Annotated in this window: 47 protein-coding genes, 1 pseudogene and 2 riboswitches (1 of these 50 running past the window's edge); of the genes and pseudogenes, 26 read left to right on the forward strand and 22 right to left on the reverse strand. The window is 71.6% G+C overall.

The features are described 5' to 3' along the window. On the forward strand, positions 1–540 hold a 540-nt coding region (locus AKI01S_RS19815), incomplete at its 5' end, for a polysaccharide deacetylase family protein (RefSeq protein WP_157419954.1). A gap of 80 nt (positions 541–620) precedes the next feature. Here the strand turns inward: AKI01S_RS19815 and AKI01S_RS19820 are convergent. Beyond that, entirely contained in the window at positions 621–2225 is a 1605-nt protein-coding gene (locus AKI01S_RS19820) for a RecQ family ATP-dependent DNA helicase (RefSeq protein WP_067819707.1), read from the reverse strand. Positions 2226–2517: 292 nt separating this feature from the next. Between AKI01S_RS19820 and sigJ (AKI01S_RS19825) the strand changes: the two genes are divergently transcribed. The 4 genes from sigJ (AKI01S_RS19825) to AKI01S_RS19840 all read left to right on the forward strand — a co-directional run bounded on the left by sigJ (AKI01S_RS19825) (position 2518) and on the right by AKI01S_RS19840 (position 6917). After that, positions 2518–3489 carry an RNA polymerase sigma factor SigJ gene (sigJ, locus tag AKI01S_RS19825; protein ID WP_067819710.1) on the forward strand — a complete coding sequence of 324 codons (972 nt, stop codon included), beginning with the start codon at positions 2518–2520 and terminating at the stop codon, positions 3487–3489. After that, on the forward strand, positions 3480–4352 hold the full coding sequence (sigJ, locus tag AKI01S_RS19830) for an RNA polymerase sigma factor SigJ (RefSeq protein WP_067819713.1): 873 nt from the start codon (positions 3480–3482) through the stop codon (positions 4350–4352). Before sigJ (AKI01S_RS19825) ends, sigJ (AKI01S_RS19830) begins: the two co-directional genes overlap by 10 nt. Before the next feature lie 69 nt (positions 4353–4421). Further along, on the forward strand, positions 4422–5576 hold the full coding sequence (locus AKI01S_RS19835; RefSeq protein ID WP_067819714.1) for an NAD(P)/FAD-dependent oxidoreductase: 1155 nt from the start codon (positions 4422–4424) through the stop codon (positions 5574–5576). Positions 5577–5939: 363 nt separating this feature from the next. Then, the gene (locus AKI01S_RS19840) at positions 5940–6917 is read left to right on the forward strand and encodes a helix-turn-helix transcriptional regulator (RefSeq protein WP_218009736.1); all 978 of its coding nucleotides are present in this window, start codon (positions 5940–5942) and stop codon (positions 6915–6917) included. Between the two features lie 11 nt (positions 6918–6928). Here AKI01S_RS19840 and AKI01S_RS54300 read toward each other — a convergent pair whose 3' ends face one another. From AKI01S_RS54300 to AKI01S_RS19870, 6 genes are all read right to left on the reverse strand, one after another. Continuing rightward, entirely contained in the window at positions 6929–7537 is a 609-nt protein-coding gene (locus AKI01S_RS54300; protein WP_083999870.1) for a phosphatase PAP2 family protein, read from the reverse strand. 71 nt (positions 7538–7608) lie between these two features. Next, positions 7609–7794, reverse strand: a complete 186-nt coding sequence (locus AKI01S_RS19850) for a YegP family protein (RefSeq protein WP_067819719.1) — start codon at positions 7792–7794, stop codon at positions 7609–7611. Between the two features lie 175 nt (positions 7795–7969). Next, positions 7970–8344: a group I truncated hemoglobin gene (locus AKI01S_RS19855; RefSeq protein WP_067819721.1), complete on the reverse strand. Its 375-nt coding sequence runs from the start codon at positions 8342–8344 to the stop codon at positions 7970–7972. A 105-nt stretch (positions 8345–8449) separates the two neighbouring features. After that, positions 8450–9697: an MFS transporter gene (locus tag AKI01S_RS19860; RefSeq protein ID WP_067819723.1), complete on the reverse strand. Its 1248-nt coding sequence runs from the start codon at positions 9695–9697 to the stop codon at positions 8450–8452. Continuing rightward, on the reverse strand, positions 9694–11781 hold the full coding sequence (locus AKI01S_RS19865) for an ATP-binding protein (RefSeq protein ID WP_067819725.1): 2088 nt from the start codon (positions 11779–11781) through the stop codon (positions 9694–9696). The genes AKI01S_RS19860 and AKI01S_RS19865 overlap by 4 nt, the downstream gene beginning before the upstream one ends. 255 nt (positions 11782–12036) lie before the next feature. Then, a complete protein-coding gene (locus AKI01S_RS19870) occupies positions 12037–13212 on the reverse strand; it encodes an MFS transporter (RefSeq protein WP_169813980.1) in 1176 nt (391 codons plus the stop codon). Positions 13213–13259: 47 nt separating this feature from the next. On the opposite strand from AKI01S_RS19870, the gene pdxR reads away from it, so the two are divergent. Then, a complete protein-coding gene (gene pdxR, locus AKI01S_RS19875) occupies positions 13260–14654 on the forward strand; it encodes a MocR-like pyridoxine biosynthesis transcription factor PdxR (protein WP_067819730.1) in 1395 nt (464 codons plus the stop codon). A 334-nt stretch (positions 14655–14988) separates the two neighbouring features. Here the strand turns inward: pdxR and AKI01S_RS19880 are convergent, their stop codons facing one another. Next, on the reverse strand, positions 14989–16269 hold the full coding sequence (locus tag AKI01S_RS19880; RefSeq protein WP_083999875.1) for an amidohydrolase family protein: 1281 nt from the start codon (positions 16267–16269) through the stop codon (positions 14989–14991). A gap of 307 nt (positions 16270–16576) precedes the next feature. Between AKI01S_RS19880 and AKI01S_RS19885 the strand changes: the two genes are divergently transcribed. The 3 genes from AKI01S_RS19885 (at position 16577) to AKI01S_RS19895 (ending at position 18900) form a co-directional block, all read left to right on the forward strand. Beyond that, on the forward strand, positions 16577–16951 hold the full coding sequence (locus AKI01S_RS19885; RefSeq protein WP_067819737.1) for a BlaI/MecI/CopY family transcriptional regulator: 375 nt from the start codon (positions 16577–16579) through the stop codon (positions 16949–16951). A 407-nt stretch (positions 16952–17358) separates the two neighbouring features. Next, a complete protein-coding gene (locus AKI01S_RS19890) occupies positions 17359–17808 on the forward strand; it encodes an STAS domain-containing protein (protein WP_083999877.1) in 450 nt (149 codons plus the stop codon). A 378-nt stretch (positions 17809–18186) separates the two neighbouring features. Then, positions 18187–18900: a GAF and ANTAR domain-containing protein gene (locus tag AKI01S_RS19895; protein WP_067819745.1), complete on the forward strand. Its 714-nt coding sequence runs from the start codon at positions 18187–18189 to the stop codon at positions 18898–18900. Between the two features lie 137 nt (positions 18901–19037). Here the strand turns inward: AKI01S_RS19895 and AKI01S_RS19900 are convergent, their stop codons facing one another. After that, a complete protein-coding gene (locus AKI01S_RS19900) occupies positions 19038–20018 on the reverse strand; it encodes a CHAP domain-containing protein (RefSeq protein WP_067819747.1) in 981 nt (326 codons plus the stop codon). Beyond that, positions 20019–20164, reverse strand: a riboswitch (cyclic di-AMP (ydaO/yuaA leader). It lies immediately after the preceding gene. Positions 20165–20550: 386 nt separating this feature from the next. After that, positions 20551–21246: a M15 family metallopeptidase gene (locus AKI01S_RS19905; protein WP_067819749.1), complete on the reverse strand. Its 696-nt coding sequence runs from the start codon at positions 21244–21246 to the stop codon at positions 20551–20553. A 9-nt stretch (positions 21247–21255) separates the two neighbouring features. Continuing rightward, positions 21256–21435: riboswitch (cyclic di-AMP (ydaO/yuaA leader) on the reverse strand. Positions 21436–21742: 307 nt separating this feature from the next. On the opposite strand from AKI01S_RS19905, the pseudogene AKI01S_RS53580 reads away from it, so the two are divergent. After that, positions 21743–22195 (forward strand): annotated as a pseudogene (locus AKI01S_RS53580) (IS5 family transposase); the annotation flags it as partial. 151 nt (positions 22196–22346) lie between these two features. Here the strand turns inward: AKI01S_RS53580 and AKI01S_RS19915 are convergent. Next, complete coding sequence (locus tag AKI01S_RS19915; protein WP_169813982.1) at positions 22347–23750, reverse strand: alpha/beta fold hydrolase; 1404 nt, start codon at positions 23748–23750, stop codon at positions 22347–22349. 587 nt (positions 23751–24337) lie between these two features. Between AKI01S_RS19915 and AKI01S_RS19920 the strand changes: the two genes are divergently transcribed. The 4 genes from AKI01S_RS19920 (at position 24338) to AKI01S_RS50710 (ending at position 26843) form a co-directional block, all read left to right on the forward strand. Continuing rightward, a complete protein-coding gene (locus tag AKI01S_RS19920) occupies positions 24338–24589 on the forward strand; it encodes a hypothetical protein (protein WP_067819752.1) in 252 nt (83 codons plus the stop codon). 14 nt (positions 24590–24603) lie between these two features. Next, positions 24604–25512: a F510_1955 family glycosylhydrolase gene (locus AKI01S_RS19925; RefSeq protein ID WP_067819756.1), complete on the forward strand. Its 909-nt coding sequence runs from the start codon at positions 24604–24606 to the stop codon at positions 25510–25512. A 297-nt stretch (positions 25513–25809) separates the two neighbouring features. Further along, a complete protein-coding gene (locus tag AKI01S_RS19930) occupies positions 25810–26217 on the forward strand; it encodes a hypothetical protein (protein WP_067819760.1) in 408 nt (135 codons plus the stop codon). 116 nt (positions 26218–26333) lie between these two features. Then, positions 26334–26843, forward strand: a complete 510-nt coding sequence (locus AKI01S_RS50710) for a hypothetical protein (protein ID WP_157419956.1) — start codon at positions 26334–26336, stop codon at positions 26841–26843. 62 nt (positions 26844–26905) lie between these two features. On the opposite strand, the gene AKI01S_RS19935 is transcribed toward AKI01S_RS50710, so the two are convergent. Beyond that, a complete protein-coding gene (locus tag AKI01S_RS19935) occupies positions 26906–28594 on the reverse strand; it encodes a VanW family protein (RefSeq protein ID WP_067819762.1) in 1689 nt (562 codons plus the stop codon). 135 nt (positions 28595–28729) lie between these two features. Beyond that, complete coding sequence (locus tag AKI01S_RS19940) at positions 28730–29902, reverse strand: NAD(P)/FAD-dependent oxidoreductase (protein WP_067819764.1); 1173 nt, start codon at positions 29900–29902, stop codon at positions 28730–28732. A 172-nt stretch (positions 29903–30074) separates the two neighbouring features. Here AKI01S_RS19940 and AKI01S_RS19945 point away from each other — a divergent pair, with 172 nt between their 5' ends. Continuing rightward, positions 30075–30371 carry a metal-sensitive transcriptional regulator gene (locus tag AKI01S_RS19945; RefSeq protein ID WP_067819829.1) on the forward strand — a complete coding sequence of 99 codons (297 nt, stop codon included), beginning with the start codon at positions 30075–30077 and terminating at the stop codon, positions 30369–30371. A 75-nt stretch (positions 30372–30446) separates the two neighbouring features. Here AKI01S_RS19945 and AKI01S_RS19950 read toward each other — a convergent pair whose 3' ends face one another. Together AKI01S_RS19950 and AKI01S_RS19955 are read right to left on the reverse strand one after the other, a co-directional pair. Beyond that, on the reverse strand, positions 30447–30935 hold the full coding sequence (locus AKI01S_RS19950; protein ID WP_067819767.1) for a DUF4396 domain-containing protein: 489 nt from the start codon (positions 30933–30935) through the stop codon (positions 30447–30449). Positions 30936–31141: 206 nt separating this feature from the next. Further along, positions 31142–31948: a nucleotidyltransferase domain-containing protein gene (locus AKI01S_RS19955; protein WP_067819772.1), complete on the reverse strand. Its 807-nt coding sequence runs from the start codon at positions 31946–31948 to the stop codon at positions 31142–31144. A 158-nt stretch (positions 31949–32106) separates the two neighbouring features. Here AKI01S_RS19955 and AKI01S_RS19960 point away from each other — a divergent pair, with 158 nt between their 5' ends. The 4 genes from AKI01S_RS19960 (at position 32107) to AKI01S_RS19975 (ending at position 34632) form a co-directional block, all read left to right on the forward strand. Further along, complete coding sequence (locus AKI01S_RS19960; RefSeq protein ID WP_157419957.1) at positions 32107–32382, forward strand: hypothetical protein; 276 nt, start codon at positions 32107–32109, stop codon at positions 32380–32382. 26 nt (positions 32383–32408) lie between these two features. Further along, complete coding sequence (gene menC / locus AKI01S_RS19965) at positions 32409–33527, forward strand: o-succinylbenzoate synthase (protein WP_067819780.1); 1119 nt, start codon at positions 32409–32411, stop codon at positions 33525–33527. Between the two features lie 203 nt (positions 33528–33730). After that, positions 33731–34414: a GNAT family N-acetyltransferase gene (locus AKI01S_RS19970; protein WP_067819783.1), complete on the forward strand. Its 684-nt coding sequence runs from the start codon at positions 33731–33733 to the stop codon at positions 34412–34414. Between the two features lie 8 nt (positions 34415–34422). Further along, positions 34423–34632 carry a hypothetical protein gene (locus AKI01S_RS19975; RefSeq protein WP_169813983.1) on the forward strand — a complete coding sequence of 70 codons (210 nt, stop codon included), beginning with the start codon at positions 34423–34425 and terminating at the stop codon, positions 34630–34632. 263 nt (positions 34633–34895) lie between these two features. On the opposite strand, the gene AKI01S_RS19980 is transcribed toward AKI01S_RS19975, so the two are convergent. The 4 genes from AKI01S_RS19980 to AKI01S_RS19990 form a co-directional block, all read right to left on the reverse strand. Continuing rightward, entirely contained in the window at positions 34896–36281 is a 1386-nt protein-coding gene (locus tag AKI01S_RS19980; protein ID WP_067819788.1) for a GH1 family beta-glucosidase, read from the reverse strand. 673 nt (positions 36282–36954) lie between these two features. Continuing rightward, entirely contained in the window at positions 36955–37479 is a 525-nt protein-coding gene (locus AKI01S_RS52865) for a glycoside hydrolase family 3 C-terminal domain-containing protein (protein WP_245681703.1), read from the reverse strand. Positions 37480–37844: 365 nt separating this feature from the next. Further along, entirely contained in the window at positions 37845–38009 is a 165-nt protein-coding gene (locus tag AKI01S_RS52870) for a hypothetical protein (protein ID WP_218009738.1), read from the reverse strand. A 21-nt stretch (positions 38010–38030) separates the two neighbouring features. Then, positions 38031–39350: an MFS transporter gene (locus tag AKI01S_RS19990; protein WP_218009739.1), complete on the reverse strand. Its 1320-nt coding sequence runs from the start codon at positions 39348–39350 to the stop codon at positions 38031–38033. A gap of 387 nt (positions 39351–39737) precedes the next feature. Between AKI01S_RS19990 and AKI01S_RS19995 the strand changes: the two genes are divergently transcribed. The 4 genes from AKI01S_RS19995 (at position 39738) to AKI01S_RS20010 (ending at position 46592) form a co-directional block, all read left to right on the forward strand. After that, on the forward strand, positions 39738–41987 hold the full coding sequence (locus AKI01S_RS19995) for a glycoside hydrolase family 3 C-terminal domain-containing protein (protein ID WP_067819794.1): 2250 nt from the start codon (positions 39738–39740) through the stop codon (positions 41985–41987). 52 nt (positions 41988–42039) lie between these two features. After that, entirely contained in the window at positions 42040–44991 is a 2952-nt protein-coding gene (locus AKI01S_RS20000; RefSeq protein ID WP_067819797.1) for a glycoside hydrolase family 2 TIM barrel-domain containing protein, read from the forward strand. 115 nt (positions 44992–45106) lie between these two features. Further along, positions 45107–46102: a LacI family DNA-binding transcriptional regulator gene (locus AKI01S_RS20005; RefSeq protein WP_067819804.1), complete on the forward strand. Its 996-nt coding sequence runs from the start codon at positions 45107–45109 to the stop codon at positions 46100–46102. Positions 46103–46154: 52 nt separating this feature from the next. After that, positions 46155–46592 carry a nitroreductase family deazaflavin-dependent oxidoreductase gene (locus tag AKI01S_RS20010; RefSeq protein WP_067819806.1) on the forward strand — a complete coding sequence of 146 codons (438 nt, stop codon included), beginning with the start codon at positions 46155–46157 and terminating at the stop codon, positions 46590–46592. Positions 46593–46627: 35 nt separating this feature from the next. On the opposite strand, the gene AKI01S_RS20015 is transcribed toward AKI01S_RS20010, so the two are convergent. The 3 genes from AKI01S_RS20015 to AKI01S_RS20025 form a co-directional block, all read right to left on the reverse strand. Beyond that, positions 46628–48175: a glycoside hydrolase family 43 protein gene (locus AKI01S_RS20015; RefSeq protein ID WP_067819808.1), complete on the reverse strand. Its 1548-nt coding sequence runs from the start codon at positions 48173–48175 to the stop codon at positions 46628–46630. A gap of 279 nt (positions 48176–48454) precedes the next feature. Continuing rightward, positions 48455–49627, reverse strand: a complete 1173-nt coding sequence (locus tag AKI01S_RS20020) for a glycoside hydrolase family 1 protein (protein ID WP_067819809.1) — start codon at positions 49625–49627, stop codon at positions 48455–48457. A 467-nt stretch (positions 49628–50094) separates the two neighbouring features. Then, positions 50095–50778 (reverse strand): TetR/AcrR family transcriptional regulator, encoded by a 684-nt coding sequence (locus tag AKI01S_RS20025; RefSeq protein WP_218009740.1) that lies wholly within the window; start codon positions 50776–50778, stop codon positions 50095–50097. 278 nt (positions 50779–51056) lie between these two features. Here AKI01S_RS20025 and AKI01S_RS20030 point away from each other — a divergent pair, with 278 nt between their 5' ends. From AKI01S_RS20030 to AKI01S_RS20040, 3 genes are all read left to right on the forward strand, one after another. Then, positions 51057–53525 (forward strand): glycoside hydrolase family 3 N-terminal domain-containing protein, encoded by a 2469-nt coding sequence (locus tag AKI01S_RS20030; protein WP_067819813.1) that lies wholly within the window; start codon positions 51057–51059, stop codon positions 53523–53525. 209 nt (positions 53526–53734) lie between these two features. Continuing rightward, positions 53735–56224 (forward strand): alpha-L-rhamnosidase, encoded by a 2490-nt coding sequence (locus AKI01S_RS20035; RefSeq protein ID WP_067819816.1) that lies wholly within the window; start codon positions 53735–53737, stop codon positions 56222–56224. 396 nt (positions 56225–56620) lie between these two features. After that, positions 56621–57671, forward strand: partial view of an endo-1,4-beta-xylanase gene (locus tag AKI01S_RS20040; protein WP_218009741.1) — the 5' portion only. 95 nt of this gene lie beyond the right edge of the window; 1051 of the gene's 1146 nt are visible here — the first part of the coding sequence; it begins with the start codon at positions 56621–56623; its stop codon lies off the right edge, out of view.

A 57671-nucleotide genomic window follows, 5' to 3' on the forward strand; every position in this document is an offset into this window, starting at 1 on the left:
AAGCGACTGCTGGACGACCTGCGCAAGGCGAAGGTGCCCGCCACCTTCTTCATGCTGGGGCAGAACGTCGCCGGCAACCGCGCGCTCGTCAAGCGCATGGCGACCGAGGGTCACGAACTGGCCAACCACACCTGGTCGCACCCGCAGCTCACCCAGCTGTCGGACGCGGCCGTGCGTTCCCAGATCAGCCGGACCAACAAGGCGATCAAGGCGGCCAGCGGCGTCACGCCCCGCCTCATGCGGCCGCCGTACGGCGCGACCAACGCCCGCGTCGGCAGGGCCGTGGGGATGCCGCAGATCATGTGGAGCGTCGACACGCTCGACTGGAAGTACCGGGACGTCGCCCGGAACGTGCGCGTGGGCGTCAACACCCCGCGCAAGGGTGACATCGTGCTGTTCCACGACATCCACTCGACCACGGTCGCCGCGATCCCGAGGGTGGTCGCGGGTCTCAAGAAGCGCGGCTTCACCCTGGTCACCGTCTCGCAGCTGTACGCCGGGAAGAAGCTCAAGCCCGGCGGCCTGTACTACAAGCGCTGACCCGGCTCCGCGCCGCCGCGTCGAAGGACGCGGCGGCGCGGGCGCCCTCCGGCACGGGATCCGCGCCGGAGGGCGAGGGCTCAACGGGGAGAACGCTCGCGGGTGAGCAGGCCCCGCTCCGCCACCGCGGCGACCAGGAGCTCTTTGTAGCCCGCCTCGTCGAAGAGGATGGTGACGCGCTCGCGTTCTCCCGCCACGACGACCCCGCCTCCCCACTTGCGGTGCTCGACGCGGACGCCGACGGGGAAGACGCGGTTGTCGAGGCGCTGCTCGGCCCGGCCGGTCTCGCACGTGTCGCAGTGGCCGCAGGGCCGGTCGCGCGCCTCGCCGAAATAGCGCAGCAGGAAGCGGCCACGGCAGTCGGTGAGTTCGCAGTAGCGCCGCATCATCTCGATCCGGGTGCGCGCCACGTCCCGGTGCCGCTGGGCGAGCCGGACGGCGGCGGCGACCGTCTCCCCGATGTCGGCCGCGTGCGGCGCGGGACGGATCCGCCGCCCCAGCCGCACCGCCCCCGCTTCCTGGAGCAGGTTGAGCAACGCGGTCAGGCGGCGAGGGGACACCCCGGCGCGTTCGGCGAGCCCGCCGCGGCCGGTCACCCCGTCCGCGACCGCCCGGCAGACGGCGGTCAGCGTCTCCTCGTCCGGCAGCCCGCCGGTGAAGAAGCGGGGCAGGCCCAGGTCGTCGGCGTGGTAGAAGCAGAGGGCGTCGGCGTCCCGCCCGTCGCGTCCGGCCCGCCCCACCTGCTGGTAATAGGAGTCGAGCGAGTCCGGCACCTGGGCGTGCAGCACGAACCGCACGTCGGGTTTGTCGATGCCCATGCCGAACGCCGTGGTGGCCACGATGATCCGCGTCCGGCCGGTCATGAACGCCTGCTGCGCGTCGTCGCGTTCCCTCTTGCGCATCCCGCCGTGGTAGGGACGCGCCGACGGGAGCCGCCGGCTGAACCACGCGGTGTCCTTGCGGGTGGCGACGTACACGATGCCGGACCCGTCCAGGTCGTGCGCGGCGTCCAGGACGGCCTGGCGCTGCTCGTCGGCGTCGCGGAACGAGCGGACGGCGAGCCGGATCTCGGGGCGGTCGAACCCGTGGACCAGTTTCGCCGGGTCGCGCAGCCGCAGCCGTTCGACGATCTCGTCCCGGACGGGCGGCGCGGCCGTCGCGGTCAGCGCCGCCATCACCGGCCGCGGCGACAGCGCGTCGGCCACGGCGCCGACGCGCAGGTAGTCGGGCCGGAAGTCATGGCCCCACGCCGACACGCAGTGCGCCTCGTCGACCACCACCAGCCGCGGCGGTGTCCGGGCGAGCGTCTCCCGCACGTCGGAGCGCACCAGCTGCTCGGGGGCCATGAAAACGAACGCGGTCCGGTCGCCGCCCAGCGCCGCGAACGCCCGGTCCCGGTCCGCCGCCGACGTCGCCGCGTTCAGGCTGTGGGCCTCGACGCCGTCGGCGCCGAGCCCCTGCACCTGGTCGCGTTGCAGGGAGACCAGCGGCGACACCACCACGGTGGGGCCGCCCAGCATCATCCCGGCGATCTGGTAGACCGCCGACTTCCCGCTGCCGGTCGGCATCACCACCAGCGCGTCCCGCCCGCCGGCCAGGGCCTGGACCGCCTCCCGCTGCCCGGGCCGCAGCTCGGCGAGCCCGAAGACCTCGCGGGCCACGGACGTGATCTCTCCGCCTCGCACGTCCGCCTCCTCGCCATCGACCTGATCCGGACGCCCGACCGTGCTTCCGCGTCGTCAGGCGACCGAAACGCCAGGGCGTCCTGCCCGCCCAGCCCCGTCACTAACCTGCCTTCGCGCACCGGACGGCGCTGAACGAACACCGGCATGGGACCGCGGAGGCCGGGCGTCGGCGGCGTGCGCCAGACTGGGCGTGCCCAGCCCGCCGGATCACGAGGTCGCCCGCCGCCTCACATTTCGGTGCGCTGTCCCGTCGTAGGGGGAGAGCAGACACGACCGAAGGAGCCGCGAGACCATGACCAGCCCGTCCGAGGCGGAAGGCGATCGGCTCGACCCGGGCCTGAGCGCGATCGTCAGCGAGCGGCGCCAGCTGATCGGCCTGGCCTACCGGATGCTGGGCTCGCTGGCCGAGGCCGAGGACGTCGTCCAGGAGACCTACGCCCGCTGGTACGCCATGTCCGCGCCGCAGCGGGAGGCCATCGAGTCGCCGGGTGGCTGGCTGACCAGGGTCGCCAGCCGCATCTGCCTGGACGTGCTCGGCTCGGCGCGGGCCCGGCGCGAGCGTTACGTGGGGGAGTGGATCCCCGAGCCGCTGCCCGGCCACGCCGACTGGGGCGGCGGGCCGCCGCACGGCGCCACCGCCGATCCGGCCGACCGCGTCACGCTCGACGAGTCGGTCAACATGGCTTTCCTGGTGGTGCTCGAGGCGATGACCCCGGCCGAGCGCGTGGCGTTCATCCTGCACGACGTCTTCCGCTACCCCTTCGCCGACGTGGCCGAGATCGTCGGCCGTACCCCGGCGGCCTGCCGCCAGCTGGCCTCCTCGGCCCGCCGCCGCATCCGCGCCGCGCAGCCCTCGGCGACCCCGCCGGCCCAGCAGGCCCGCGTCGTCCGGGAGTTCAAACAGGCCTGGGAGGCCAAGGACATCGGCGCCCTCCTCGGCCTGCTCGACCCCGACGCCACCGCCACCGGTGACGGCGGCGGCCTCGCCACCGCCCTGCCCCGCCCCGTCGAGGGCGCCGAGCAGATCGCGCGCTTCTTCACCGAGCGGGCCCGCGCCGACCGGGCGACGATCCGGGAGTGCACGGTCAACGGTCAGCCCGGTCTGAGGGCCGAGCTGGACGGCACCACCGTGAGCGTGATGGCGTTCGAGGTCGTGGACGGCCGGATCAGGCACATCTGGACGGTGCTCAACCCCGACAAGCTCCGGCCGTGGACGGGGGAGCCGGGAGCGGAGCCGCGGAGCGAGGGGCGAGGGTGGAACTGACCGGCACGGCGGCGGAGGTCGACTGGGAGTCGCACCGGCCCGCGGTCTTCGGGGCGGCCTACCGGATCCTGGGCACCGTGACCGAGGCCGAGGACGTGACGCAGGAGGTCTGGTTGCGCGCGGCCGCGGCCGACCTGTCCGAGGTGCGGGACCTGCGGGCCTGGCTGGTGACCCTGGCCGCCCGCACGTCCTACAACGTGCTGAGGTCGGCGCGCGTCCGGCGTGAGTCCTATGTCGGACCCTGGCTGCCCGAACCGCTGCTGACCGGACCGGACGCCGCCGCCCGGGTGCTCCTGGACGAGTCGGTGAGCACCGCGATGCTGGTGGTCATGGAGACGCTCACCCCCGCCGAACGCGTCGCGCTGGTGCTGCACGACGTGTTCGGCTTCCCGTTCGACCGGATCGCCGAGGTGCTCGGCAACACGCCCGCCGCCAGCCGCAAGCTCGCCTCCCGCGCGCGGGCGCGGGTCGCCGAGGTCCGGGAGCGGCCCCGGGCGTCCAGGGCCGAGACCGAACGGGTGCTCAGGGCGTTCAAGGCGGCCGCCGAGGCGGGGGACATGGCCGCGCTCGTCGGGCTGCTGCACCCCGAGGCCGTCTACGTCGGTGACGGCGGCGGCAGGGCGGTCGCCGCGCGCAGGCCGGTCCGGGGCGCGGAGGCGATCGCCCTGCTGGCGATCAGGCTGGTCGAGATCAGGCGCCCCGACGCGTTCCGGATCGTCGAGGTGAACGGGCAGCCCGCCCTGGCGACCTACCACGGCGGCGAGCTGGTCTGGCTCGACACCGTGGAGATCGCCGACGGGCGCGTCACGACGTTCCGCAGACTGGTCAATCCCGAGAAACTCGCCCCCATCGGTCACATCTGAACCCGCCGTCTTGTCTCCCTGCCGGACCCCCCGACCCCCGGGGGGGCGAGGACGGGAGAGGACGACACGATGGCGCACGTTGTGATCATCGGAGGCGGGTTCGCGGGCGTGTGGAGCGCGGCGGGAGCGGCACTGGCGCGCGGGGACGCGGACCTGCGCGTCACGCTCGTCGCGCCGAACGAGCACCTGGTGCTGCGGCCGCGCCTGTACGAGCCGGAGCCGGACCGGGCCACGGTGGAGCTGCGCAGGGTCCTCGGGCCGATCGGCGTGGAGCACCTGCGGGCCTCGGTGAGCACGATCGACACCGGCCGCCGCGTGGTGGTGGCCGACGGCCGGGAGATCGGCTACGACCGCCTGGTGCTGGCGGCGGGCAGCGCGCTCGTCCGGCCCCGGGACCTGCCCGGCGCCGAACGGCTCTTCGACATCGACACCCTGGACGGGGCGCGGCGGCTCACCGGCCATCTGCGCGACCGCGAGGACTACACCGCCGTGGTCGTCGGCGCCGGGTTCGTCGGGCTGGAGGCCGCGACCGCCCTGGCCGCCCGGGGCCGTGTGCTGCTGGTGGACCGGGCGGACACGGTGGCGGAACCGCTCGGCCCGGGCCCGCGCGCGGAGATCGAGGCGGCGCTGGACGAGCTGGGCGTCGCGCGCCGCCTCGGAACCACGGTGACCGAGGTCGGCGACGGGTACGCCGTCCTGTCCGACGGCGCCAGGGTCGAGGCGGACGCGGTGGTCTGGTCGGTGGGGATGAGGGCCAGCGAACTGACCCGGCAGATCTCCGCCGAACTCGACCACCTCGGCCGGGTGCCGGTCGACCGGCGGCTGCGCGCCCTTCCCGAGGTGTTCGCCGCCGGGGACACGGCCGCGGCGGCGTTCGACGCCGAGCACACGGTCATGCAGGCCTGCCAGCACGCCACCCCGCTCGGCAAGGTCGCCGGATACAACGCGGTGGCCGACCTGCTCGGCAGGCCGCTGCGCGACTTCACCCCCGGCCCGTACGTCACCTGCCTGGACCTGGGCGGCGCCGGTGCGATCTTCACCCGGGGCTGGGACCGCAGGGTGATGGCGTCGGGCGCCGACGGCGCGGCCATCAAGCAGCGGATCAACCAGGCGATCCACCCGCCGGTCGACGACGCCGCGGAGATCCTCGCCGCCGCCGACCACGTCCACCTCGAACTGCCCTTCTTCCCCCGCGACGAGGAGAGGACCGCTCCCGTCGCGTGACCCCCGGAACGCGGCGGCCCACCGAACGGGCCGCCGCGTTCCCCGACGGCCACCACCAGGTTGCCGACCGGCCACCAGCGCACGGCACCGCCTCGAACGGCTCGGTGCGGAACCCTGGCAGTCGCGCCAGATCCGCGTTCACCCGGGTGCGGTTGTTGTTGCGGATGGTGATGCCCTGGCGAACGGCTGCCACAGTGGAGCCCACGACCGTCGTGGCCGTCCGCAGGGTTCATGCTGTCGGCGCGGCGGTATCCCGTTGGGACCGGGAAGGCGGTGGGGTACGCGATGGCTGGGGACCTGGATGCGGCGGACGTGAGCCGGTTGGCGCGGGACCTGTCCGCGCAGGCGCGGCGCGGAGCCGGCATGGCCGAACTGGGCGAGGTGTTCTCGCGGGCGGTGGCGCCCGTCGTGGCCCATGACGCGGCGCGGGTGGTGGGTGCCAATCCCGCGACCCGGTCGGGGTCCTTCAGCTTCTGGCACGGGGTCGAGCCCGGCCTGGGGCAGGCCTGGCTGCAGAACTTCTTCGCCGGCGCCGATCCCTTTCCGGTGCAGGATCTGGCCCGGTGCCCGGTGCCGGTGGGCGTGCGGGGAGAGGGCGGCGGTGACGGCGACCGCGGGTCCCGGCGACGGCTGGCCGCCTACGGCGTGGGGAGCGAGCTGCGGCTGCTCCTACGGGACGCCCGCGGTGTCTGGGGCTCGCTGGGCCTGCTGCGCGCCCAGGGCGGACGGCCGTTCGACGAGCAGGACATGATCCGGGTGGCGCCCCTGGCGCCGGCACTGCTGGCGGCCCTGCGCGCCCACGTGACCTCCAGCCCGCTGGTGCCGGCCGTCGCGGCGCCGCCGCCGGGAGTGCTCATCGTCGACGACGGCCACGCCATCCGCGCGACCACCCCGCACGCCCACGCGTGGACGCGGCTGATGCGCGCCCCCTGGCCCCACCTGCACTGGATCATCGAGCCGTTCATGGCCGGGCTGGCCAGGAAGGCGCGTGCCCACGCCCGCGACCCGTGCGCGACCCGGCCGCTGGTGGTGGGGCCCGCCGCCAGCTTCGGCCGATGGATCGCCTTCCAGGCCGAACCGCTGGACGACGGCACCGCCGACGTCGCGATCACCGTTCTGGCGGCCACGGGCGACCAACTGCTGCCGACCTTCTGCGACTGGTACCAGCTCACCCCGCGCGAACGGCAGGTCCTCGCCCTGCTGCGCGACACGATGACGCCCAAACAGATCACCCGCCGCCTGGGCCTGTCGGCGCACACCGTCAACGACCACCTCAAGGCGATCCACCGCAAGACCGGGGCCAGCGGACGAGACGAACTCCTCGCCGCCCTCACCAACTGACCACAGCGGTCTCACCCCGGCCGGTCCCGGACCGGGAGGTGAAGGGCCAAGGCCACGGTGACGCCGAGCAGAGCTCCGGCGGCCACGTCGCTGGGGTAGTGGGCCGCGGTGTACACCCGCGCGTACGCGACCCCGACGGCCAGGACTCCCAACGGAGCCCCCACCCGCGGGGCGGCCAGGGCCGAGGCGGTGACGAACGCCGTCGCCGCGGCGGTATGCCCCGAGGGGAAGGACCCCGACTCGGGAACCCGGCCCGGGCGTCGCCGCCGTATCCGCTCCGGCGGGCGGGACCGGCCGATGAGGTTCTTGGCGGCCGCGTTGCACACCGGGCTGGTCAGCAGCATCGCCGCCAGGCCCCAACGCGCCGCCTCGCGGCTCTGCCGACCGCCGGCGGCGGCCATCACGGCGGCCACCGCCCACCACGCCACCAGATGGTCGGTGGCGCGCGACAACCTCGGCATCCACCGGTCCAGCATCGGATCGGGGTGGGCCACCACCCATTCCAGCACCCGGCAGTCCAGCCGCCGCGCCCGGCCACGGGCCGCCCGGCAGGCGCCGATCACCGCCTGCCAGGCCCGGGCCCCGTGCTGATCGTCCGCTCGCGGTCGCCTGTCCAGCATCTCCCCCCTCGACACCTCGACAGGGCCCGCGCGATCGGGCGCGATCACCCCGTGTCCTCCGCGGTCGCCGTTCAGGAGGCGGTCTGGTCCTCCAGCTTCGCGTCGGTGGCGTTCTTGCGCACCGACTCGATCCCGTTCAGCGCCGCCGCCTTGCTCTCGTAGCTCTCGCTGGTCGCGATCACCTGGCCGTTCGAGGCGACCAGGTTGAAGTGGAACTTGCCGGTTCCGCCCTTCTTGAGCACGAACTTGCCAGCCACCGACCCTCTCCCTTCATCAACGGGACGTACTCGACATCACGGACACATCGTGACGTCACCGGCACTGTGTGCCCCTGCATGTCCCGTTCACACCTCCCGCTCCCCACCGGCCCGCTCCGGCCGATGACCCCACCGGAGTCACCGAGTGCCGGGGTCAGGGTTTTCGGAAGACCGCCTAGTCCGCCGGTCGGCGGGCGGGGAGGGAGACCACGGCTTCGCGTTGTTCCTGGAGGTGTTCGCAGAGCACCGTGAGGATGCGGGGGTCGATCCCCAGGGAGCCCGCGGCCGCTTCGAGGTGCTCGATGAACGCGTCGAACTCCGGGTCGGTGATGTGGAGCAGCAGATGCGTCTCCCTGAGGCCGCGCGCCTCGTAGGTGTGCGGGCCGCCCAGCAGCGCGGTGAGGAACTGGGCCTGGTGGTAGGCGAGCCAGCCCATGTCCCTGCCCCGGAAGTGGGAGACCAGCCTGTGGTCGGTCAGGACGCGCGCGTAGAGACGGGGCACGAGGGCGGCGACGGTCTCGGCGCCGCCGATCTGCTCGTAGAGGCTCATCGGGGCCTCTCAGGGGGGATCGCCGCCGGAAGGACCCTCGTAGGATAATGCCGCTGGGTGATCGTTCGATTACGGTACGCGCGAACTGGTCGGCGCGGACGTCGGTCAGCCGACGCCGCGCACGTTCCGGACGGTCAGTCCGGCGAGCAGCGTCAGGGCCGCGGCGACGACGAACAGGGTCTCGTATCCACCGAGCGAGGTGACGACCGGACCGGCGACGAAGGGGGCCAGGGCCTGCGGCCCGGTGTAGGAGATGTTGACGACCCCGAGGTCGCGGGCGCGGTGGGCGGCGGTGGGCAGCACCTGGGTCACCAGGGCCTGGTCCACCGACAGGAACGCGCCGTGCCCGACGGCGAGCAGCGCGGTGCCGACGAGCACGGCGGGCCAGCTCGGCCACAGCGCCCACATCATGATCCCCGCGGTCACCACGGCGCTGCCGCCGACGGCCATCCCCCTGCGCCGTCCCGTGCGGTCGGAGACGACGCCGCTGAGGAGCGCCGAGACGACGAGGACCGCGGTGAAGACCACGGAGACCTCCAGTACCCCGTCCGCTCCGGTCTTGCCGGGGAAGCGTTGCTCGTAGCGGACCTCGTCGACGAGGTAGTAGAGCACGTAGACCGTGGCCAGCGACCATCCGGTGAAGAAGAGCGCGCGGCTGGTCCAGGCCCACAGGAAGTCGGCGCGGTGAAGCCGGCCGGGACGTCCCGGCCCCGGCCCCGGCGACGGCTGGGATCTTCGCGGAGCCGCGGACGGGCGGAACGTCAGCAGCGCGAAGACGGCGGCGAACAGCAGCACCACCGCGCCGGTGAGCAGGAACGCGGGGCCGGTCCCGGAGACGACCCGCGTCACGGCGAAGACCGGCAGCAGCGCGCTCCCGGCGGTGATGCCCATCCATCCCGCGACGGTCGCGCGCTGCCGGACCGGGACCTGGTCGGCCAGCTCCGCGGTGAGGCTCGCCTGCATGGTGTTGAGCCCGGCCTGGGCGGCGCACCACCCCGCGAGCGTTCCGGCCGCGGTCCGCTGCCCGGCGAGGAACACCAGCGCCGCGGCCGCCAGCGCCGCGCCGCCCAGCGTCCAGGGGTGGCGGCCGAACCGTCCGATCGTGCGGTCCGACAGCGCCCCGGCCACCGGGCCGACGACCATCGCGACGACCGCACCCGCCCCGCTGACCAGCGCGAACACGGTCTCCTTGGCGTCCGGCGCGATCTCCTGCAACCGGACCGGGAGCAGCACCGCCAGCGGGGCGTAGTGGCCCATCCACAGGCCCAGGTTGGCGAGGGCGAACGCGGCGATCCAGCCGCTCCGGACCGGCCGTGCGGGCTCTTCCGGCCGCGGGCCCCGACCTCCGCTCAGCGTGTCTCCCCGCGCCCCGCGGCCGGATCGGCTCCGTTCGCCGGCGGCCCCGGACGGTGCGCACGCGCTCCGGGGCCCTCACCGAGCGCGTAACCGTAGGCGTCGTCCAGCTCCAGGTCGCGGCCCTGCCGGAAGGCCTCGTCGAACCCGTCGTCGCCGAGGAGCTCGCGGGCGGCCCGCTCGCACTCGCGGTGCCCGGCGGCCCAGAACGGCACCTGGTCGATCCGCATCCCCGTCGTCAGGCACAGCCGGTCGACGCCGCCGAGCAGACGCGCCGCGACCTCGCCCCGGCCGGAGGCGGCCGCGCACCAGGCCCGCAGCTCGATGCCCAGCGCCGCGCCCGCGACGTCCCCGAAGCGCCGTTTGATCCGCAGCGACTCCCGGTTGTGGGCGTCGGCGTCGGCGAGGTCGCCGCGCCGCCACGCGTCGAGGGCCAGGCCGTAGTGGGCGATCGAGCGGGCCCACAGCTCACCGCGCCGACGGCACTGCCGCACGCAGTCCCGGAGCGTCCGCACGGCGTCGGCGCGGCCGAGCCTCGCCAGCGAGACCCCCAGCTGCGCCATGGTCAGCAGCGGGCCCGGCCCGGCCGCCTCCAGCGCCGGCCGGTGCGCGGCGAGCGTGTCCGCCAGCAGGTCCACGGCGGTGGCGTCGTCGCCCCTGACGAACGCGGTGAGCCCGGCCATGTGACCGACGTAGGCCAGGGCGGTCTCGTCCCCCGACGCCCGTGCCGCGCGGCGCGCCAGGTCGAGCCGGGCGGCGGCCACCTCCGCCTCGTAGTGCTCGACGTCCACCCACGTGGACACCCACAGGGCCTTGGCGAGCTCCGGGCCCGACCCGATGCCCTGCTCCAGGGCGCGCCGCAGGTAGTAGCGCCCCTCCCGGTGATGACCGCAGGCGCTCCACAGCGGCCACAGCGCGGCCGACAGCTCCAGCGCCTTGGCCGACCCCATCTCCAGGCAGTGGTCCAGCGCCACCCGGAGGTTGGGGAACTCGGCGATGACCCGCCCGGTCCACCCGAGCTGGTCCGGGCCGGACCACTCCGCCTCGGCGCGCCTGGCCAGCCGCAGGCACGCGTCCCGGTGGCGCCGCCGGACGACGTTCTCCTCTCCCAGGTCGCGCAGCCGCTCCAGCCCGTACTCGCGGATGGTGTCCAGCATCCGGAACCCGGCGCCCTCGCGCTGCACGACGGACTGTTCCACCAGCCTCGGCATGAGCTCGGCGACCCGCGCGGGGGACAGCGGCGCGGCGCCGCAGACCTCCTTGGCCAGGTCCAGGGAGTAGTCGCCGACCAGCACCGACAGCCGCGCCCACAGGAGCCGTTCGAGGGGTTCGCACAGCTCGTGGCTCCAGCCGATCGCCGACCGCATCGTCTGGTGCCGGGGGAGCGGCGTGTAGTCGGCGGTCAGCAGCCCGAACCGGTCGTCCAGCGCGGCCTCGATCTCCTTGGGCGTCAGGTGCCGCAGCCGTGCCGCGGCCAGCTCGATCGCCAGCGGCAGGCCGTCCAGCAGGGTGCACAGGCGTGTCACGGTGTCCAGGTCGCCGGGGCCCAGGACGAACCCCGGCACCGCCTCGGCCGCCCGGTCGGCGAAGAGCGCGACCGCGTCCATGGCGGTCGCCGGCTCGTGGGCGGAGACCGGTGCCTTCGCGCCGCGGTCACCCGGCAACGGCAGCGGCATGACGGCGTAGACGCGTTCGCCCTGCACTCCCAGGGGAATCCTGCTGGTGGCCAGGATGCTCAGGTGGCGGCATTGGATGAGCAGCTCGCCCGCCAGTTCCGCGCAGCCGGCGAGCAGGTGCTCGCAGGTGTCGAGGATCAGCAACAGGCGCTTTCCCGCCAGATGGCCGGCGAGCAGCTCGACGGGAGGCCGCGCGGTCTGCTCGTTCACCTCCAGCGTGGAAGCGACGGTGTGCGCGAGCAGGACCGGGTCCTGCAACCCCGACAGGGGGACCTGCCAGACGCCGTCGGGGAACCGTTCGTGCAGGCCGGACGCCGCCTGCGTGGCCAACCGGGTCTTGCCCACCCCGCCGACACCGGTCAACGTCACCAGCCGGGACGACTTCAGAAGGTCCCGGACAGCGCGCACCTCCGCGCGTCGGCCTACGAAACTGGTCAGTTCCGTAGGGAGGTTGCCGGATCGGCGCACGGGGGGTTCCGCCATGGGATCTCCGTGATCGGTCAATGCCTAGACCGCACCAGCCTAGGCAAGCGCCGGTTACGTTGCGGGGGATTTCGGCAACGTTCGGTAAAGGCGCGGGAGGCGGGGACCGTCCTGCTTCCGTCGGACGGCGGCCCGTTCGAGAACCGCGCAAGCCGCGGCGACCACCCGGCGACGGCGCCTTCACCGCCTTCCCGACCGGGCGCCGCCCGCCGCCACGGCCAGTCCGGCGAGCATGAAGGCGGCGCCGAGGGCGCACGCGGCCGTCCACCCGCCGAACCGGTAGGCGGCCGTCCCGCCCGCGGAACCGGCGACGCCCCCGAGGGTGTAGACCGTCATGTACGCCGACGCGACCCGGGACCGGGCACCGTTCACCAGGCCGTACACCACGCTCAGGTTCACCAGGTGCGTGCCGTGGACGGCGACGTCCAGCGCCAGCATCCCCACGACCAGCCAGCCCAGGCGCCCGCCGCCGCCCGCCCCGGCCATCGCGAACGCGGCGGTGCCCAGCGCGAGCAGCCCCCACGTCAGGGGACGTTGCCGCCCCCGGTCGGCGGCCCGCCCGACGGGGCGCGCCGCGAGCGCGCCCGCCGCGCCGACCAGCGCGAACAGCCCGATCCGCGCCTCGCCGTAGCGGTAGGGGGCCGCCGCCAGCAGGAACGCCACGGTCGCCCAGAAGACGGTGAACCCCGCGAACGCACAGGCGCCGACGACCGAACGCCGCCGTAGCTCCGGCTCCCGCGCCGCCAGCCGTACCGTCGCCCGGAGCTGCCCGCCGTATCCCATCGCGGTCTCGGGCGGGGCCGGGAGCATGACGCGCGCCAGGACGCCCGCCAGCGCCAGCGTGACCACCGCCGCCGCCCCGAACAGCGCCCGCCATCCCACCGCCTCCGCGACCAGGCCCGCGACCGTCCGGGACAGCAGGATCCCCGCCAGCCCGCCGCTCAGCACCGTCCCGACGACCCGGCCGCGCGTGCCCTCACCGGCGAGCCCGGCGGCGTACGCGACGAGGACGTTCACCACGCCCGCGCTGGTCAGCCCGATCGCCGCGCCCGCGACGAGCAGCACCTCGACCGGCGGAGCGGCGGCGGTCAGGCCGAGCGCCGCCGCGTCCGCGCACAGCAGCAGGACCACCAGGGGACGGCGCCGCACGATGTCGCCCAGCGGCACGACCAGCACGAGCGCCAGCGCGTACCCGAGCTGTCCCGCGGTGGTCAGGGCCCCGACCGCGGCGTCCGCCCCGTAGGACCGGGAGATCTGCGGGAGCAACGGCTGGCAGTAGTAGAGGTTGGCGATCGTCAGGCCGTACACGGCCGCGAGGAGCCAGATCGTCCGGCGGCTCTGGGGAAGCGTTGTCACCGCAGCGACGCTAGGCGCCGATTGGGTCAGGGCTAAGATCCAACAGCATGGCGGATCAGTGGCCCAATTCCGGACTCGACCTGCACCTGGAGATCGACCCGACGGTTCCCGGACGCCGGGCGGGCCTGGAGAAGGCGCTGCGCGACGCCGTCCAGGACGGGCGGCTCGCGCCGGGCGCCCGGCTGCCCGCCACCCGCCGGCTCGCCGACGAGCTGGGCCTGTCGCGTGGAACGGTCCGCGCCGCCTACGACCAGCTCATCGCGGAGGGCTACCTCACCGCCCGCCAGGGCGCGGGCACGACGGTGGCCCGCCTCCCGCGCCCGCACGGCGACGGCGCCGAACTTCCGGCGCCGTCGGATCGCCCCCGCCACGACCTGCGCCCGGGCAGCCCCGACGTGTCCGCGTTCCCGAGGGCGGCGTGGCTGCTGTCGGCCCGCCGCGCGCTCACCGCCGCGCCCGCCGACGCGTTCGGCTACGGCGATCCGCGCGGACGGCCCGAGCTGCGCGCCGCGCTCGCCGACTACCTCGGGCGGACCCGCGGCGTGCTCGCCCGGCCCGGCCAGATCGTGATCACCAACGGGTACTCCCAGGCCCTGGGGCTGCTCGCCCGCGTGACCGGCGGCGTGGTCGCGATGGAGGACCCGGGCGTCGGGCTCCACCGCGACATCGTCCGGCACGCCGGCGCGCACGTCGTCCCGCTGCCGGTGGACGACCGCGGCGCGCGCACCGACCTGCTCACCGGGAGCGTGACCGCCGTCGAGGTGACCCCGGCCCACCAGTACCCGACCGGGCGCACCCTGCACCCCTGCCGCCGCCGGGCCCTCGTCACCTGGGCCCGCGACACCGGCGGCCTGATCATCGAGAACGACTACGACGGCGAGTTCCGCTACGACCGGCAGCCCGTCGGCGCCGTCCAGGGCACCGCGCCCGACCACGTCGCCTACCTCGGCACCGCCTCCAAGACCCTCGGCCCGGCCCTGCGGCTGGCGTGGATGGTGCTGCCGCCGCGCCTGCTCGAACCGGTCGTCGAGGCCAAGCGGCTGAGCGACCACCACACCGAGGGGCTCGGCCAGCTCACCCTCGCCGACTTCATCGCCGGTCACGCCTACGACCGGCACATCCGCGCGTCCCGGCTCCGCTACCGGCGGCGCCGGGACCGGCTGGTCGCGGCCCTGGCGCCGTCCGGCCTGTCCGCGCAGGGCATCGCCGCGGGCCTGCAGGCCCTCGTGCCGCTCCGCCCGGACGGCCCGGCCGAACGGGACGTCCTCGCCGCGGCCGCCGAACACGGCCTGGCGCTGGGGCGCCTCGGCGACCGCTGGCACACTGCCGAGGAGAACAGCCCGCAGGGGCTCATCATCGGCTACGCGCGGCCGCCGGAGCACGCCTACCCGGCGGCGCTCGACGCCCTCGCGACGGTGCTGCGCGCCGTCCTTCCCGGTTGACCGGCGGAGCCCGGCCCGCCGTGGCCGACAGGGGAGGAACGTAACGGATCAGCGACTCGCGACGTATCTGGACGACCTCTACCGGGAGAGCCAGGAGCGCGACCGCCCGCTCTGACTGCGCAACATGACACCGGCCGCGACGGGCCGGGCTCCATCCGGGAGGTCGCGCGGGTCGGTGGGGCGCACCAGTCGGTCATGGTGGTCATGGCGGTGAGGTGGCCGCAGCCGATGAAGACCGCTTCGGCCTCCGTCCAGGGGCGGCGAGGTGGTCGTGGAACGCCGGATGCCACGCCGGGGAGTCCGCCGAGATCGGTGCAGGCGTACTGCCCGGCCGTCACTCCGGTGGCGTGCGGTCGACCAGGTGGCCGTTCTTCCAGATGGCGGTGATGGCGCGCAGGTCGGTGATGTCGGTGGTGGGGTCGCCGTCCACCAGGAGAAGGTCGGCGCGCAGGCCGGGGGCGATGCGGCCGCGGTCGGTCAGGCCGAACTCGCGGGCCGGTACCGAGGTCGCCGCGGCGAGGGCCGCGCGAGGGCTGAGACCGGCGCGGACCAGATGGGCGAGTTCGACCAGCATGCTGACGCCGTTGGCGTTCGCGCGGATCGGCGCGTCGGTGCCGGCCAGGATCGGCACCCCCGCCGCGTGCAGCCGGCGGACGTTCGCCGAGCCGACCTTCAGGAAGTCGGGCCGGCCCGGCCGGTCCTCCGGCCGCTGTTCGAGCAGGTACCGCTGCGTTCCGCTGAGCCAGGGCGTGACCCGGGCGTCGGCCAGCAGCTCTCTGGCGCCGATGCCCCAGTCGACGACCGAAAGGGTCGGCACGACGAAAGCTCCGCCACGGCGGATCTCCGCGATGTCGTGGGGGCCTCCCTCGGTGTCCCAGAAGACGTGCACGAGGCCGTCGGCGGCGGCCCGGACGGCGGTCAGCGCGAGCGGGAGCTTCTCGGCGTGCACCACCGCGCGACGACGGTGCCGGTGTGCGGCGGCGATCACCCTCTGGAACTGGTCGGCCGTCAGGGTGGGCAGCGTCGACCTGGGCGGCGGGCCCCCGTTCTCCAGGATCACCTTCACGTAGTCGGAGCCCTCGGCGACCCGGTCGGCGACGAACCGTTCGATGTCGGTGTCGGCGGTCACGCGCGGAAAGTCCCAGCCCGGCCGGACGGGGTGGCCGCCCGGCACGGTGACGCCGACGCCCGCCGACCACAGGTCCGCCTGGTCGGTCCTGGCCACCGAACGGCGCTGCCGCCGGGCGTCGGCCAGCACCGACGGGTCGGAGAACATGTCGAGCTCGGTGGTGACCCCGAACCGCAGCGCGTCCGCCCGGCTGCCCTCGAACGAGTGGACGTGACAGTCGATCAGCCCGGGCAGCAGCGTCCGTCCCTCACCGTCGTACACCTGGTGGCGAGATGACGGGGACAGGTCGCCCACGGCGACGATCCGCCCGTCGGCGACGAGCACCGAGCCGCGCCCCGTCACCCGGCGGCCGTCGAAGATCCGGACGTCCCGGATGACGAAGGTCCCGCCCGTCCCGGCCACTGCGGCCGACGGAACGGCGACGGCGGCGACGGCCAGGCCGGGGACCAGAGAAAGGACGCGGCGACGTGATGCTCGATGGCTCATGCGCCCTGACGGTACGAAGAAGGGAAACGCGACGTAATCGACTTTCGTCGCCATCGGCGCGACCCAAGTCTGCCGTTGAGACCTGCCCCCGGACGAAGAGGAGCGCCGCGACCTGCCAGAACGCTGCTTCAACCAGCGACGTTACTACCATGCGTAGTAAGTAAAGGCTGGCGAGAGCTGCTTTCGGCCCGCACACGGAGTGCTGAGAGATGTAGAGATGTGACGGCGAAGGGCCGTGCCGGACTTGGCCACTGGTTACTATGGCCGGTAGTAGGCGTGCTGTCCGGTCGGAGAGGCCAGGTGAGCCATGGCGCTGTCCCGGTTCGGTGAGCTTGAGGCCGCCGTCATGGAGCGCATGTGGACCTACGGCCGTCCGGTCAACGTGCGGGCCGTCCTGGAGGACCTCGAGAAGGACCGGACGATCGCCTACACCACCGTCATGACGGTGATGGACAACCTTCACAAGAAGGGATGGCTGCGCCGCAGGAAGGTGGGGCGGGCCTTCGAGTACGAGCCGGTGGCCAGCAGGGAGGGCTACACCGCCAAGCTCATGCGCGAGGCGCTGGCCACCAGCGAGAACCAGGCCGCCGCCCTGGTGCACTTCCTCTCCGACCTCTCACCGTCCGAGGCCCGGGCGCTCCGCGCCGCCCTGAAGATCGTGCCGCAGGACACCGACGAGTGACCGCGACGTCTTGGCGCTCGATCCGCGTGCTGTCGATACTTGCGGCGACCCCGCGCACTTGAGGTCCGACGACATCGTCGCCAGCGACACGACCAGGTGACGCTGACAGCCACAGGGGCAGATGGACGGTCCCGCCGGGAAGAACTGCAACGGCGGGCTGAAAACCGGCTTCGTTGAACGGCACTGCCGACTGCCGCGCGTCCCTGACCGCCCCCACGTGCTGCTCCGTCTCCCCGGGCGCCACCAGCGGATATGGGAGAACGGCCGGATGTTTTGCCCGCATGGGGGCAGAGCATCCAGTGCAGACACAGACGTGAACCAAAGACGCTTTGGAGGCGTCTTAGCCACAATGGCGGGTGGAAGGCGGGTAATGTCCCAGTCGCCAGCGGGAGAACGGGGGCGGAACAATGGCAGTGCGCGAACCGGGACACCAGTTGGGACACCGGTCGGGGTTCCAGGTACGTGCCGCGCGACACGGTGACTGGGCGGTGCTCCAGGTGGCCGGGGACCTGGATCTGGCCACCGTGCAGATCCTGGAGCAGGAGCTGGTCCGCGCCGCGGCGACCGGCACGCAGGTGGCGTTGGAGCTGTCGCGGCTGGCCTTCATGGACTCCTCGGGCCTGAACGTCGTGATCCGGTGGTGGAAGCGCCTGCACGCGGGCGGCGGCCAGCTGATGCTGGTGAACCCGAGCAAGCGTGTGACCTTGCTGTTGACCACCACCGGCTTGGATCGCTTCATCCCTGTACGTTCCACTTTGCCCGTCATTTCCGCCGACGCCGAGGGCGGCGCGTCGTCGGACATGAGCGGCACGGGAAGCAGCGTCCTGCGGGAGGACGGGGGACGGGACGTCCGGTGAGGCGCGGCCCGTTCCTGGTCTGATCCGTTCGACCCCGCCGCCCACAGCGTCGCTGGTGCGTCCGCTGAGAAGGCGGCATGCGCGCGGGCAGGAAACAAACGGGAGCGTCCGCCGCTGTTCAGGACGGAGGCTCCCTGACGTCATCGGGCGCCCGGGCACTCGGCGACGCTGCCCTGAGCCTATCTCCCAACGCCTGGCTCAAGCAGGATGCGGCTGCTTCACTGGGAGTGAAGGAGAACGACCGCAAGACGGCCCCCGCGCCGCGTGCGAGCTCACGCAAGGCGAGTGATCCCCATGGATCAGGACAGGCCCTCCGGCCGGTGCCCACCGCCCGATCCGGCCGTTGCGCCGGCGCTTGAGCCGGCGCCCGATCTGGCGATGGCGCTGGCTCGCCTGGCACGTGATCTACAGGGGCGTTCCTCGGTGCAGGCGACCCTGGACCGGATCGTGGCGGCCTCGACCGAGTTGGTGGACGGCTGCACCGACGCCAGCATCACCGCGGTGCACCGCGGCCACGCCCAGCCGCTGGCGGTCTCCGGCCCGCTGGCCCGTGACGTCGACCTTCTCCAGGCCGACCTGCGGGAAGGACCGTGCTTCGAGGCGGCCCGCGACGGCACACCGGCCCTGCAGATCCCCGACCTGGCCCGCGCCGGCGACCACTGGCCGCGGTTCGTCCCGCGCGCCCGCGCGCTGGGTGTGGGGTCGATGATGGCGGTGTTGCTGTTCGCCGACGGCCACGCCCCCCGCAACGACCCGCGCCAGGTGCCCGGCCTGCCGAACCTGGGATCGCTGAACCTGTACGCGCGCCGGCCCGGCGGGCTGACCGCCGGTTCGGCGCGCACCGCCGAGCTGCTGGCCTGCCATGCCTCGGTCGCGCTGGCGGCCGCACGCGCCGACCAGACCCTGCGGGCGGCGGTCGTCTCCCGCCAGCTGATCGGCGAGGCGGTGGGCATCCTGATGGAACGCCACAAGCTCACGAGCCGCCAGGCGTTCGCGCTGCTGGCCCGCACTTCCCAGGACAGCAACATCAAACTCCGCGAACTCGCCGAACACCTCACCATCACCGGCGAACTGCCCCGCCGCCGCCCCTGACATCTCTCCCGGACGTCCCGCGGTTGTCCACGTGCACGGCTCACGCGTTCGCGCCAAAAGGAGGGGGACAACCGCGAGACGAATCCAGGCCGAGGCCGACCCGCCCAATGCTCTTCGAGGTGGCTCTCGTTCCGTCGCTATCCGTGCCTCACGTCATCCCGGCTGAGGTCGGCGTGCAGCGAATCCCAGAACGCCAGGTCCTCGTCCTGTTGCAGGGGAGAGACCCGGCTCCAGAACTCGCGGTCCTCGACCTCTGCCGCCACCGCCGCCGACACGGCGGGCATGACGACCGTTCCGGCGTCGGCCGCGTCCAGGTCGGCGGGCCTGACGTCCGCGGGCAGCGTGACCGGCACCCGGTGGTGCCTGCCCCGCTTGCGGACGCGTACCGGCGCACTGGTCGGCACCCGGGCCGCGGCGGCTTTGCCCACGGCGAGCACGACCGTCCCGCAGAGCACGACCGCGAGCAGGCCCCCGAGCAGCGTCTCCTGCTGGAGGAGCGGAATCCCGTCGTCCTGGTGACCGGTCCGGCCAACGGTGACCATGTCACCGGACCGGTCGGCTTCGGGCAGGGCGCGGGGAGCCGGAGCCGCGTGCTTGGGGGTGTGGCTCTTCTCGGTGCGCGCGGCCGTCAGCCACGGGAACGACTTGCCCTCGACCCTCACCTTGCCGGGGTAGCCGTAACCGACCACGCTGTCGAAGTCCCGCACCTTGCGTTTGAGGTGGACGCCGTCGGTGTTCGCCTCGATCGTGTGCAGGGTGGAACCCCTGACGCTCTCCACCAGCCCGACGTGCTGGATCGCGCCGGTGTCCTTGGACCCCGACCAGGCGAAGAACACCACGGCCCCGGGTTCGGGCTTGGTGCCCCAGGCGTCGTTCCGCTGGAACCACCTGGCGTGGCTGATCGTGGCGGCGAACTCGCCCGCCCAGTCCTCCACCTTCGCCTGGTTGGCCGCCCAGGCGAGGAACATGTCGCACCACGGAGCGGTCGTGTAGTAGTCGTCGCCGCCCTCGAACGTCTTGCCGTACCACTCGCCGTACTTGGTGTAGCCGCTGGCTTTCTCGCGGTACCCGAGCTCTTTCCTGGCTATTTCAAGCAGCTTTTCGCCTACGGGATCCATCAGCTCTCCTTGGACCGCCTACCGGGTTAGCTGACGGGTTCGGGCCAGGAGCAGCCCTACCGCGCGGAGCGGATTCACCCCGGGAACGTGGGTCCCCGGCTCCCATGGAGGCGCGACGCGCCCTCGGGACTCGGCGGACGATCCGCGCCCCCCGAACGGGGAGCTGGTCACGGACCGATTACGAGGCAATGTAGTAGATGATTCAGGCAATGGCCAAGCGCTGTTCATGGAACGACATAAATGATCTACCTTCGGGAATGTCGTTCGAGATCTGGCAGGCGTCTGATGGCCATCTGACCAGGTCACGAGGTGGATCAAGACTTCGGTGCAGGCGGCGGCGACGATGAGGCGCCGTTGGCTTCCTCTCACCGTTGCCGGACTCTCTACTAATAGAGCTAGTAGTTCTTGTCACTCCCTGATGCCGTGGCGGTGACCTCGGACAGGCGTTTCCCCTTCGACCGTGGAAGCCGGAGGCTCCCCGCGCCCGCGCCCTATGAATCCGATCCGGTCTCCGCAGAGTCCCTTCCCGGATCTACCGGCGCTTTCCTCGGCTCGGGTCGAACTCCCAGTGCCAGGGCTCGTACGGGTCGCCGTAGGCCCGGTCGGGATGGAACCAGCCATACTTGCCCGCGTTGGCGCGCAGCCATGCGAACTGAGGCGACCCCTCGCTCTGGACACCGCCGCAGAAGTCCGCGGCGATGCCGAGGCCGTGCCTGCTGAAGCCGGGCCGGGCGGTCATGCCCGAGGGCATGCTGTCGTGGAGCTGCCGTTGCTTGGCGAGGCTGCGGTAGGTGTCGTTCAGACAGGCGTCAGTGCCGAAGTGGCGCTTGTAGGCCGCATTGAGTTCGTAGAAGGCGAGGGCCGCGTCCGCCCGCAGAAGCAGGTCGCGCTGCGGTAGCGGACACAGGTAGCGGGTCGGGATCTGGCCGTTCGGATATTTGCTGGCCCGTTCCCCCTGCGCCGCGTTGCAACTGGGCGGTGCCTTGGTCGGGGCGGTCGCTTTCGGACGCGCCGTCGGGCCGTTGGCGGATCGCTCCGCGCCGGTGGAACTCGCCGGGGATCCGGCTCGCTCGGCGGCCAGCATCAGCGGCCCGGCCGTGGTCGTCGTGGAGTTCTCGTCGTCGCTGAACCCCGAGGTCGCACCCAGGGTCCCCGCCAGGACGCCCGCAAGGATGGTGCTGGTGATCGCCCCTGCGAGCCTGCCCTTTCTCGGATGCCGCACTGTCACGGCGTCTTCTCCTGTCTTCCATGTCGCCTACCGGGTTAGCTGACGGATTCGGACGTGGAAGTCGCCCTACGGCGCTCTGGGGGAGAACAGAACTGAGCGCCGATTCACCCCTGCGAGTGGCGGCCCATGGGGTGCCCTCGCACTGGTTCCCCGGCTCCGCGCCGCGCGCGGACTCGGCGTCGTCCGAACTCACCGGGAAGCAGGCCACTGCCGTGACCGGTTCCGGGAGCATGCGGACGCATTCGGATGGGCGCCGACCCCCGAGGGGTGTCGACGTGGTCCGGAGAGTACCAAAGCGTCAAAGAAAGGCAAATGACCTGTCAAGTCGCGGCGGAGGATCCGTTCTCGCCCCGCGTTCCCGGCAGTTAATTATTGCGACGCATGTGCCAAAAGTGACATGCGAGACGGCCTTCTGCTCAGATCACTCCGCCTTGAGACCGACGTTCTGTACTGTCTGGCCGATGGCACCTTCGCTCGCAAGCTGCCCAGGCTCGCGCGGGTGCACCAAAGCGCCGCCGACGTGTCAAAAGGGGGCGCCACCGCCAGGGGCTCGGGCGGTCCCGGGGCGGGCTGACCACCAAGATTCACCTGGCCTGTGACGGGCGGGGGCGGCCGTTGCCGCTGGTGGTGACCGGCGGCAACGTCAACGACCGCACGATGCTGGCTGCGGTGTTGGACCAGATTCGGGTGCCGTACCCAGGGGCGGGGCGAGCTCTCACGCGCCCCGGTCCTGTGGTGGCCGACAAGGGTTACAGCAGCCAGGACGATCCGGGCGTATCTGCGGCGGCGCGGTATCGGCGCGACGATCCCCGAACGCGCTAAGCGCCGCAACGTGATGGAGCGCTGCTTCAACCGGCTCAAGCACTGGCGCGGCATCGCCACCCGCCATGACGAGACCGCCGGGTCCTGCCAGGCCGCCATCACCTTGGCCGTGCTGGTGTGGCTGTGAACTTTGACGACACAAGCTAGAGGGCTACGTGGCCCCCTGGATGAACCGGGTGCTCGCCGTGGTCCCGGGTGGGTGAGTCGTGGGCTCCGACGCCGCCGCCAGGGCATCGGGCCCGGCGTCCCATGGCAGGTCGCCGGGCCGGTACCCGGTGTCAGCTCGGGACTGCGCTGCCCTCACAACCCTTGCCGATCTGGCCCGTCTCGAAGTACCGCACCACGTCGGCGGCGCACTTGGGCACCCGGGTGGTCGACACGTGCACGTCGTCGGAGACGGTGTAGACGGTGCCGCCGATGGCGCGCCGTGTCTGCAGCGTCCAGTCGTAGACGGACATGAACTCGTGCAGGTGCCCCGCCAGCACCAGCGACCCGTTGCTCCGCTTCAACGTGGCCTGCTGTACCGGCAGCGGCCAGCCGGAGCATCTGACAGGCAGTCCCCAGGACCGGCCGGTCGCCGGGTGGCGCTTCACGAGGCGCTGGTAGTCACGCCAGGCGGTGTCGAAACCGGCTCGGCTGCCGTCCTGGTTGCACGTGACGGCCAAGTTCATGGTCCTGTTCAGTGTCTCGGGCGCACCGGGCACGGGCGTCCCCATCATCGGTGCGCCGAGCAGCTGTCTGACGGCGGGCGGGGCGGTGGTGCCCGTCGCCGTCCGCAGTTCGGCCAGCGCCTTGCCCGCGCGCACCCACTCGGTCGAGTTGCGCTTGGCCAGGTCGGCGACGGCCGAGCCGTCAATGGGCCGCTGCATGTCGGTGTAGGTCTTGGGGCTCTTGTCGTAGGTGCGGACCAGCTTCGCCACCTGCGCGCGCACCTTCCGTGCGGTGGCACCGAGCCCGTAGGTCCCGTCGCGGCGGGCCAGCCAGGCGGCCATGCGCCCGAAGTTGCGCTCGGCCGCCCGCGCGCTGTCCTTGGCGTGCTGGTCGATACGGGTCCACGGCGGCGCCACGCTGTCCAGGAAGGCCCGTCCGGTGTGCCCGGGGAACAGGCTGCGGTACACCATTCCCAGGTAGGTGCCCCAGGAGAAGCCGAGCAGGTTGAGTTCGCTCTCACCCAGCGCGGTCCGTACCAGGTCCAGGTCCCTGGCCACGTTCTCGGTGGTGAGCTGTCCGAGGAAGGCGGGGTCAGAGCGTCCGCACTCGCGGTTGGCGGCGACCTGGGCGTCGTATATCTTCCTGGCCGCCTCCTTGGTCAACGTGCCGGGTCCCTGCTGGCCTGCCGGCGAGAAGGTGCAGGCGACCTTGGTGCTGTCGCCGACCCCGCGCGGGTCGAAGCCGATGATGTCGTATCGCTGGTTGAGCCCCGCCATCTGCTCGTTCCTGAGCGCGGTCCGCAGGACCGGGTCCAGGTATCCGCTGTTGCCCGGCCCGCCCGGCAGGACGGCGACGGCGCCCAGCCGGTGGGCCCGGTCCGTGGCGGCCAGCCGGGTCACCGCAATGTCGATCTTCCGCCCGCCGGGATCGCGATGGTTCAGCGGGACGCTGACCGTGCCGCACTCCAGGCGCTTCATCAAGGAGCGGAACGCCGCCACCTTGTCCACCGCCACGCCCAGGCTCCCGATCACCTCATCGGAATAGGCGGGACAGGGTTTCCACCGCACGAAAGACCCACCGGAGCTCGGGCCGGGATCCGCGGTCGCGGCTGCGGTGGAGCCCGCCGCGAAAGGATGCGCCACCACCCCCGCCAGCGCCAGTGCTGTCAGTGAAGTTCGGTACATCATGCGGATCAGTAGTAGAGCAGCGGCTGTTTCCTTGCCGTTTCCATGAGGATGGTCACCCGCTCTACGCGGACTGACCAGCAAACTCCATCTGGCCTCCGACGAGCGCGGGCGTCCGCCAGCGCTGTTGGTGACCGGCGGAAACACAGGTGACTGCACGGTGTTCACCGCGGTGATGGACCAGATCCGGGGCCTACGCCTGGACGGCCTGCCACATGGCCGGGAAGGTGCCATCGGCGGCCGATTCGTCGCTGCTCGGTCGCGACAGCGCCGCGCGGGCCGCCTGCCCGACCGCTCCTCACCTGCGCCGTGGTCCTACAGGTCTAGAGCCCTTACCGCCGGGTGAGGCCTTGCCCCGCCGGTCTGCGGGACGCCACCTCATCCGGCCATGCTCTGTTCCCGTTCGCATGACTGACGTGTGAGGCGTATTCGACATGCACACCATCGACTTCTGTACCGGCCTGCCGACCGCCGGAGCGCTGGCCGTGTCCGCCAGCGGCGACGACGCGCCACCACGCGTTCCGTCCTCGAACGGTCTCCGAGCCGAGGCCGCCTGCCGAGGCGACGCCCTGCCGTCCAGCAGATCAGGGAGCTTTCCGCTGGCCGCGCTCGCGCTGTCCGGAATTCGCAAGGACGTCGTGAGGATGCTGCCGAACGGCACGCCCGACGTCGACTACCAGGCATGAACGGAGGAACCGCGATGTTCCGGTCACGACGTTCCAGGGTGTTCCCCCGGACACGCCTCGCCTCGGGCGCGGCGATCACGATCCTGGCGTCGCTGGGACTCGCCGCCTGCGCAGGCGACAAGAAGCATCCCGCGCCGACGCAGTCCGCCGTCAGCCAGGGTTTCGGCCATGTTCACGGAATCGGCGTGGACCCGGCGGACGGCGCGGTCTACGTCGGCGCGCACCACGGGGTCTTCCGGGTCGCAGGCCCCGGGCAGGCCGTCCGGGTCGCCGGGCGCGTCCAGGACACGATGGGCTTCGCCGTCATCGGCCCGAGGACGTTCCTGGCCAGCGGCCACCCGGCCATCACCGAGATCTCCAAGGGAGTGGCCCCGCACCTGGGCCTGATCCGGTCCGAAGACGCCGGGAACACCTGGACCGCCGTGTCGGAGCAGGGGAGAGGCGACTTCCACTCCATCCAGCCCGCCGGGAGGAACCTGTACGTCCACGACAACCAGACCGGGCATGTGCGGCGCAGCGGGGACCAGGGGCGCACCTGGGTGCTGGGCGCCCGGCTGGAGGCCGTCGACCTGGCCGCCGGGCGGGACCGGCCGGACCGGGTGTACGCGACGACCCCGCAGGGCGTCCAGGTCAGCGATGACGGCGGAACTACCTTCAAGACCGTGGTCCGGACGCCCGTCCTCACTCACCTGGACGTGACCGGCGGCGGGCTGGTCGGCGTCGATCCGGAGGGGCGGACGTATGCCAGCCGTCCCGACGGGAGCGGCTGGCAGGCGCGCGGGCGTGTTCCGGGCGCGCAGGTGTCCGCGTTCACCGCCGTGGACGACCGGAGACTGCTCGCCGCCGTCGACGAAGGGACCCTGTACGAGTCGCGGAACGGCGGATACGACTTCACCCTCCTGTACCGGCCGCCAACCCGGTAACCGGGCCGAGAGAACCCGGCCGGATACGCAGGGCTGGCCAGACGGTCGCCGTCGCCGTTCTCCTACCTGCGCTGGATCATCCCTCCCTACGGTCGCCGGGGAGAGGACCTGAGCCGACCCGCCACGGTGCTCCCCGTCAGGCGAGCGCGGCTGCTCGCAGGCCGAGAAGGCATGGGGCCGGAACTAACGGCTCAGGACGGTCGGTTCGGCTGTGTCAGCGCTCAGGGGTGGATGAACCCTACGGGGGTGGCGTATCTTGATCTCGCGTAAGCGTACGCCGTACTCCTAAGGGGTGTCATGGGCATCAGTTCCGAGCGCGACCTCGTCGACTTCCTCGTCGCCTACACGCGGGACATGGCCCTCTCGGAAGAGGAGCCCGGTGTGATCCTCGACCGGTACTTCGTGCCGGACTTCGAGTACCGCAACGACGGGCTCGTCATCGACCGGCAGCGGATGATCGAGCATGTCCGTCCCGTTCGCAGGAACGTCGACAAGACGGCGATGGCGGCCGGGGACTGGTCCGGCATCGAGATCCATGAGGCGCTGGTCCGCGAGGACCGGATAGCCGCCCGCTGGACGCTGCGGACCAGGCTGCGGAAGGGCGGGACCTTCGTGGCGGAGGTGCACATGTTCGGCCGCCTGGCGCCGGACGGCCGGATCCGGCGGATCGACCAGCTCACCAGGCAACTGGACGACGACCGGTAGCTTGGTCGCCCCGCCAGGCGGTCGGCTCGGCGGCGGGGAGCCGGGAACGACGTCGTGGCGTTGATGAGTGGGGTGAGGATGACGGCATTGCGTGCGAGTGTCATGGTGACGACGGCGTGCGTCGCGGTGACGGCCTGCGGGCCCTCAGCAACTCCGTCACGGTGAAGGAGGCGCAGCCGGAGGCCCGCAAGCTCGGCATCACCTGGCAGCCGCGCCGGGCGGTCAACCCCGCACAGTGGCCCGACGCCTGTGACCTGCTCGGCGAGAAGGAGATCAAGGCGTTCCTGCCGCAGGCCACGAACTTTCGGCGTACGGCGGAGTGGGTCACCGTCGGCGAGGCAGGCGCGCTCGGTCCGGGTGGCGCGGGCCGGGCGGGCAACGGCAAGTGCACCCACGAGGTCAAGCTTCCCAGTCCCAGCGGACGCCCCTTCGGCAACGGCCTATCGATCGGCATCGACGCCGTTGGCGATCCCGCGCTGGTGACGAGGTTCTTCAACGGGACCGGAAGGGGACCTCGCGCTCGGCCGTCGTTGAGGATCTGGACGCCGCGGGCGCCGACGCGTGCTTCGGGAGCTGCACCGCCAAGAACGACGTGCCCGCCGTCACCTGCCGCCGGGGGCCGCTGATGTTCACGATCCCGTCCATGTCCTGGTACGTCAACATCGACGGCGCGGACCGGCCGACGGGGTCAGCCTCCGCAGGTGACGCGAGGTTCGGGCAGGTAGGTGGTGTGGAACTTCTGGCGGCGGACGACCTTCCCGTCCTGCTTGAAGATCCGCCATACGTCGATCTTGAAGCCCTCGGCGCCGGGCATCGGGATGCACCTAGGCCCGGACTCGGTCCTGGACTCGAAGCCCCGGACCGCATAGCGCGCGGAGCTCTGGGACCGGATCTCGTACCGCCGGGTGCTCCAGAACGTCACGGTGACGGACGTGCCGGTGTAGGAGGTGTCGATGAGGACCCCGTAGGGGGAGTCGTTGCGCCAGCGGAAGTCCGGCTGGGGATGGGAGACGGTGGACTCGCGTCCGGCGGGATAGCGGGAGATGTAGAACGAGTGCGGGGTGTGCTGGACGTCCTCCAGGCCGCCGAAGAAGACGGCGTTGAACATCGTGGTGGTGAACTGCGAGACCCCGCCGCCGACGTCGTTGACGAAACGGCCGTTGAGGATCATGGGCGCCTCGACGAACCCGCGGGCCCGGTCGCGCCTGCCGACGGTCTCGTTCAGGGAGAAGGTCTCGCCGGGCCTGACGATGCGGCCGTCCAGGATCCTGGAGATGGTCTGGATGTTCCTGACCCGGGGCGCGCAGCAGGGGAACCGCGTCGTGAACGTGCTGATCCTCTCCCTGATGCCCAGCCTCCGCGCCGCCTCGGTGGTGACCCGGGGCCTGGCCGGCACCAGGCGCGCCGCGACCTCCCGCGGCCCGTGGCCGGTCGTCGCGGCGGGCAGGGCCGCGTCCAGCGCCCGCAGGTCGATCCTCTTGCCGTCGCGGGAGGGGGACAGCCGCGGCACGCCGTTCCTGATGGTGTAGGTGGCGTCCCTGGCAGGTTGCTGGAGCGTGCGCAGGCGAGGACCCAGCGCGGCCACCAGCTTCCCGGTGTCGAAGTCCGGCTGGAGCCCGCCTCGCGCGTCGGCCCGGAACGTGAGGTGCGGGGCGAACGCGGCCGGGGTCACGCTGACGCGCTCGCCTTCGGCGAAGATGACGATGGGGGCGGACACCGCGGTGCGCGCGGGGCCCGCTGCGGCCTGCCGGACGGCCGCCTCGGTGGTCCGCGGCTTCAGCGGCCCGTGGGGAAGCTCCACCTCGGTCCGGTGGGGGAAGGCGGACCGGACGCGTTGGGCCGCCAGCGACGGGTCCACGCCGGTGCCGTCGCGGGGCGGCACGGCGACAGGGGTCGTGCCTTTGAAGACGACTCGCCCTTCCTGGGCGGGCCTGCCGAAGGTCCTGCCGAGACGCGTGACGGCCGCTTCCAGGCGCGCCCGGTCCACGCGGACGCGGGGCTCCACGTCGCGGCCTCCGGTCACGCTCACCACCAGGGCCGGGACGGTGTGGCGGCCGCGCGTCGCGGCGTCGACGGTGGCGCCGGAGTCCAGTGACAGCCCGGCCTGCCGCGGGTCCAGCGTGGCGGACCGCGAACCGGCGCGGAGCGTCATCGGCCGACGCGAACGCTCGCCCAGCTCGCGGTCGAGCTTCGCCGCCGCGCTCTGCGGGGACATCCCGCCGATGTCCACCCCTGAGACGGTGGTGCCCCGCGGCACCTGGGTCCCCACGTACAGGAACGCCGCGAGGTAGAGGAGCGCGGACAGGCCGAGAAGCCCGGTCGCCGCGACGGCCAGCCGCGCCCCGGCGGAGCGGGGCAGGGACGGTTTCACCGGCATCGCGCCCTTTCTCAGGATCTACTACGAATGCTAGTAGATGCGCGATAAGTGCTGGTCGGAGGAGTCTGCGGACGGCCGTCCCCGGTCTCGACGGCTCTTGGTCGTTCCGGCGAGGCCGGGGGTTGAACGGGGGCGTCAGGCGAGCGAAGCGCTCGCCTCCCGGGCGGCGACGGCCTTGCGGAGCCGGATCGCCTCCTTGGGGTGGTTCACGGCGACACCGCCGACCATCACGCCGTCACGGAGGAAGGCGACGGAGAACCTGTCCTCGGCCGGATCGCCCGCCGCGACGAGCGCCTCATCGGCCATGCTCGGGAAGCCCGCCCACTGGACGCGCGTGCCGTGTACCCGCGTGCCGAGACCCGGAACCTCGGCGTGCGGCTCCGCGTCGCCGGGCCCGCGCAGCAGGTTGCGGGCGGCCCGGGCGCCCTGGTCGTTGGCGTTGGCCCAGTGCTCGACGCGGACGAGCGCGCCGCCGAACACGGGGTGCGGCCAGCGCGCGACGTCCCCCGCCGCGACGATGTCGGAGGCGCCCTGGGCGAACAGCGTCGCGTCGGTCAGCACGCCGTCGTCGACCTTGAGCCCGCTGCCTTCCAGCCAGCCGACCTCGGGGGTGACGCCCGTCGCGACCACGACGAGCCCGGCCGGGACCGAACGCCCGTCGGCCAGCCGCACGGCGCCGTCCGCCACGGCCGCCACCCGGGTCCCGGTGATCAGCTCGACGCCGTTCCGCCGATGGTGGTCGGCCAGCCACCGGCCCGTCGTCTCGCCGAGCAGCCCGCCCATGGGAAGCGGGCCGGCTTCGACGAGGGTGACGTCCAGCCCCAGCGACCTGGCCGTCGAGGCGACCTCGCCTCCGATGAAACCGGCGCCGATGACCACCACCCGGGCCGGTCCCTGGTTCAGCGCGGCGCGCAGGGCCAGGCCGTCGTCCAGCGTGCGCAGGACGTGGACGCCCTTGTGGGTGCCCTGCCCGCCGGGGAGGTGGCGCGGGCGCGCTCCGGTGGCGATCACCAGGCCGTCGTAGGGCAGGTCGGCTCCGTCGTCGAGGGTGACGGTGCGGGCGACGCGGTCCAGCCCCACGGCGCGGCGGCCGCCCACCCAGCGGGCGTCGAACCCGTCGCCCGGCAGCGTCACGTCGTCGTCGCCGGTCAACAGGCTCTTGGACAGCGGTGGACGGTTGTAGGGCAGGTGCGGCTCGGCGCCGACCAGGGTGAGGTCGCCGGCGAAGCCCTCCTCGCGCAGGGCCTGGGCGGCGCGCAGTCCCGCGAGCGAAGCACCGACGATCACGATGCGGTCCAACGATGGCATTGCTGTCTCCTTCCGGGGTCCGTGGCGGTATACAGTACCCCCGTAGGGTATAAGTTGCACTGTGATCGGCGTCTCATCGCGGATGCAGGCTCCCCTCGGGCCCTCTGGGGTCATGCGAGGGAGTGGCGCATCGCACTGGTATACCCCTAGGGGGTTTATGTACCGTGGCTTCATGGAGAGGGAGAAGCAGTCCCCGTCACGGGGCTACAGCGCGACGAAAGAGCAGCTGGGCGGACGGCTGCGCAGGATCGAGGGCCAGGTGCGCGGCGTCGGGGCCATGGTGGAGGACGACCGCTACTGCATCGATGTGCTCACCCAGATCTCGGCCATCCAGGCCGCGCTGAACAAGGTGGCGCTCGGGCTGCTGGACGACCACGTGCGGCACTGCATGCACAGGGGAGCGCTCGACGGCGAGTCGGAGGCGATGGCGGAGGAGATGATGGCGGCCGTCGGCCGCCTGATGAGGTGAGAACGGGGCCGGGACGGCAGTGGCCTGCGCGGCGGGCGTCCGGGCGTGGTCGGCGCGCCCGGACGCCGCGGGAACTCAGTGGTGGTACTGGTGCACCACCGCGTGGCCCCTGCCCCGCCCGATCATCCACTTGTTGATCGGGGTCGTCAGCAGGAACGCGACGAGCAACGCGAACGCCAGCGCTCCCCAGAACAGCGCGCTCGTCAGGCCCGCGGCCATCGCGCCGGGCACCACGAGCATGATGCCGTTGTCGATGATCTCCATCACGAGGATCGACACCGTGTCGGCCGCCAGCGCGACCTTCAGCGCCGACCGGAGGGACAGCCCCGCGCGCAGGACCCCGCGCATGGTCAGCGCGTAACCGAACACGAAGGCCAGGACCACCGCCAGCGCGATGGTCGCGAGGTCGTGCAGGCCCAGCGCCGTTCCGATGACCATTCCCAGCACCTCGCCGATCGCGCAGCCGGTGAGGCAGTGCGCGGTCGCCTGCGCGGCCGTCCTCCAGGACACCGGGCCGCGCTCGTGCGCGTGGTGCCCAGGGGAGTGGTGCTCGTGCGTCGCCATCGCCAACCTTGCTCGTCGCCGCCGGAGATGCCCGGCCTCCGAGAGAGCCCCGAAGGTCGAGATCGTTGAAGGTGGACGAGATCCTACGCTAGGTAGGGGTTGCCGATCGGAGGGCGTCATGCCTGGGCGCCTTCACGATTTGTCCAGGTCGAAGATGCCCGTCGACGGCGGGCGTGAGCGCGCCCGCGAGCGGTCTGGCCTGCCGGTCAGGGACGCGGGGTTTTCTCGCCGTGCACGGCTGTGTATTCGGCTGCCAGCCAAGGGCCGAGGTCGTTGATGAGCGTTCCGAGCACCACCGGATCAGACGAGGGCGCGCGACCAACGGCCGCGGCGGCACGCATTTGCTCGAAGCGCTCGGGGTAGTAGCGGCCGAACAGCTCGGCGGACTGGTCGAGGTCGCTGGTCCAGCCGCCCCATCGGGGCATGATCAGGGTGAATCCCGTGCGGACGATGCGACGGCCGACCGAACGGCTGAGGATCCGGCGATCGGCGTCCGTGGCGGCTTCGGCTGCTCTGGCACGCCAGCGTGGAAGTACACGGGCGAGGTCGCCGTTGGTCTCCCGCGCGAGCAGGGCCGTGGGGCGGTACCGGGGCAGTTGTTCCGCCAGGTCGGGGCCCAGCAACGGGGTGCAGAGGCAGGCGATGAAGAACCCGCCGTCGTGACGTTCGACGTCGCTGAGCAGGACCCGCGTACTGGTCAGCAGGATCCCGACGCCGTCGATCTGCGGGAACGCGCGGTCGAGCACATCCTCGATCACCTGGGCGTCGGCGCGGTCGGCTTCGGTGGGCTCGTCGTGGAGAGCGAGCTGGAGGTCGAGGTCGGAGACCCCGGGGGTGGCGGTGCCACGGGGGATGCTGCCGTAGAGGTAAGCGCTGTGCAGGCGCGTTCCGCCGAACATTGCGGCGATACGAGCGCGGGCCGCATCGACGACGGGGACGAACACTGCGGGCACGCGGTCCAGCACGCCTTCGCGTGCGATCGTTCCGTCGCGGTCCAGCCCTCGTTCGTTCACGGGGCCACTGTGTCCTGTGTTGCTGCGTGCTGCCGAGCGGATTTCCGAGGCGCCCGGTCCTGAGGATGATGGCCGCTCGCCCAGGTCCGGCGCGATCCACCCGACTGCGGTCACGAACGCCGCAACGCGAAGGCCACCCCTCCCCATTGCTCGCGGCCATGTCCTTCGTGCTGGTCAGCGATAATCCCCCCGCCCGCCGTTCCGCCGGGTCAGGCAAGTGGGGCTCGGCTCTGGAGGGCGGCGTCGGCTTCGTGCTCCAGGGAGCGGTGATGTACGCATCCCGCATCCCCATCAACGACTGCGGCATCCTGGCTGAGAGCGGCCTTCCGGTCGGCGGTCGCGCGCTCCTCGCTGCCCCCGTGACGCCGGACCGCTCGAACGGCAGGGTTCGTTTCCCCTTGCTCCTGCTGGGGTGGGCGCATATGTTTGACTGAGTCAACGATATGCGGGGTGGGGCGCCGTGACGATCGAAGCGATCGAGATCCGCAAGGTCGCGTTGCCCCTGAAAGAGCCGTTCCGCGCGTCCGTCGGGGTGTTCTCCGCCCGCGATGTCCTGCTGGTCAGGGTGGTGACGTCGGACGCCGAAGGCTGGGGCGAGTGCGTGGCCCTGCCCGAGCCGCGATACAGCGCCGAGTACGTGGACGGCGCGGCCGACGTTCTGCGGCGGTTCCTGGTACCGGCGCTTCCGCCGAGCGTGGACGCGCACGGGGTCGCCCCGGCGCTCGCGCCGTTCAGAGGGCATCCGATGGCCAAGGCGGCGTTGGAAACGGCGGTTCTGGACGCGGAACTGCGCGCCTCCGGCGACTCGCTGGGACGGTACCTGGGGGCGGTACGGGAGCGCGTCGCCTGCGGTGTCTCCGTTGGGATCATGGGATCGGTCCGGGAACTGCTGGACGCCGTCGCCGGGTACCTCGCCGAAGGCTACGCGCGGATCAAGCTCAAGATCGAGCCCGGATGGGACGTCGAGCCCGTTCGCGCCGTACGCGAACGCTTCGGTGACGACCTGATGCTCCAGGTGGACGCCAACGGCGCCTACACGCCGGCCGACGCCCGGCATCTGGCCGGGCTCGACGCCTTCGGGCTCGTGCTGATCGAACAACCGCTGGCCCCCGGCGACCTCCTCGGGCACGCCCGGCTGTCCCGGCGGTTGACGACCCCGATCTGCCTGGACGAGTCGATCGGGTCGGCCGCCCACGCCGCGGCCGCCATCTCCCTCGGCGCCGCCGCCATCGTCAACGTCAAGCCCGGCAGGGTCGGCGGCTACCTCGAAGCCCGCCGTATCCACGACCTCTGCCAGGCCCACGGGGTGGCCGTCTGGTGCGGCGACATGCTCGAAAGCGGCATCGGCCGGGCGGCCAACCTCGCGCTGGCCGCTCTTCCCGGCTTCACGCTCCCCGCCGACACCTGCGCCGCCGAACGCTACTTCGCCACCGACATCACCGAGCCGCTCGACTACACCGACGGACACCTGACCGTGCCCACCGGCCCCGGCATCGGCGTCGTCCCGGTCAAGGAGATCCTCGACGAGCTGACCCTCTGGTCCGAGTGGCTCGGCGTCGGCGACCGGAAAGAGGGTTAGCCCGGGTTCTCGCCCCCTGGACGCGGCACCGGCCCGCAGACGACGGTCGGCGAACCGGAGGGAGCGCAGCCCAAGGCTGCGGTGGTCGCCGGGGCGAGGACGCGGTGGGTTCGGGCACTATGTGGAGTCGCCCGTCGCGCTCGGCCACCGTGGCTCGAAGCTCGCGTTCGGGCCAGGACCCCCGACATGAAAGGCACCACGTCATGGGCGACCGCGACGCCGCCGCACTCGACGATCCGGTCGGTGAGTCGCTCCGGGGCCATCACCGCCACCTGGCCCGCAGGCTCGGCCAGGTGGCCGTTTACCCGCCGCAGGTCGCGACCTTCGCCGCGGTGCCGGCCGACCCGGACCCCGCGGAGTGGGCCGACCTCGCCCGGCTGCTCGGCCGTGGTGAACTCGCCGACATGTTCAGCTGCCCGGCGATCCCGCCGGCGGACTGGGAGCCGGTCTTCACCCTCGACGGCGTCCAGATGATCGGTCCCGCCGACGCCGAGCCCGCCCCGGGAGTGGTCGAGCTGGGCGTCGACGATGTTCCGGAGATGCTCGAGCTCGCCGCGCGAACGCAACCAGGACCGTTCTGGCCCCGCACCCACGAACTGGGCACCTACCTGGGCATCCGCGAGAACGGCACGTTGGTGGCCATGGCGGGCGAGCGGCTCCGCCCGCCGGGATGGACCGAGATCAGCGCGGTCTGCACCGCCCCCGAGGTCCGCGGACGAGGCCATGCCACCCGTCTGGTGCGTGCTCTGGCCGCACGTATCACCGCTCGCGACGAACGCCCGTTCCTCCACGTCGCCGCAGCCAACGTTGGTGCGATCGCGGTCTATGAACGGCTGGGCTTCCAGGTCCGAAAGCGGGTGACGTTCCGCGGCTTCCGAACGCCGTGATGGCGTCGGTGCCGGGTGTAACCCTCCAATCCGGTGCGTACCCGGACGCCCTCGACAAGGTCCGCGCCTCCCAAGCCGCGCCACAGGACGACCAGAACAACACCACCGACCTGGAACGCGAACTCGCCGGAGCCCAGGCTCACATCGCCGAACTCCAGACGATCATCACCGACCATCTGACCGTCCAAACGACGAAGCTCGCCCTCCGCCCCGCCTGACATGGACGTGCAGCCCGCCGGAGTTCTCATCCGGCGGGCTACGCATGTCCGGTGCTCTTGGATTCGGCTGCCGCATCAGCCGTGTCTGGTACCCCGTCCTCGCACCTCCGGCCGCATGATCCGCAGTCCGGCTCCCGCAGGTCATGCGGCCTCTCCGTGTTTCGGGATCCTCCCTGGTCATCGCGCGTCGGGCCACACCATGGACGTGCTGAAGGACGGAGGTGGGGCAGAAGCCTCTCCTGCCGAGGAGCAGAACCTCGCGTTTACCCTGTGTAGCTGTCGAACGGCGCGTCGCTGGTGAGGAACCGCTGCAACCAGCGGCCGCTGTTCTTGACGGTTCGAGTCTGCGTCGCGTAGTCCACGTAGACGATTCCGAAGCGGCGACTGAAGCCCCAGGCCCATTCGAAGTTGTCCAGCAGGCTCCAGACGAAGTAGCCCTTCAGCGGCAGGCCCTCGGCCACGATCTGTCGGACGACCTCGATGTGCTGCTCCAGATAGCGTTGCCGCTCGTCGTCCTCGACCGTCCCGTCCGCGGTCGGCGCATCGGGGAAGGCCGCCCCGTTCTCCGTGATGTACAGCGGCAGATCGGGTGCCAGGCCGTTGATGGTGACGAGGATGTCGCGTAGCCCGGTCGCCTGGACCGGCCAGCCCATATGCGTGCGGGGGAGGCCGGTGTCGACGGCGGTCACGTTCTCGCTGCCCGGCTGAGCGCTGGGCTTGCTCGGATCCGAGAACGGTCCCTCCGGCGCGGCCACGGTCGTTGGGAAGTAGTAGTTCACTCCCATGAAGTCCAGCGGCGCCGAGATCAACGGCAGGTCGTCCTCGTGCTGCGCGAACCACGCCGCCATGCCGGTGTCCTCAAGGACGTCGGCGGGGTACTTGCCGAACAGCAGAGGCTCAAGGAACAGGCGGTTCTGTAGCCCGTCCACCCTTCGCGCGGCTTCACGGTCCGCGGGGGAGCCCGACGCGGCGCGGACCGGCGCGAGGTTGAGCGCGATCCCGTACGACCCTTCCGGCGATCGGATCGCCTCCAGCGCCATCCCGTGACCGAGCAGGAGGTGATGCACCGCCTTCAACGCGTTCGCACCCTCGCGCCGGCCGGGCGCGAGGGCGCCGTCGCCGTAACCGTTGAGCGCCGAGCACCAGGGCTCGTTGAGCGTCATCCAGTGCTTGATCACGTCCGACAGGGCATCGTGTGTCACCGCCGCGTAGTCACGGAACCGCTCGGCTGTGTCGCGCACCATCCACCCGCCGGCGTCCTCAAGTGATTGGGGGAGGTCCCAGTGGTAGAGGGTCGCGTATGGCGTCACGCCGTGTTCCAGGCAGGTCTCGGCGAGTCGGCGGTAGAAGGCGGGTCCGGCGGGGTTCGCCGGGCCCGTGCCCTCGGGAATGATCCGCGGCCACGCGATGGAGAACCGGTAGGCCTTCAACCCGAGGTCGGCCAGCAGCCTGATGTCGTCGGCGAACAGCCGGTAGTGGTCGTCGGCGACGTCTCCGGTGCTCCCGTCGGCGATCCGGCCCGGTGTGTGCGCGTAGGTGTCCCAGATGCTCGGGCCGCGGCCGTCCGCCGTCACTGCCCCCTCGACCTGGTACGCCGCCGTCGCGGCGCCCCAGACGAAACCCGGCGGGAAGTCGTTCCTGCTTGTCACACTCGCTCCTTCACGTGCGGTTGCTGTCATCGGTGACTCTCGGTCCAGTGATGTCGGCGGCGGAGTGGTTCATACGACACCGGCAGCCGCGCGAGGAGCACCTCAATACCGCCAAGGTCGGGATACGGGGCGGGCTCGGCCGCGTCGCCGCCGGCCAGGGCGGCATGCCCGACCGCCATCCGGCCGGAGCCGCATCAGCACGTCCATGGTGTCCCGGGCGTTCCCGGAGTCCGGCAGTTCGAGGTCACGTGAACGGGCGAGCCGAAGCCCTGCCCGCCCGGGCCGTCGCTCGCTCTCGGTGACGTTCCGACGCGTCCGCCCGCCGCAGCGACGTTCGCCTGCGGTATCGACCTTGGCGGCAAGCAGGAGGTCGTCGGGCTGGCTGCCGTACCCGCGATCGTTCGGCCGCCAGGTGTGTCGGGTAAGAACCCCGGGCACCCGGGCTGACGCACCGATGCCGGCGCATGTCGCGGAAACGGTCGGGTCGGCTGGGGACCGCCAGTCGTTACTCGAATGTCCGTCATCTCTCTCCGTGCGCGGGCGCACCCATGCGGTCGGCCAGGTGACAGCCTGCGGATCACCCGCCGTCCGGTGGCCGGCCGTCGTGGTGGCCGCTCCCCGCCCCTCGAACTGGCGGACGGCATCAGACACTACAGCGAAACCTGTACAAGTGCTACATTTTCAGTTCGGTCTGACCGCTCTCATGCCTCGCCGGATCGGGGCCAGCGCTCGAGCGCCGGGTCGTGTCCGGCGTGGTGGATGTCGGAGAAGAGCTGCTGCCGGGGTTCGTAATGGGGCCCAGGGCGGCCAGGGAGTTGAACGCCGGCCTGAGGTGACCGTCGAGATCGAGGAGCAAGACGGGCAGCCGCCCGGCGGGGCTGACGTCACCGAAGAGCACGGCGGCGCTTCCGGCCTCCTCCCCGCTGAACCGGCTCGTCGCGATCGCAGGAACGGAGTCGGCCATCCACCTCAGCGAGCGGGGCCGGCCGTGGATCAGTACGACGACGGTCGGCGTGCCCGTGGCCGGTACCGCCCGACCGGTCTTCGCTGAACGCCGGGCAGTTCGCACGTGACGTTGTTCGGGCCCCCACCGACGGCGCCGAAACCGTTGATGCCCGCCTGGTCTCCGACGACCACGGACCTCGCCGCTTCGGCGACCGCGGGAATGTCCGAGCGGTCCTCGTACTGCGTGGGACATCCGGGCTCGTATGGCACCGTCGCACCGTGGGCTTGGGCGCGGATCCCGTCGAGCCGGCGAATTCGGTGACCTCGTCCGCGCGGGTCGTCGGGCCTCCGGCGAACGCGAACCGCTTCGTCATGTTGTCGAGCACCGGATGGCTGTAGTTGCCCGGCTGTCCCAGCAGGTGGTCGGTGTTCGGGCCGCTCACCGCGATCGTCGCGGTGCCCGGGCGAGCGGAAGGCGGGAACGCCGTCGACCGGCTCGTTGCGGAGTGGGACGACCGCCCGCTCGGCGATCCTGAGAGCGAGGCCGCGGGTCTCCGCGGAGTCGAGAGTCTCCGGCACCGCGTCCAGGCCGGTGTAGGGCCGATCGAACAGCCCCAGCTAGAACTTCGCGTGCAGGGCCGTGCTCACCGCCAGGTCCGGTGCACCCCGGCGCGCACGGCCTGGGCGCGCGGCTGCGTCGCTGTGCGCGGTGCCGTACTCGGTGTGGCGCAGCGTGATGCCGTCAAGGGCGGCGGGGCGCTGCTGCTCCTCTGTCACGGGCATTCCGACCGCAAGGAATCCGAATCAGCGCACGCCGCGGATGTTCGCCGTGGTCAACGCCGCACCGAGCCCGAGGATCGCGCCCGACAACAACAGGACGCCGTAGCTCCCTCCATCGCCGAGCCCCAGGATCACCGGGGCGAGCAGCGGGGCGAGGCCGCCCACGACGGTGGAGGAGAGGTAGTAGATGCTCATGTACTTGCCCGCCTTGTCCTTCTCGGGCAGGACCTCCGAGGCGAGGGCGAGGTCCACCGAGGTGAACACGCCGGTGCCCGCCGACAGCAGCACCCCGCCGACGGCGAAGAGCAGGATCGAGGACGCGCTCGCGGCGACCGCGAGACCGGCCACGATGAGCCCGGTCGCGAGGTAGATGAACGGCTTGCGGCGCTTGAACCGGTCGGAGAGCGTCCCACCGGCGATCGAGCAGCCGACCAGCGCCAGCAGGCTGAGCCCGCCGACGGCCGCGAGCTGACGTCCCGCCTGCTCGGGGGCGTAGCCCAAGCGGTCCTGCACGAGGTACAGCTGGTAGGTGCTGAAGAACGTGGACCCGAACGACAGGCAGAATTTCCCGACCCAGACCAGCGCGAAGTCGGGGTGCCTGAGCGGGTTGAACCACATGTTCCTGAACACGTCGAGGACCGATCCGACCCGCACGTCCTCGGGTGCCGGCCGATCGGGGACCACCAGCAGGTACAGCAGCGTCATGACGCCGAGGACGGCCACCGGGGTCAGGAACAGCAGGTAGATGCTTCCGGTCAGGAAGCTGCCGAGCAGCGTCGACCCGACGCCCGCGAACGCGGCGGCCACTCCGCTGAGTGCCCCCACCGTTCCGCGCTGCTCCACCGGTACCTGTTCGGCGAGGAACGGGTTGACGGCGGTGCCGATCGTGGCGGTGGCCACTCCCGTGACGAGATAGCCGAACAGCATGACCATGACCGTCGGGGCGACGGCGATGATCAGCGCGCCGAGGGCCGACAGCACGAGGCCCGCCACGAGGAAGGGCCTGCGGCGCCCCCATCCCAGCCGGGTGCCGTCGCTCAGCACGCCCGCGGGCAGGCTCACGAGGAGGCTGAACAGCCCGCCGAGGCCGATGACGAAACCCAGGCTCGCGTCCTTGTTCGCCGGATCGATGAGCTGCACTTTGTAGGCGAGGCTGAACAGAGCCGGCAGCAGCAACGTCAGCTGGAAGCCGAACATCGTCAGCGCGTAGACCGTGATGGTCCAGGCGCCGATTCGAGGCGGGTCCTCCGGCGGCGCGGCGCTCCCGATGAGCTCCTCGCGGCCGGCGAGGAGGGCCTCGGCGGCGGCTTCCGGCGGCTCGGCGGCAGGGTTCGGGGTCGTCACGATGCCTCCATGGGCAAACCGGGCAGGTCTCCGGATGAGGTCATGTGGGGTCTCCTGGGGTGGGGCCGATAGGGGTGGTCGATCGCCGCCGGCACCGCGGCCGCCGCTTCTGCTGGGTAGGCCGGCCCTCATCACCGACCTGTGTGTGACCGGCGCCACTTTCACGCGCAAGCTTGTCGGTACGGTAGACACCGGAACTTTCGCGCGCAAGTACTTGCGCGCGAAAGTTGAACCTGCCTACGGTGAGGCGCCATCTCTCCGCGAGACGGGCATTCCGCACGGTCCGTCGCGTCGACCGCCGGCACCGCTTCGCCACGCACATCGCCCGTGTCCGGCCGCAGGTCGGTCGGCTGTTCGCGGGCCCGACCCTTGGAAGGATCCCTCGCCATGCCCTCGCTGGACCTTGGCTCGCTGTCGCTGGAGCAGAAGGCGTCCCTGCTGTCGGGGCGGGACATGTGGTCGACGGAGCCGCCGCCGGACGCAGGACTCCCGGAGGTGCTGCTCTACGACGGCCCGCACGGTCTCCGTTACCTGGAAGACCGGACGGATACCGCCGACATCTACGGCAGTGTGCCGGCGACGTGCTTCCCGCCGGCGGTGGCGGTGGGGGCGAGCTGGGATCCCGAGGTGGCCGCCGCGCTGGGCGCCGCGCTCGGGCGTGAGGCTCGGGCGCTGGGCGTCACCGTGGTGCTGGGACCGGGCGTGAACATCAAGCGGTCGCCGCTGTGCGGGCGGAACTTCGAGTACTACTCGGAGGACCCGCTGCTGTCCGGTGTGCTCGGCGCGGCCCACGTGCGCGGACTGCAGGGCGAGGGGCCGGGCGCGTCGGTCAAGCACTTCGCGGCCAACAACCAGGAGACCGACCGGACGCGGATCAGCGCGGACGTCGACGAGCGGACGTTGCGGGAGATCTACCTGCCGGCGTTCGAGCGGATCGTGACCGAAGCGCGGCCGGCGACCGTGATGGCCTCCTACAACAAGATCAACGGTGTCCACGCGACGGAGAACCGGTGGCTGCTGACCGAGGTGCTGCGCCAGGAGTGGGGATTCGCCGGTGCGGTGATCTCGGACTGGGGCGCGGTGCACGACCGCGTCGCGGCGCTGGCGGCAGGCCTGGACCTGGGGATGCCCGGCGACGGCGGGGTGACCGACGCCCAGATCGTGGCCGTGGTGCGGGCCGGTGAGCTGGATGAGGCACTGGTCGACCGGGCCGTCGCGCGGATCGTCGCACTCGCCGACCGGGTCACGCCGGCCACCGGTGACCTGGACGTGGACGGTGGCCACGCGCTGGCGCGGACGCTGGCGGCCGACTGCGTGGTGCTGCTCAAGAACGACGGCGATGTGCTTCCGCTGGAGGACGTCACCACCGTGGCCGTGATCGGGGCGTTCGCGACCACGCCGAGATTCCAGGGCGGCGGCAGCTCACGCGTCAACCCCACCCGGGTGGACACGCCCCTGGACGAGATCGCCAAGCACGCCGCGGATCGCGGCCAGTCGGTGACCCACGCGCAGGGATTCACGGCCGACGGCTCGGGGGACGCCGGAGCGCTGCGGGAGGAGGCGGTCAGGGTCGCCTCCAACGCGCGGGTGGCGGTGGTCTTCGCGGGGCTGAGCGACAACCAGGAGTCCGAAGGCTACGACCGCGAGAGCATCGAGTTGCCCGCGGAGCAGGTGGAGCTGATCCATGCGGTCGCGCGGGCCGCGCTCCGCACGGTCGTGGTGCTCTCCCACGGCGGCGTGATGTCGCTGGAGGGCTGGCACGACGAGGTGGACGCGATCGTCGACGGCACGCTCCTGGGCCAGGCCGGCGGCGGCGCGCTCGCGGACGTCCTGTACGGGGTGGTCAACCCGTCGGGGCATCTCGCGGAGACGATCCCGCTGCGCCTGCAGGACAACCCGAGCTACCTCAACTTCCCCGGCGAGGCGGGGCACGTCCGGTACGGCGAGGGCGTCATGGTCGGCTACCGCTACTACACCAGCGCCGACCGGCCGGTGGGTTACCCGTTCGGGCACGGCCTGTCCTACACCACCTTCAGCACTGACGAGCTCACCGTGACCCCGACCGGGGACGACACCGCCAGGGTGTCGGTCACCGTGACCAACACCGGCACCCGCGCCGGCAAGCACGTGGTGCAGGTGTACGTCGCCACCACCGCGGGGAAGGTCCGCCGCCCCGCCCGTGAGCTGCGGGCCTTCACCAAGATCGCGCTGGAGCCGGGAGAGTCCCGCACGGTCGTCCTCGACCTGGACCGGCGATCCTTCGCCTACTACGACATCACCGCCTCCCGGTGGGTCGTCGGCCCCGGGGAGTACCGCGTCCAGATCGGCGCCGACGCGCATCACGTCCTCGCCGAGGCGGCGATCAGCCTGACCGGTGACAAGGGCCTCACCCCGCTGTCGATGGACTCCACCTTCGGGGACTGGCTCGACCACCCGATCGCCGGGCCCGCCCTGATGCGGAGGCTGAGCGAACGCATGCGGGACATGACGGAGGAGGACGCGAAGATCGCCGCGCAGCACCCCGACTGGCTGAAAATGGCCGCCGGCGTGCCGATGAGCCAAATGATCACCTTCACCGGCGACGCCCTGCCGGCCGACTGGCTCGAAGAGCTGATCGAGATCAGCCGGTCAGGCTGAGTGTCCCGCCGACGTCAAGGCCGTCCGCCGCCCCGTCAGTGAAGAGGAATCCGTGAATCGCCTGCCTATGCACGCGCTGCGCCGCACCCCGGACATCGATCTCGACGGCGAGTGGGACTTCCAGCTCCGGCGCTCACCGCACGAAGCGGACGGCGCCGCCTGGAAGACCGTCACCGTCCCGAGCCTGTGGACGATGCGCGAGCGCGAGGACCGGCCGCACTACACCAACGTCGTGATGCCGTTCCAGGAGGTGCCGCCGGCGGTCCCCGCCCACAACCCCGTCGGCGTCTACCGGCGCACGTTCGACTGGTCCCCGCGGCCGGGGCGCAGGGCCATCCTGCATGTGGGCGCCGCCGAGGGGCTGTTGACGGTCTCGCTCAACGGCGCACAGGTCGGGGTCAGCACCGACTCGCACCTGGCCGCGGAGTTCGATGTCACCGGCGAACTCGTCGCCGGATCCAACACGCTTGAGCTCGCGGTCACCAAATGGTCGGCCGCCAGCTATCTGGAGGACCAGGACCAGTGGTGGCAGTCGGGGCTGTCCCGCTCGGTCTTCCTGTACACCGTGCCGGATGTACGGCTCACCGATGTGGCCACGGTCGCCGACTACGAGCCGGCCTCCGGCCGCGGACGGCTGGAGGTGACCGTCTCCACCGCGGGACTGGACCATCTCGACGAGGTCGACTGGTCAGTGCGGATCGACGTTCTCGGCCGCACCGAGACGCGACCGGTCACCCCCCGCGTTCCCGCGCCCTCCTTCCCGCGGCCGAATCGTGACCGGTCGACGCGGCCGGAACCACTCGGGCTTCCCGACGGCGTGATGGATCTGCTCAGCATGAACGCGGCGCAGGCGCCCATCCCCGAGGAGCTCGTCCCCGCCGCCGACCTCATGAAACGGATGACGGGGCCGCAGGCGCCAGCGGGCACCGCGGCGTTCGTCCTGGACGGCCTCGACGTCGACCCGTGGACGGCGGAGACCCCGCACCTGGAGGATCTGCGCGTGCGGCTGCTGTCCCCGGAGGGCGAGGCCGTCGACGAGACCCGGCTGCGGGTCGGGTTCCGCCGGGTCCGGATCGAGGGACGCGACCTTCTGGTCAACGGCCGGCGCGTCCTCATCCAGGGCGTCAACCGGCACGACGTCGACCCGCGTACCGGACGGGTCGTCTCCCGGGAGCTCATGCTGGCCGAGCTCTCGCTGCTCAAGCGGTTCAACGTCAACGCGATCCGCACCTCGCACTACCCCAACGACCCGGCCTTCCTCGACCTGTGCGACGAGATCGGCTTCTACGTCGTCGACGAGGCCGACATCGAAGGGCACGCGTTCACCTCGACCCTCGCCCACGATCCGCGCTACCTGCCGGAGTTCCTGGAACGGATCTCCCGGATGGTGCTGCGCGACCGCAACCACCCGTCGGTGATCGTCTGGTCGCTCGGCAACGAGACCGGCTACGGGGCCAACCACGACGCGGCCGCGGCCTGGGTGCGCCGCTTCGACGGGACCCGGCCGCTGCACTACGAGGGCGCCATCGCGCACGACTGGCACGCCGGGCACGCCGCCACCGACCTGGTGTGCCCGATGTATCCCTCCTTCGAGGCGCTCCAGGCGTTCTCCGCCGACCCGCGCGCCGACCGTCCGGTCATCGTGTGCGAGTACGCCCACTCCCAGGGCAATGGCACCGGCGGCCTGGCCGACTACTGGGAGCTGTTCGAGAACCTGCCGGGCCTGCAGGGCGGCTTCATCTGGGAGTTCAAGGACCACGCCCTCGACCTCGACGGCGACGGCCGCCACCGCTACGGCGGCGACTTCGGCGACGAGCCCAACGACGGCGTCGACTTCCTCAACGGCCTGGTCTTCCCCGACCTCACCCCGAAGCCGGCGCTGTACGAGGCGCGCGGCCTGTTCTGCCCGGTTCGCATCACCTCCGGAGCCGAGGACGCCGGGACCGGCACGCTGCGGCTGCTCAACCGGCAGACCTTCGCCGACCTCGGCGGCTACGACCTGGAGCTACGGGTGGAAACCGAAGCCGGGCCCGCAGGCGCGGTCACGCTCCCGGCGCCGCCGGCCGCCCCGGGCCGGGAGGCCACGATCAGCCTGCCCGAGGCGATCCGGGCGCGGCTGGGCACGGCCCTGGCGCTCACCGTGACCGTGCGCACCCGCCATGACGCGCTGTGGGCCCCGGCCGGGACGGAGGTCGGCGTCCACCAGGTCCGCTTCCCCCGTCCGGTGCCGCGACTGCCCCGCGGCATCGGCGGCATGGACGGGGAGCCGCGCCACCCGCTGCTGCGCCGTCCCCCGGCGCTCTGCCTGTGGCGAGCCCTCACCGACAACGACGCGGCGTTCGCGCTGGACAACCGCTTCGTCCGCTCGGGTTTCTTCCAGCTCACCCCGCTGGACGTCAAGACCGACGGAGCCGTCGTCATCACCCGTTACGCCGCGGCCTTCGGCGACGAGGTCGTGCACACCCGGACCGTCACGCCGCTGGCCGGCGGGGACTACCTGCTCGACGAGAAGGTGACCCTGCCCGACGGCATCGGCGACGGTCTGCGCGTGGGCATGGAGTTCGAGCTCACCGACGGCTTCGACCAGGCCCGCTGGGTCGGGCTGGGGCCGTGGGAGAACTACCCCGACCGGCGTGCCTCGGCCCTGCTCGGCGCGTGGGAGAGTCCCATCGACGAACTCGCCGTGCCGTACCTGAGGCCGCAGGAGAACGGCACCCGAGGCGAGGTCACCGAACTCCTGCTGTCCGGCCCGGCCGGGACCGTCCGCACCCGTCACGCCACACCGCTGCACATGAACGTGAGCCGGTACACGGTGAGCGAGCTGGAGGCGGCCGCGCACTGGTGGGAGCTGCGGCCGAGCCGCAGGACCATTGTCCACCTCGACATCGCCCACCGGGGCGTCGGCACCGGCTTCCTCGGCCCCGACACCCGGCCCGCCCATCGGCCTTCCCGCAGTGAACACGCCTGGCGATGGCGGCTGACGCTCACCGAAGCAGGCCGCTGACACGCGAAAGGGGACCTCCAGCACGGCGGCGTCACCGCCGCCGTCGGTCACTCTGTGAGATAGTGAGATTGCTTGCGCGCGCAAGCCATGCGAGCGGTCCCGGGGTGGAGATTCAGTGGCTGAGCGAACAAAGCGTGTCACCGCGGCGGACGTCGCCCGAGCGCTGGGACTGTCCCGCGCCACCGTGGGATATGTGCTCAACAACACCCCGGGCCAGACCATCCCCGCCGCCACCCGCGAGCGGGTCCTGGCCGAGGCCGAGCGCCTGGGCTACCGGCCGCACCGGGCGGCCCAGGCCCTCGCCAGCGGCCGCAGCATGATCATCCTGTTGGTGCTGCCGGACTGGCCTCTGGAGTACGGCCTGCGCCGGAACCTGGAGACGGCCTCCCAGGTGCTCGACGACGCCGGCTACTCCCTGGTGACCCACACCAGGCACGAGGGCGGGCACGCCCGGCCGCTCTGGGAGTCGCTCAACCCCGACGTCGTCATCGCCTGGACGCCCATCACCGACGCCGAGCGCGCCTCCATGCGCGCCAGCGGCATCACCAGGATCCTGCCCGCGCCCCGGCGGCAGCGCTCCTTCCTGGCCTCCCCCACGCTCACCGCGGGCACCCGCCTGCAGATCGAGCACCTGCACGAGCGAGGCCACCGCAGAGTCGGTTTCGCGGCGAGCGGCGACCGGCGCGTCGCACTGATGTCGCAGGGGCGCGCGGCGGCGGCGCGGCAGGCCGCAGACCGGCTCGGCCTCGACGTCCTGGACATCCGGCCAGTGGAGCACGGCGACGACAGCATCGCCGAAGCCGTACGGGCATGGCACCACGAGGGCGTCACCGGCGTCGCCGCCTTCAACGACGACATCGCCGCGATGATCGTCGCCGCCGCGCTGCGCGCCGGCCTGTCCGTACCCGCGGACCTGGCCGTCATCGGGCATGACGACACCCCGCTGGCGGGCATGCTCTACCCGTCCCTGTCCAGCGTGGGCATCGACAGCGTCGGGCTGGGGCGCCACCTGGCCGACCTCGCCCTCCGCACCGCGCGGGACGAGCCGCTGCCGGAGGTCGCCCCCGACCTCCACGCCCGCGTCGTCCCCCGGGAATCCACCGGGCGATGAGGCGACGCGGCTGCGATTCCCACCGGTCATCGCCAGAACACCAGGAGCTGGAATGCCACTGCCAGAAGAGTACGGACCGAGCCCCTACGCCCCGGTCGCCGAGCAGGTGGAGCTGTATGAGCGCAGCGACGGCGTGGAAGGCGGCACCCTGCGGGGCAAGCCCGTCATCATCCTCACGACCAGGGGCGCGAAGTCTGGGAAGATCAGGAAAACTCCGCTGATGCGGGTCACCGACGGCACCCGCTACGCCGTCGTCGCCTCCCAGGGCGGTGCCCCCACCCATCCCTCCTGGTACCACAACATCATGGCCGACCCGCACGTCTCCTTGCAGGACGGCGCAGTCGTGCGCGACTACGTCGCGCGCCGCGTCGAGGGCGAGGAACGCGAGAAATGGTGGGCCATGGCCGTAGAGGTCTGGCCCGACTACGACGAGTACCGCCGGAAGACCGATCGCGACATCCCGGTGGTCGTTCTCGAACCGTCCTCCTGACCGCCGCATCGCCCTTGAGTGACGGCTGACCCCGGTCAGGGCTGGAGACCTCCGGTGTCTTCCGCGCCCTGGCCCGCGTCAGGCGTGAGCGCACCGGACCGGCCGGCGGCCGGTGGATGGGGGTGGTACGAGATTTCCTGCACCGCAATGCTTCCCTCGACGGGCTCGACGCCGAACGTGCGACCGGTGAACCCACCGGCCACCTCCGTCGACAGATAGCGTCCGTCGACCGTTCCGAGCACCTGCGACGTCCCGTCGGGAGCCACGACCGACAGCTCGATGATGTCGGGCTCGTGCCGCGGGATGGGCGGAGTCACCTCGGGTTCGCGAGCCGAGATGCGCAGCGTCACCTCCTGGCCAGAAGGCACGGTGACCCGGGCGAGAGTCGTGCCGGCCGGTCCGATCACCACGCTCGCCTCGACATGCTCGGCGCTCGCGGTCAACCCGTACCAGTGATCCCGATCGATGCGCACGAGGAACCGGCCGGTGCCGGCGGATGTGTCGAGGCGAGCCTCGGCGGTCCATTCGAGGTCGCGTGCGCGCGCGACCAGCATCGGCCGCGGCGCCTGGTCCGAGGGTGCGGTGAGGACCAGCCGGCCGGCCGCCTCGTGCCGGGCGAACGTTCCAGGGTGGCGATTGGGGGAGATCCAGCGGTCGTCGAGGTCGGCGGTCTCGAATCGATCGACGAAGGAGTGGTCCCGCGGAGTCGCCTCGAAGCGCTCCTCGTCAACGACGGGCCAGCCGTCGATCCATTCCACGCCCGCGATGAAGGTCTCCCGTCCGTTGGTGTGGAACATCGGGGTCTGACCACGCGGGCGGACGCCGAGATACACCATCGCCCATGAGCCATCGGTCAGTTCGACGAGGTCGGCATGGCCGGTGTTCTGGACGGGGTGGCCGGTGCTGCGATGAGTGAGGACGGGGTTCGCCGGTGCGGCCTCGAACGGCTCGTCCAGCGAAGGCGACCGTGCGATGGTGACCACATGGCCGCGCTCCGTGCCGCCCTCGGCGAGCATGAGGTACCACCACCCGTCCCGCCGGTAGAGGTGCGGGCCTTCCGGATAGGCCAGCCCGGTGCCCGGCCAGAGCAGTCGCGGGGGAGACAGGAGCGCGCCCGTCTCGAGATCGATGGGCGCACTGGCGATGCCGTGCCGGTCCGGGAGCGCGGACGCCCACGTCAGATGGCACGTCCCGGTCTCGTCCCAGGCGAGGTCCGGGTCGATGCCGACGGCGCCCTCAACGTGGACGGCGGGCGACCACGGCCCGGCCGGATCGTCGGCGGACACGATCAACTGGCCCCGATGGAACTCGACCACATTCGTCGTGACGAGCCAGAACTTCCCGCCGTGGTACCGAAGCGTGGGGGCGTACACACCGGTGCTCGGCGGCGCCATGCCGAGGTTGAGCTGGTCGGGCCGTTGCAGCGCGTTCGTGACCGGCGTCCACGTGGTCAGGTCCGTGCTCTGGTGGATGGGAACTCCGGGCAGGTACTCGAAGCTGGAGTTCGCCAGATAGTAGGTGTCTCCCGCTCGGCAGATGGACGGGTCGGGATAGAACCCCGCAATGATGGGCGTTGTCGTCAACCTGTACCTCTCCTAAGTCGCCATGGGGCGGTGCGTCATGGGCGCGGCTTGGGCTCGGCGGCCTTGTAGCGCTCCTGGGCGTGGTGCGGTCAGGAGGCGCGGAGGTCCGCGGGTTCCCCGCGGATCTGGAGGCTCATCCCGAGCAGATCTCATGACCACATCGGGGCGATCCGTGCGCGTACGCCGTCGGCGCAGCGGACAGTGGCTTCGCAGGAGCGGTCGACACCGTCGCGGCCCCGGGCACGCGCGTGACCGATGGTTCGCACCTCGCCGCCCCGATCAGATGGCGTTCGCCTTCGCGACCTGCCCGAGCCATGCGAGGCTGGGTTTCGGGTGGCGTTCGAATGTGGTCCGGTCGACCGCGACGAGCCCGAAGGTCGGCTCCCAGCGCCCCCACTCGAAATTGTCCAGCAGGCTCCAGTGCAGATAGGCCCGCACGTCAATGCCGTCCTCGACGGCGTCGAGCAGGCCGTTCAGCGCTGCGGTCGTGTACGCGACGCGTCGGTCGTCGTCGGCGGTGGCGATGCCGTTCTCGGTGACGAGGATCGGGACGTCGCCGACGACGTCATGGGTGTGGCGCAGGGCGATGCCGAGCGCGTCGGGCCGGTAAGCCCAACCCATCAGGGTGTTGTCGGGGTGCTCGGGGTGCGGGACGACGCCGTCCTCAGTGACCATCTGGCTGGTGTAGGACTGCACGCCGACGAAGTCGTCGTCGCGTGCGGGCTCAAGGTACATGTCCTCCCACAGGTGCTGCACCTCGGCGTGCCTGGCCTCGGCGCCCGGCGCGGGGAGGAGCGCCTGGTTGGCCACGGTCCATCCGACTTTCGCGCCGGTCGCCTCGCGAACCAGCGGCGCGGCGGCGCGGTGGGCGGCGATGAGGGCCTCGCCGATCTCGGCGTCAGGCTGGGCGCCGACGAACTGGTACTCCTTGCCTTCGGCGATCCGCCGCTGCTGCCCGTGGTTCACCGCGACGATGTTCGGTTCGTTGATGGTGCACACCCACTCGACCCCGTCGAGGATCGTGCACGCCTGCTCGACATAACGGGTGAAGACCTCGACGGCGTCCTTGGCGAGCCATGCCCCGTTCTCCCCGAACCAGATGGGGTGAGTGAAGTGATGCAAGGTGACGACAGGGGCGAGGCCCATCCGCCTCGCAGTGTCGATCATGCGGCGATAGTGCGCCAGTTCCGCTCGGGAGAACCTTCCGGGGCTCGGCTCGATCCGCGACCATTCGATGCTGAAGCGGTAGGCGTTGAGGCCGGCGTCCGCCAGGAGGGTCATGTCCTCCTCGTACCGGTGGTAGCTGTCGACGGCGTCGCCGCTGAACTGGACGCCGTACTCGGCGGCGGTGTGCTCTAGCTGCCACCAGTCGTTGTTGAGGTTGTTTCCTTCGATCTGGTGCGCGGCGGTCGCCGCACCCCAGAGGAAGCTCTGAGGGAAGGTCCTGGGCATGGTGCTGCTCTCCTTCGGGCGTTCCTCGGGATCGGCGTGGGCGGATGCGCGAACAACAGGCTCAAGGTCATGGCGGAGGCCGCGGCGGCTCTCGCATCCGTCGATCCGCTGTCCCGCCGTCAGCCGTGCGACCGGCGTGAGGCGGGGCCCTCACGGCGCTTCCGCGGGTGAGGGGCGTGGTCGAGGACGTCACTTACGCGCGCAAGTTCTGGTGTGCCGAATGGTACGAGCGTCTCACTTGCCCGTGCAAGCCCTTGTCACGTCCGAATCGGGGCGACCGTCCACGGATCGGCGTCGGCGCGGAGCGGCCCCCGTTCGCCACCCGGGCGGACTCCGCCCGGCCTGTTGCATCCTCTGCCGCCCGGACCATCGGATCTCGACGAGGCGAAGGACGGGGGAGAGGTTTTGTGTAACAGGGACGCGATGAAGGGCGGGATCGCGGTTCCGTAGGGCCTCGACCTTGGGCGCTACGTCGGGGGCCTGAAGATCGGTGCCAACGGCACCGGGCGGCTCTGCGTCGCCTCGCCGCCGGCACCGGGCGTCGAGCCGGCACCCAACGATTCGACCGCGGCGATCGTGCTGTCGATGACCATGTCGTAGAGGCGCTCATAAGCTCTGGGCATCGAGTCGAGGACCGGAACCACGCGAGCGCGGTCCTCCTCGTTTTCCTCGCGGAGCGCCTCGCGCAAGACCGCATAGGGCTCGCCCGGCGGGGCCTCCCGGGAGGCCAGGGTGGCATGGCCGACGGTCGTCGTGCTGATGAACGTGATCGCCAGTGCCAGGTCGTCGTCGCTGAGCGCCAGCGGCCGCAGCATCTCTGTCAACATGATGAGCGACGGCAGCCAGTTCGCCTTGCTGGGAGCGGCGATATAGGGCAGCAACTGCGGATACGGCCGCAGGTGCCGCATGCTCGTCAGCATCCAGTCGCGCAGCTGTTCCTGCCAGGTCGCGCCGGCCGGCCGGTCGAACCGCATACCCGCCACCACCCGGTCCGCGACTGCCTGGAGGAGGTCGTCGCGGTCCGGGAAATACCTGTACAGCGCCATGGGGGCCGACCCGACGGCGGCCGCCACCCGCTTGATCGTCAGTGGCCTCCCCGGGTCCCCGTAGACCAGCGCCACGGCGGCGTCGATGATCTCGTCGCGGGACAACCGGGCCGGGCGGCCGCGGCCGCGCGGGGGCGCGCCTGGTGATGACCGAGTCACTGACGTCCCTCTCACCGCTCGATGACCTGCCGCGAGCCTCTCAAGGATAGTCGAACAGGGGTCGCCCACCGGCCGATGCCCGCCGGTCGGGGACGACGGATCTTGAATCCGGGCGGTGTTTAGCGTAATAGTTACGTTAAATCAGGCGGACGGCCCGCACGGTCTGCGCTGCAGCACGGTCCCCGGACGGCTTCCCGCCCTTCTCCTCACCTCAAGGACCTGTCATGAAGTCTGTCGATGACCTGCTGAACGAGCTCACCCTGGAGGAGAAGGCCGCGCAGCTGAGCGGACCGAGTGCGTCCGAACTCGGCCCCAGGCTGGACGCCGCTTCCCAAAAGGGCCAGGACCTCCGGACCGCGCTCGCCGGATGCCTCATCGATCTGGCTCCGGACGGGATGGGTCACCTGGGCCTGGGCTGGACGCTGTGCCCCGATCTCGACGCGATGGCGGATTTCATCTCGACGCTGCAGAAGGCGCTCGCCGAAACCAGCCGCATCCCGATCCCCGCGCTCGTCCACCTCGAAGCCCTCAACGGCGCCGTCATCCCCGGAGCTCCGGCCTACCCCACCGCTGTCGCGCAGGCCGCGACCTGGAATCCGGCGCTGATCCGGAAGATGGCCGAGCTCACCCGGGAGCACCTGCTCTCGGCGGGCGTGCGCCACGCGTTGTCCCCGGTGCTGGATCTGGCCCGCGACCCGCGATGGGGCCGGGTCCATGAGACCTTCGGCGAAGACCCCGATCTGTCCGCCGCGATGGGGGTCGCGTTCGTCCGCGGCCTGCAGGGCGAGGACCTGCGCGGTGGTGTGGCGGCCTGCGCGAAGCACTTCCTGGGCTATTCGGTCTCGCAGGCCGGCATGAACCTTGCCGCGGTGCACCTCGGGCGACGGACGCTGCGTGAGGAATACTCCCGTCCCTTCGAGGCGGTCATCCGCGAGGCCGGGATCGCGACGGTCATGAACTCCTACTCCGAGATCGACGGTGTTCCCGTCGTCGCCGACCCCGACATCCTCACCGCGCTGCTGCGCGACGAACTCGGCTTCGACGGCGCGGTGGTCAGCGACTACGGCTCGATCGACCATCTGCTCTCGCGCACCCGCCTCGTGGACGGCTTCCCCGAGGGCGCGCGTCTCGCCATCGAGGCCGGGCTCGACATCGAGTTCCCCGACGCCCGCGGCTACGCGCACCTGCCGGAACTGGTTCGCGGCGGCGAGCTGGACGTCGCCCTTCTCGACCGCGCCACCCGACGCTGCCTGGAGCTCAAGGAACGCCTCGGGCTCCTGGACGATCTGCTCGGCGTCACCGTCCATCCCGGGTGGAGCGCCCCGGTTCCGGACCGCGACGCCGACCGTGCGACCTCGCGCGCCATGGCCGGACAGGCCGCGGTTCTGCTCACCAACGACGGCGCACTCCCGCTGGCACCGACGACGCGCCGCATCGCGGTGATCGGCGGGCCCGCCACCGAGGTGCGCATCCACTACGGCGGATACTCCGGCGTCGCCGCCGCCGAACTCAACACCTCCGTCGCCGAACTCCAGACGCTGATCGCCGACCTGACGGCGGCCGGCGACATCGCCGCGGATGCCCCGACCGCCGTCGGCGGTGAAGGCGATGATCCGGCGAGCGCCGGACTGGACGACGCCATGGGCATGCGGCTCATCCCCACCCCGGGATTCCCCACCCGGTTCGAGGAGATGGCCCGCGAGGCCGAGCCCGAATCCCGCTCCGTCGCCCAGGCCCTCCAGGAGGCCCTGCCGGACGCCGACGTGGTCGTCACCGCGGCGGGCGGCCCGGAAGGCACCTCCACCGAGGACGCCGACCGGGCCGCTGAGGCCGCCGTCCAGGCCGACGTCGCCGTCGTCGTGGTCGGAGAACGCACAGGCTGGGTCGGCGGCATCACCGCCGGAGAGGGGTACGACCGCCAGGAGCTGTGCCTGCCCGGCGACCAGGAACGCCTCATCGAGGCGGCCGCGGCCACCGGGACTCCCGTCGTCGCCGTCGTCGTCAGCGGCCGCCCGCTCCTGCTCGGCCGGATCGCCGAGCGTTCCGCCGCCGTGCTGTGGGCGCCGCTGCTCGGCCCCGCCGCCGGGGAGGCGATCGCCGACATCATCACCGGCAGGACGTCACCGAGCGGCCGTCTCCCCGTGTCCTTCCCCGCGTCGATGGGCCAGATCCCCGTCTTCCACGGCGCGCGCGCCGGCAGCGGATACGACCGCCTCGGCGGCGCGGACGCCGCGGGCTACATCGACGGATCCGCCCGCCCGCTGTTCTGCTTCGGCCACGGCCTGACCTACACCGATTTCGAATACGGCGACATCGAACTGGCCACGGCGGAACTCCGAGCCGGAGACGCCGTCGAACTGACCGTCACCATCACCAACACCGGCGACCGCGACGGTGAGGAGGTCGTCCAGCTCTACGCGCGAGACGTCCTCGCCTCCACGACCCGGCCCGCGCGGCAACTCCTCGCCTTCACCCGCGTCGCCGTCGCGGCCGGCGCCTCGCGCCGGGTACGCATGACCGCCCCCGTCAACGCCCTGGCCCTCGTCGACCGCACCGGACGGCTCGTGCTGGAACCCGGGGAGGTGCAGCTCATGATCGGAGCGAGTTCGTCCGACATCCGGTGCCGCACGTCCGCGCGCATCGTGGGCGCGCTCACCGAGGTCCCGCCCCACGAGCGCTTCCTCGTGCCCTGACCCTCGAAACCTGACGAGTGAGGCCGCGCGTGCCCCGGCCGCCGCATGCCACCCACGCGCCAGCCAGGCGCCCGGGTGCTGTCGAGGCGGACGCGGGCGACGGCCGGTTCCGGTGCGAGCGGACGTCCACGCCCCGTCCGCGGTGATCAAAATGATCGGGTCCTGGGAGCGCCGTGATGTCCGTCCGCTCACCATCAAGGAGTGTCACCATGTCACATGCCTGGCAGGCAGGCTTCATCGCGGCGTCGGCACCCGGCGAGCCGGGGGGCGCGGCGCCGTACTTCCGGCGCGAGTTCGTCAGCGACGGGCAGCCGCGGCGGGCCACGCTCTACGCGACGGCGCTCGGCATCGTCGAGCCGTACGTCAACGGGACCCGGGCGGGGGACGAGGTCCTGGCGCCGGGCTGGACGTCCTACCGCCACCGGCTCAGTGTCAGCCGCCACGACGTCACGGAGCTGATCGCACCCGGGGCGAACGCGCTGGGCGCGGTCGTCGGCGAGGGGTGGGCGGTCGGCCGTCTCGGCTGGGAGGGCAAACGCGAGCATTACGCCGACCGGCCCGCGTTGTTCCTCCAGCTCGAGCTGGAGTACGGCGACCGCACCGAGATCATCGGGACGGACCGGAGCTTCACCACCAGCACCGGCGCGGTGCTCGTCAACGGCCTGTACGACGGCGAGACCTACGACGCGCGCCTGGAACCGGACGGGTGGAACCGGCCCGGATTCGACGACGCTTCCTGGTCGCCGGCGGAGCCGTTCGACTGGGATCCGACGACGCTCGTCCTCGGCTCCGCGCCCCCCATCCGGCGCGTCGAGGAACTGCCGCCGGTCGACATCTCGACCAGCCCGAGCGGTAAGACGATCGTGGACTTCGGCCAGAACATCTCCGGCTGGGTGCGGCTGACGGTCACCGGGGACGCCGGCCGCACCGTCACGCTCCGCCATGCGGAAGTCCTCGTCGAGGGGGAACTGGGCACCGAGACCCTGCGCACCGCGGCGGCGACCGATCGCTACATCCTGCGCGGCGAAGCCACGGAGGTGTGGGAGCCGAGGTTCACCTACCACGGTTTCCGGTACGTGCAGGTGGACGGCCACCCCGGCGTCCTGGACCGGGAGGACGTCACCGCCGTGGTCGTGCACAGCGACATGCCGCGCACCGGCTGGTTCGAGTCGTCGCATCCGCTGGTCGACAAGCTGCACGGCAACGTGGTGTGGTCGATGCGGGGCAACTTCGTGGGCGTGCCGACCGACTGCCCCCAGCGGGACGAGCGGCTGGGCTGGACCGGCGACCTCAACGGGTTCGCGCCCACCGCGGCCTTCCTGCACGACGTCCGGGGCGTGCTCGGCTCCTGGCTGGCCGACCTGGCGGCCGAGCAGCGGGCGAAGGGCTACGTCCCGTGGGTGGTGCCCGACGTGCTGTCCACGCCGTCACCGCCGACCGCGCTCTGGAGCGACGCGGCGGTGAGCGTGCCCTGGACGCTGTACCGCGAGTACGGAGATGCCGAGATCCTGCGCCGGAGCTATGCGTCGATGACCATGTTCGTCCGCGACGTCGAGGAGCGGCTGGACGAGAACGGGCTCTGGAGCAGCGGGTTCCAGTTCGGGGACTGGCTGGACCCCGATGCCCCCATGGACAACGCCGCAGGCGGTAAGACCGACCGTCACCTCGTGGCCTCCGCGTACCTGTGCAAGGTCACCCGGGAGATGGCCGAAATCTCTGCCGTGCTCGGCGAGGACGAGGACGCCGCACATTTCACCGCTCTGGCGGAGCGGGTGCGTGAGGCGTTCCGCCGCGAGTACGTCACCCCGGCGGGACGGGTCGCCGGTGAGACGGCGACGGCCTACGCCCTGGCGATCACCTTCGACATCCTCGACGCCGACCGGAAGGTCCGGGCCGGTGCCCTGCTGGCGGAGCTGGTGGCCAAGGCCGGGTACCGGATCTCGACCGGCTTCGCCGGGACCCCGCTCGTCCTGCACGCGCTCAGCGACACCGGCCACCTGGAGGAGGCGTATCTGCTCCTGTTGGAAACCGGCTGCCCGTCGTTCCTGTACCCGGTCACCATGGGCGCGACGACGATCTGGGAGCGCTGGGACGCCATCCGCCCCGACGGAACGATCAATCCCTCCGGCATGACCTCGCTCAACCACTACGCCTTCGGCGCCGTCGCCGACTGGCTGCACCGCGTGGTCGGCGGACTCGGCGCCGTCGACCCCGGATACCGGAGGATGAGCATCGCCCCCCGGCCCGGTGGCGGTCTCACCCACGCGACCGTTCGTCACGACACGGTGCACGGCCGCGTCGAGGTGGCCTGGCGCATCACCGGCCGGTGTATGAACGTCGAGGTGACGATCCCTGACGGCACCGAGGCGAAAGTCGTGCTCCCGCTGCACCCCGGCTCCCTCGTCGTGGACGTGACGGGCGGAAGCCACTCCTGGCGGTACGACCTGCCGGACGGCCATGGTTCCCGTCCCGAGTACACCCTGGACACCCCGCTCCGGACGCTCGCCGAGGATCCGGCCGTGTGGCACGCCCTGAGCGAGGTGTTCACCAGGCACTTCCCGGGCATCCCGATCGACGGCACCGCCCCCGAGGCCGCGGGCGTGTCCCTCAACACCGTCCTGGGATACCTCCCCGGCGCGTCGGACGAGCTGAAGGCCGACTTCAGCGCCGCCCTCGCCCGCGGAGAGGGAACCCGTTGAACAGGACTGCCGGGCATCTCCGCGCCCATGAGCGCCGGCCCCTGCCGCCGTCACGGTAGGGGCCTGTCTCACAACGGGTGCGTGGCCGGGCATGACGGCCCGGTTGCCAGGCGGCACGGCGTTCTCTTTCCAGGGCCTGCGATGGCGACAGCCGCGCCGAGCGACGCTGCGGGAGGTTCGCCGGCTCCCGATCACTGGGATGGCTCCCAAGACCAGAGCCGTGACGGACGGCTCGCAGCCGGGGACGCCGGGGGCGTACTGATGGGCCTGCGCGACCGTGAAGTCGACCGGCACGCTCCGGCCATTCCAAAGTGTGGCAGGTGTACAAATTTCGTGTTACGTTCTCCGCACCCAGCCGGGATCCATGTCGGATCATGCACCTTCACGGGAGGCACGGTGAGGAAACATCCGCTGGCGCCGAACGGCGCGCGGGCTCCCTCGACTCCTTCGACTCCACCGGTCCACCGCCGCCGACGTACTCGATCAGGAACCCCCCGCCGTCATGGGCTCCGAGGGATCGGCGCGTTCGCGACCGCCACCGCGCTCGCGCTCGCCGCGACCGCGTTCGCGCCGGCCGCGTCGGCGGACGCCACGGTGCTCAGCCTGCGAGAGCGGGCGGCCAGGTCGGGGATCCTCATCGGCTCCGGGGCGATCAATCCCGCCTACCTCGATGAACCCCGGTTCGCGAAGGTGCTCGCGCAGCAGTTCAACAGCCTGTCGCCGGAGAACGAGCTCAAGTGGTCCTTCACCCAGCCGCAGCAGGGCGTCTTCGATTTCACGAAGCTCGACCGGCTCGTCGCCTTCGCGAAGCGGCACCGCATGGCGGTGAAGGGCCACGGCCTCATCTCCGGCTGCTGCAACCCGGCCTGGCTGGAGCAGATCCAGGATCCGGACCGGCTGCGCGCCGCGATGACCACCCACTTCAAAACAATCATGACCCGCTACGCGGGAAAGATGGACCGGTGGGACGTCGCCACCGAGGTCCTCTCCACCTTCGGCGGCACGGGGCTCGATCAGAACTACTTCTACAGGGTTCTCGGCCCGGACTACCTCGCCGAGACGTTCCGCATCGCGCACGCCGCGAACCCCAACGCGAAGTTGTTCCTCAACGAGTCGCTGGTGGAGTACTACCCGGCGAAGCGCCAGGAGCTTTACGACCTGGTGGCCGACCTGGTGCGAAGGGGCGTACCCATCAGCGGGGTCGGGCTCGAGATGCACGAGACCCACTCCGCGCCCGAGGCCGGCGTGCTCACCGACATCGTGAAGTCCTACAAGGCGCTCGGACTCGAGGTCGCCATCACGGAGATGGACGTCCACCTGACCCCCCTTCCCGACCACGCCGAGTACAAGCAGCAGGGCGAGATCTATGGTCGCCTCGTCGACGAGGCACTGAGGGCCGGAGTGCGGGACATCAGCTTCTGGGGATTCACCGACAAGCATGCCTATA

Source organism: Actinomadura kijaniata NBRC 14229, assembly GCF_001552175.1.
GTDB classification, from domain to species: domain Bacteria; phylum Actinomycetota; class Actinomycetes; order Streptosporangiales; family Streptosporangiaceae; genus Spirillospora; species Spirillospora kijaniata.

Bases quoted from the DNA above. Each gene is read 5' to 3' on its own strand.
- AKI01S_RS52870 (WP_218009738.1), bottom strand. From the start codon at position 38,009: ATGCCCGTGACAGAGGAGCAGCAGCGCCCCGCCGCCCTTGACGGCATC.
- AKI01S_RS54300 (WP_083999870.1), bottom strand. From the start codon at position 7,537: ATGCTGGACAGGCGACCGCGAGCGGACGATCAGCACGGGGCCCGGGCC.
- AKI01S_RS19920 (WP_067819752.1), top strand. From the start codon at position 24,338: ATGCACACCATCGACTTCTGTACCGGCCTGCCGACCGCCGGAGCGCTG.
- AKI01S_RS19855 (WP_067819721.1), bottom strand. From the start codon at position 8,344: ATGAGCCTCTACGAGCAGATCGGCGGCGCCGAGACCGTCGCCGCCCTC.
- AKI01S_RS19950 (WP_067819767.1), bottom strand. From the start codon at position 30,935: ATGGCGACGCACGAGCACCACTCCCCTGGGCACCACGCGCACGAGCGC.
- pdxR (WP_067819730.1), top strand. From the start codon at position 13,260: ATGGCGGATCAGTGGCCCAATTCCGGACTCGACCTGCACCTGGAGATC.
- AKI01S_RS19895 (WP_067819745.1), top strand. From the start codon at position 18,187: ATGGCGCTGGCTCGCCTGGCACGTGATCTACAGGGGCGTTCCTCGGTG.
- AKI01S_RS19935 (WP_067819762.1), bottom strand. From the start codon at position 28,594: ATGCCGGTGAAACCGTCCCTGCCCCGCTCCGCCGGGGCGCGGCTGGCC.
- AKI01S_RS20030 (WP_067819813.1), top strand. From the start codon at position 51,057: ATGAAGTCTGTCGATGACCTGCTGAACGAGCTCACCCTGGAGGAGAAG.
- AKI01S_RS20035 (WP_067819816.1), top strand. From the start codon at position 53,735: ATGTCACATGCCTGGCAGGCAGGCTTCATCGCGGCGTCGGCACCCGGC.
- AKI01S_RS20010 (WP_067819806.1), top strand. From the start codon at position 46,155: ATGCCACTGCCAGAAGAGTACGGACCGAGCCCCTACGCCCCGGTCGCC.
- AKI01S_RS19890 (WP_083999877.1), top strand. From the start codon at position 17,359: ATGGCAGTGCGCGAACCGGGACACCAGTTGGGACACCGGTCGGGGTTC.
- AKI01S_RS19930 (WP_067819760.1), top strand. From the start codon at position 25,810: ATGGGCATCAGTTCCGAGCGCGACCTCGTCGACTTCCTCGTCGCCTAC.
- AKI01S_RS19945 (WP_067819829.1), top strand. From the start codon at position 30,075: ATGGAGAGGGAGAAGCAGTCCCCGTCACGGGGCTACAGCGCGACGAAA.
- AKI01S_RS19840 (WP_218009736.1), top strand. From the start codon at position 5,940: ATGGCCGAACTGGGCGAGGTGTTCTCGCGGGCGGTGGCGCCCGTCGTG.
- AKI01S_RS19835 (WP_067819714.1), top strand. From the start codon at position 4,422: ATGGCGCACGTTGTGATCATCGGAGGCGGGTTCGCGGGCGTGTGGAGC.
- AKI01S_RS20020 (WP_067819809.1), bottom strand. From the start codon at position 49,627: ATGCCCAGGACCTTCCCTCAGAGCTTCCTCTGGGGTGCGGCGACCGCC.
- sigJ (WP_067819710.1), top strand. From the start codon at position 2,518: ATGACCAGCCCGTCCGAGGCGGAAGGCGATCGGCTCGACCCGGGCCTG.
- AKI01S_RS19885 (WP_067819737.1), top strand. From the start codon at position 16,577: ATGGCGCTGTCCCGGTTCGGTGAGCTTGAGGCCGCCGTCATGGAGCGC.
- AKI01S_RS52865 (WP_245681703.1), bottom strand. From the start codon at position 37,479: ATGTCCCACGCAGTACGAGGACCGCTCGGACATTCCCGCGGTCGCCGA.
- AKI01S_RS19970 (WP_067819783.1), top strand. From the start codon at position 33,731: ATGGGCGACCGCGACGCCGCCGCACTCGACGATCCGGTCGGTGAGTCG.
- AKI01S_RS19880 (WP_083999875.1), bottom strand. From the start codon at position 16,269: ATGAGCCATCGAGCATCACGTCGCCGCGTCCTTTCTCTGGTCCCCGGC.
- AKI01S_RS19900 (WP_067819747.1), bottom strand. From the start codon at position 20,018: ATGGATCCCGTAGGCGAAAAGCTGCTTGAAATAGCCAGGAAAGAGCTC.
- AKI01S_RS19960 (WP_157419957.1), top strand. From the start codon at position 32,107: ATGTCCTTCGTGCTGGTCAGCGATAATCCCCCCGCCCGCCGTTCCGCC.
- AKI01S_RS19940 (WP_067819764.1), bottom strand. From the start codon at position 29,902: ATGCCATCGTTGGACCGCATCGTGATCGTCGGTGCTTCGCTCGCGGGA.
- AKI01S_RS19925 (WP_067819756.1), top strand. From the start codon at position 24,604: ATGTTCCGGTCACGACGTTCCAGGGTGTTCCCCCGGACACGCCTCGCC.
- AKI01S_RS19995 (WP_067819794.1), top strand. From the start codon at position 39,738: ATGCCCTCGCTGGACCTTGGCTCGCTGTCGCTGGAGCAGAAGGCGTCC.